Raw genomic sequence first — 57671 nt, 5'->3', positions numbered from 1 at the left:
CCACGAACGCCAAGCAATCAAAGCAAACGGCTCATTTATTCAAATTATTTACGCTAACAGTCCTGATGAAGTGGATTACACCAAATACGGTATCAACGATGCCATTGTTGTTGATAACACGGGTATGTGGCGTGACCGCGACGGTTTAGGTATGCACCTGAAGTCGAAAGGTGCGGCTAAGGCGCTACTGACGGCGCCGGGTAAAGGCGATATCAAGAACATCGTGCATGGCGTGAACCACGAAGATGTGTTGGCTTCAGATACCATTCTATCTGCTGCGAGTTGTACCACCAATGCGATTACGCCAGTACTGAAAGCACTGGACGAAGAATATGGTATTGAGTCAGGTCATGTGGAAACGGTACACAGTTTCACTAACGATCAAAACTTGATTGATAACTACCATAAAGCTGACCGTCGTGGCCGAGCTGCACCACTTAACATGGTTATCACCGAAACCGGTGCTGCAAAAGCCGTGGCGAAAGCCTATCCCAAGCTGGCTGGCAAACTCACAGGCAATGCGATTCGTGTACCTACCCCTAACGTATCGATGGCGATTTTGAATCTGAACTTGAAAACGTCTACCGATAAGTTAGCCGTTAACGAATTTCTTCGCGACACTGCGCTGTTTTCTACCTTGCAACATCAAATTGATTACACCGCAAGTAAAGAAATTGTCTCTACCGATTTAGTCGGTTCACGGGCTGCCAGTGTGGTGGATTCGCAAGCGACCATCGTGGCTGAAAATCGTTTAACCCTGTACGTATGGTACGACAACGAATTTGGCTACAGCTGTCAGGTTCTTCGCGTAGTACGTGACATGGCGGGGATCACTTTCCCAACGTTACCTGCATAAGTTGTAACGCAGGCGTTATTACCGGTGCTGCCTTTTGGTTGCACCGGTTTTTTTATGCCTGGTGTACAAATGGCGAGGTATTCTTATTCCATGGTCTGCCCAATGAGCGAACTGCGCAAAACTCAGACAGAATAGTCGTTGCAGGGATGTTAAACGTGGTATTTACGAGGCTGTCTATGCTAAATTAAGCGGCAAAAATATAAGGGCACGACAGTACCATGCATATCTCCAGTCAATTCGACAGCGGCAACATTCGCGTAATCAAAGCCGACTCTCCAGACAACATCGTTCTGGGTATCAACAAAGACAATCAATCCGATTTCTACCAGTGGTTTCACTTCCGTTTGTTTGGTGACGTGTTTGAAACACACAATATTACTATCTCTGAATTAGCGAAGTCTGCGTATCCCGGTGGTTGGAAAGATTATGATGTACTGGCATCCTATGACCGTCAGACCTGGTTCCGTGTAAACAGTGAATTCGACGGCGATAACCTTACGTTCAGTTTCACTCCCGAACAGTCATCCGTTTATTTCGCTTATTTCATTCCCTACAGCTACGAACGCCACCTCGATCTCGTTGGCGACGCGCAAATGTCGCTGCGCTGTGAACACCGTTTCCTGGGCGAAACCCTCGACGGTCGTGATATGAATCTGTTGGTTATTGGTGAAGAAGAGCCCACGAAAAAGAAAATTTGGATCACGGCCCGCCAACATCCAGGAGAAACCATGGCAGAGTGGTGTGCTGAAGCCCTTATTTATCGCTTGCTTGATGAACAAGACGGGCTTGCCAGACATTTGCTCGATGAAGCCGTTTTCTATGTGGTGCCGAATATGAATCCAGATGGTTCTGCAAGAGGCCATCTGCGTACCAATGCGGTAGGAACGAACCTGAACCGCGAGTGGGCCACGCCGTCGGCGGAAAAGAGCCCGGAGGTATTGTACGTATTGAATACCATGGCTGAAACCGGTGTGGACATGTATCTGGATATCCACGGCGATGAGGCACTGCCTTATAACTTTGTCGCTGGCAGTGAGGGTATTCCGTGTTACTCAGAGCGACTTGCGCATCTTGAAAATACATTCAAATCTGCATTGCTGTTGGCCACACCTGAATTCCAGGACGAGTTTGGTTACGCGAAAGACCAACCTGGCCAAGCAAACCTGACTGTTGCGTCAAATGCGGTAGGCGAGAAATTCGACTGCCTGGCTTACACGCTCGAAATGCCTTTTAAAGATAATAAAAATTTACCGGACCCAGTTTATGGCTGGTCCGTGCAACGCTGTCGTCAACTCGGTGAAGATTTACTCGTTGCCGTGCGTGCGGTAGTGTCACAGCTGCGATAATAATAATCACGCAACATACATAACAACAAAAGTATTGAGGGGAACTCGTCTTGGAAGGCTTGTATAATTTTTTAACGTCACTTGATGGCATGCTTGGGGGCGCTCCATGGTTCCCCTTCGTACTGCTTGGGGTTGGTCTATTTTTTACGGTTTATCTTAAATTTCCACAAATCCGTTTCTTTAAACATGCTTGGTTGGTGGTAACCGGCAAGTATGACAAAGACGGCGAGGAAGGGGATACCACACACTTCCGTGCACTAACGACTGCACTGTCTGGTACTGTGGGCACAGGTAATATTTCCGGTGTGGCGTTTGCCATATTCTTGGGTGGTCCGGCAGCACTGTTTTGGATGTGGGCAACCGCCTTTTTGGGTATGACCACAAAATTTGTGGAAGTCACCCTGTCGCACAAATACCGTGTTAAAACGGAAGACGGCACCATGGCGGGTGGTCCTATGTATTACATGGATCGTCGTCTTAACATGAAATGGTTGGCAGTGGCGTTCGCTATCGCCACCGTAGTCAGTTCTTTCGGCACCGGTAATCTGCCGCAAAGTAATGGTATTGCGCAGAGTATTGAAGCGACATTTGGTTTTGACCCACTGGTAGTGGGAAGTGTACTGGGTATTTTACTGGCTTTGGTGATTTTAGGTGGTATTCAGCGTATCGCTGCTTTTACCTCTAAAATTGTTCCTATTATGGCGGTTGTCTATCTGATTGGTGCCCTTGCCGTTATTTTCGCGAATGCGGAGAACATTGGGCCATCTTTCGCTGCGGTTATTGGTGATGCATTTTCCGGTTCAGCTGCTGCGGGTGGTTTCCTTGGGGCATCATTAGCCTATGCATTTAACCGTGGTGTTAACCGTGGACTGTTTTCTAACGAGGCGGGTCAGGGCTCGGCGCCAATCGCGCACGCCGCGGCACGCACCAGCGAGCCGGCATCGGAAGGTATGGTGTCACTGCTGGAGCCATTCATCGATACCATTCTCATTTGTACTGTCACCGGTTTGGTTATTTTGTCGTCTGGTGTGTGGAAAGAAAAACACCAGAACGTCTTCGATCGTTCAGACATGTACTTTGTTCAAGGTGTTTATGCAGACGACAATCCAGCTGACAAAGAAGCGCTGTACAAGTACCTCAACGATATAGAGGGCAGTGGTGTTGAGAACTACACCGGCCCTATTTCAGTTGTTAACGGTACCGCGGTAAGTGAAGGTTTTACGCTGATTAATGCCCGTTCAATTGCTGAAGATGTGAGTTATTCCTTAGGCGATGAAGATGCCTATACGGGAACACTTCAAATTAAAGACGGCAAGCCAGTAAAAACCAACCTTGAAGTATCTGGTAAATCATTGGTGCATTCGGCAGCACTCACTACCATTGCCTTTACCCGTGGCTATTTCGGCAGCTTTGGTCAGTACATTGTGTCAATTGGCTTAATGTTGTTTGCCTTCTCTACGGCGATAGCCTGGTCGTACTACGGCGACCGTGCCATGACTTATCTGCTTGGGCCACGCTCTGTGATGCCATACCGAGTCATTTACGTGGCAGGCTTTGTGTGGGCATCGTTTTCAGATACCACACTGGTATGGGCATTATCGGCTGTAGCGATTGTTGTTATGACACTGCCTAACCTGTTTGGTATAGTAATGCTAAGCAAGGAAATGAAGCAGACGGTTGATGAATATTGGACGCGGGTCCGCGACGATAAGTAAAGTCAGCCAGATAACGAAAAAGGGCACGTTGGTGCCCTTTTTTGCACAATGCGTTTGTCATCGACGACGGAACAACATGACGAAGATGTAAGCAGCAAAATAAACGTACAGGAGCAATAATGGCATTAACAGATTGTCCAGCGTGTAATAAGAAGATTTCAGATAAATCCGACGTGTGCCCGCATTGCGGATTTCAGGTAGGCGATGCCTCTGCTGAAGATATTCTGAGAAAACAGAGTCTTCAGCGTTACAAAAAACATCAGAGTATTCAGAACCAGTCTTTGCTGGCCGTTCTGCTTTTTGTCGCAGGGTTCCTCTTTATGTATGTGGGGGGCACTAAACCGGGTGATATGCAGCATAACATTGCGATAACCGCCACGGTCATCGGCTTTGTGTGGTATGTTATCAACCGTGTCAGATTAGTTATTGTGAAACGATTTAATTCATGAATATAGATGCATTACTCTCAGCCATGACACCAGAGGTGTACACGCGCCTCCGTCAGGCTGTCGAAACCGGGAAATGGCCTGATGGCACAGTGTTGTCAGAAGAACAACGCGAAAGTTGTATGCAGGCCGTATTGCTTTATCAATCAAAAATTGAAAAATCCTCTGAGCACATGACGGTGAATGAAGCCGGTGAAATTGTGCACAAAAGCAAAAGAGAGTTCCGCGAAGCACTTCAGGCGGAACAAGATGAAAACACCATAGCCCGGTTCAGTCAGGATGATATTTAGTCGACTATTTTCACCCGCGCACAGCAGTCCCAATCCAGAGAAACGTATTCAGGCTATCGCCAAATTATCACCGGAAAAAGCGACAGAACGCGCCACCTTGCACGAGCTTGCGTTTAACGATGATGACTGTGATGTCAGCCTGGCCGCATTAGAGAAACTGGATTCTTTTCCGCTTTGGCTAAAAATGTCGCAGACGGCGAATGATGCAAAACTTCGGCGTCGTGCTGTTAGTCGGGTTGAGGATGTGGTTGGCGACCCTACCAGTACCGAAATTTCAGCCGAGGAAAAAGCCGAGTACCTGATCAAGCAGGCACCGGTTGAACTTGTAAAAAAAGTGCTGGAATCCCAGCAGAATGCGTCACTCGGTGACGATCTCGTGTTGTCATTATTGGCAAAAATTGGGCGTAGTGATTTCACGCTACAATTTTACAGTCGTCATGCCTCTGCAGGTGTGCAACAGCAAATCATTAATGATGCAGCAGATATCCCATCTTTAAATAAGTTGTTGAAAAAAACCAATGATGCATCGTTGAGTCAGCGCATTAATGACAAGCTTTCTTTGCTTACCGAAGCGGCAGAGAAGCCGAAACAACTTGAACAGGCTTACACGCTGACATTATCCAAGCTGCAAGCCCTGACCGACCGACACGACTTCAACGATGTTGATGCACGTCTGTCTGCTTGTCGGCAAGAAATGGCTGCGCTGGACGAACACCTTGATGTGTTCAATGAGGACGTTCGTTCTACATTGATCGAAAAGCGGGAACGGCTGGAAGACAAAGTCAGTCGCCATCATCATAAACTGGAAGCTGTGTGGAAAGCAGAATCCGCTGCCCGTGAAGCCGAGGCGTCCCGTCAGGCATTCTTACAGCAGGTAGACGATGCTACAGCAAAGGTGAAATGGTTATATACCGAACGCCTGTGTGAAGCTACGCTACAGGATGTTGAGTCGGTAAATGGTCAGGTACGCGACCTTGAGAGCACCTTAACCCATTTTGCGAGTAATCCTGATATGCGGGAATATCGTCAACTGCAACAAACTATCTCTGATCTCATTACCCAGCTAGACATGTTTTCTGCCCAGCAGCAAATTGCGAAACGTTTGCTGGATGTGCTTAAACGCGCAGAAGCACTTAGCACCGAAACCTCCGGGCCATTGCCTGCTGATGAATGGCAGGGGTTGAACAAGCAGTGGGCTGAATCAGACAATTTAGTCTATCCGGTCAGCGCTAGCTGGCGTAAGCGGTGGGGAGCGGTATCGCGTAGCCAAAAGCAACACGAAACAGCAGCCCGCGCACAGGCCGAGCAAGGCTTAAAGCAGTGTCGTCGGTTATTGTCGCTAATCACAAATCTTGTCGATTCTGGGCGTTTTCGTGCTGCCATGAGTCGTTTCAGTGAGCTGGAAACCGCTTACCAATCGTTAGACGCACGCGGGCAGGAACAACTCAGCCGACGCTATAGTCAGGTTAGCGAGCAAATTTCCCGTCTTGAAGGCTGGCAAAGTTATCTGGCCGCGCCACGTAAACCCGCCATGTTGGAACAGGCACAGCAGTTAGCAGCCAGTCCGACTGACGATATTCCAGCCCGTGCAGAAAATATCAGGCAGCTACGCCAACAGTGGCAATCACTTTCTGTTGGACAGCCAAAAGACGAGCAGGACCAGGCTTTCGATAACGCACTTGAAGCAGCCTTTGCGCCGTGCCGTGAATTCTATGCAGAACAAGAGCGACAACGAGCCGAGGCCGCTGAAGTCCGTGAAGTATTAATTCAGTCGCTTAGCGCGCTGTCTTCACAGGAAGATGATATTGCCGCTATGTCCAGGCAGCTTGAAAAGCTGAAACAGCGCTGGCGAGATGCCGGTACAGTAGAAAAAGATAAATATACCCGCCTTAAAAAGCGTTGGGATAAGGCACTTGCGCCGATTAACGAACGTGTAACCGCTTGGTTTGCTGATAACCGCAGTAAAAAGCAGGCGGTGATCGATGAAGCCAAAGCCCTTGCCGAGAGTGATGATTTGCAACAAAGTGCAGCCAGAGCACAGGAATTGCAGCAGCACTGGAAGACAATAGGGCATGCCGGCAAGCGTTATGAAACGCGTTTATGGCAAGCGTTTAAAGAGGTAAACGACAAGCTCTTTAACGAGGTGAAATCTATTCGACAAGCGCAGCAGAAGCAACAAAGCGATGAAGTGGAGCGTTTACTCGAGCAGATTAAAACCATAAGCCGCTCGGTGCACCAACAGCCTGAGGCCGTTGATGCCGCACTTGTGCCGCTCATTGACACCATGAAAACATTGGACAGCCGCAAGCAGGCTGTGATCCAGCAACGGATTGATAAGCTCCGCCGTAGTGTGGACAGCCAATTGCAAGCAAATGCGCTGGACGATCGACGGGGCGCAATAATTGCGCTGGTTGAAGTATTATCGCTCTGGTCTGATGGTTCTGTGAAACCACAGGATGCCGAAAGTTGGGACGCGCTGCCCAAAATATGGCGGTCGGCGATTTCCGGCAACACGACACAACCCGCAAATAGCCGTAGTTGGTATGCCCATGTTCTTGAAATTCAGCTAGACATCCCCGCTACTGCAGCATTGATGCAAGAGCGTCGAGACGTTCAGTTGTCATTAATGGCTGCCCGTTTGGAAAGGGGTGACGAAGATTCTTTCTCTGATTCTGTCGCTAATTGGTTAGCCTGTGGCGTACCGCAAGCTGATGAGTTGCAACGAATGGCGGTTATCCTAAGTACCGTGCAGGAAAATGCAGTGGTACTGAAGGGAGTGCGTTAATGCTGGTGCAAGTAGAGTTTGTTTTTGAGACCGAGCCCAATGCCTACCGGTTTTTAAACACAGTAAAACACTTCGATGCGAAAGAGTTGGTGGTAAAACGTGGTCGAAGTGCGCAGCATGTGCTCATCAAATATCGCTACGCCGATGGCAGTTTTGATGACACTGCAGCAAAACTCGACGATATTGCCCGGGAGATGGGTGGCGAGGAGTGTCATTAATGGCGGATTTTCATTTACAGGCACTGAATGAAGCCGGTCAGGGCAATTGGCAGAAATCTCATAATATGGTGGAAAACTTTGATGATGCCTTTTCCTGTCTGATACATGGGTTTCTGCATCGTCAGGAAGGTGATATGCCTAACGCCCGATACTGGTACAACAGAGCAGGGCAAAGTATGCCGAACAACTCGCTGGATGATGAATTTGTGCGTATCTACGAATTAGTCAGTGCGGAAGATGGATTGTAAAACGAAAAAAAAGCGACAGTGATTGTCGCTTTTTTCGTATACACAGCTTCGATTTATGAGGCTACAGTAATTCCTGACGGAAAATGACCACAGGATTAGCCAGAGAGACGAAAATCGCTCTTAAACGGAAAGCGTTGCCTGATAACCTGAATATTTTCTGATATTAATGACCCGATCTTCGTCGAGCATTAAATACTGCCCTTTGATACCAGTTAGTACACCGGTAAACGCGGGGGTTTTATCCAGGTTAATCGATTTAATTTTCACCGGGTAGGTCTCTACGGGGTAATTAATCTCCACAGCCGGCGTTGCCGCCTCGCTAACTGCATCCAGTCCATGTTGCTGGCGGATCTCATCAAGGCCCGCATCAATTTTTTCCAACAACGCCGTTTTCAATGCCTCAAGATCCTGCTGTTCCGGCGCACCTTTTAACATGGTTCGCCAGTTCGTTTTATCACCAATATGCTGTTTGCACAGGGTTTCCACCAAGCCACTGGTAAGCCGGTCTTTCACTCTTAAGAACACCAGTGCTTGCGATGCGCCTTGATCCATCCAACGACTCGATACGGCATCGCTGACGTGGCGGGTAATACCCACTTTCAAATTGCCGGTGTTGGCCAAATACACAAAATGATCACTCAGGCAGTGAGCTTCGCCCCATTCCGGTTCGCGGCAGGTACCTTCATGATAGTGGCAGAGTTCAGGTTTAATAATGCAACTGTCACACTGTGCAAGGGTGATTAAACAGCGGTAGCAGTAGCCCTGATTGAAACTCTTTTTGGTTTTCTTGTCGCAATGTACGCAACGAATTTCACCTGCTGACGTTAGCGTTATCTCGCTGCCAATCAGGCTGTTCATGTCAACGCGGTGGTCACCAATGGGTAGGGTGTATTGCACTTGGTGTTCGTCATTCACGGAGACTTTCATTCTGCTCAAAGAGCCAGTGTATTCTTGCATGCTTGCGTTTTCTTATCCGTCGCTAAGTTCGCCACGCAAATTCGTGGTGAGCTTTTGTTTGATTTCTTCATAACTGAAATTCTGGCTCAGCAGGTAATGCAGTTTGGCCAGAGCCGCTTCAGGTGTCATATCACTACCAGATAACACACCTACTTCTCGTAGGCTGTTACCCGTGGCGTAGCCGCCCATATTCACACGACCGCGCAAACATTGCGTGCAGTTGAGCACCACAATTTCCCGTTCGGCAGCGTATTGCAATTGTTGCAGTAACGCCGGTTGTTGCGGAGCATTACCCACACCATAGCTAAGCAAAATTAAGGCGTTGACGGGCTGTTGAAGGGTGTTTTTAATCACCTCAGAAGCAATACCCGGATACAAGCTGACTAAGCCAATGGGTTGTGATTTTACCTGACAGACTTTTAGTGGCTTGGTTGTGGGTTCCGCCAGTTTGCCTGCTTTAACCCGGATATTAATGCCAGCTTCAAGCAGAGGGGGGAAATTCGGCGAGTCGAAGGCATTAAACCCGTCTGCGTCTACCTTGCGGCTGCGGTTTCCGCGTAGCAGGCGGTTATTGAAGAACAGACCAACTTCAGCAATAGGATAATTTGCTGCAACGAAAAGCGCATTTAGCAGATTAACCTGGCCATCAGAACGCAGCTCTGCCAACGGAATTTGCGATCCCGTTACAATAACCGGTTTCGAGAGGTCTTCAAGCATAAAGCTGAGTGCCGAGGCGGTGTACGCCATGGTATCGGTGCCATGCAGAATGATGAAACCGTCATACTTATCGTAATTTGCGGCAATATCGTCGGCGATGCGTTGCCAGTCTGAAGGGTTCATGTCTGATGAATCAATCAGGTTGTCGTATTCATGAAGGGTGTACAAGGGCATTTCCGGGCGGTGGAATTCTGGCATGTTTTCCAGTGTTTTTCCTAAGAACCCTGAAGCCGGTACATAGCCCTGTTTAGAGGGTTTCATACCGATGGTGCCGCCGGTATAAGCGATATACATGTGTTTTCTCATGACGTACTCCTGATAATCCGGCGTATTGTAACAGCCCTGATAGGCAAGTCATCAACTTGCTGGCTACTCAGGCAGGGTTATTCTGGATCACATCTTTGTTCAATTTTATGCCAGCGAGGGCATTTGTCACTTGCCCAGCGCAAATAGTCCGGCATAATTAGGGCTATTCGGTCGGCTAAGCATAAAAATAAATGGCCAGATCAGAACCGATGAATATAAATAATAAATAAGCAGTACGGTTGTTACCATGCAAAGTAATACAGGAAGTTTAGTTTGTGTCGGCCCTGGTATGACGTTGGGTGCGCACATGTCCGCCCGTTGTCGTAGTCATATCGAGCATGCCGATGTGGTGTTCACCAATTGCCATCCTATTATGGAGCGCTGGTTGGCGACCATGAATAAAGACACCCGCTCACTGCAGTCATTGTACGCAGATGGAAAAGACCGCAGAGTGACTTATCAGGAAATGGTTAAATTGATCATGACTGAAATTCGCAGCGGTAAGTCTGTGGTGGGGGCGTTTTACGGTCATCCTGGCGTGTTCGCTCAAGTACCTCATACCGCCATCGCGCAAGCTCGAAAGGAAGGGTTTTCTGCGCATATGGAGCCTGGCATTTCTGCAGAAGATTGTCTTTACGCCGATATGGGGATTGACCCGGGGGCTTATGGCAGTCAGCACTTTGAGGCCAGTCAGTTAATGATGTTCGAGCGTGTTATCGATACATCTGCCTATCTGTTCCTATGGCAAATTGCGCTTGCCGGCGATTTAACCATTACCGCAAAAACGTCGAGTGCAGCGCAGCGACAAGTGTTGGTGTCGATGTTAACTGAACATTACGGCTACCCCAGCGATCACGCTGTGGCGCTCTATGAATGCCCTACCTTAATTACCGATAAAACGCGCATTGAATGGATACCCCTTAATTGTCTTCCAGAGGCAAATCTTACTTTGGTGACCACCTTGGTGGTGCCGCCATGTAAGAAGCTCACTAAAAACACCGCCATTCTGGATAAATTACATCAATTACAACAGCAACAAGGAAGCACACATGACAAAAGCAATTGAAATTCTGGCATCATTGGCAAACGACACAACGCGTTCTGTTGACGACCTCAGCGTAGATGAGCTAAACAGCATTGCCGCACTAAAAGCAGAAGCCGCAGAAATGAAGCCAATAATGACAATAACAGAGCCAAACGAGCCCACAGAGCCAACGCCGGACCCTGAACCGGAAAAGAACCCCAAGGTTGCCTGAACCCAATGAAATACTGGTTAGTTGTTTTTCTAATCTTCACATCGACAGCATGTTTTGCTGTCGACGACCATGAAAGATTACGACATATAGAATCTTTGGCATTGTCTGACTGGGAAACTGCCAAGGTGCTGCTTGCTGATCTTGATGAAAAACAACTATCAGGTTCAGATAGAGATTTTTACGATTATTTATCTATCTATTTCACTACCAAAGACATTCCGTTTGAAACCTTGTCTGAGAACTACAAAAGACTCTACGATAAATTGCCCCCCGGTGAAGCCAGGATCAAATTAGCTAAATCGTTGCTTAGTTTGTCGGCGCATTTAAGTGAATGGGATTACGCATTTGCACTTTCTAAAGATGTAGAACAACAATTAGAAACTATTGATGACCCCAATCTTCTGGCTGCTGGTTGGAAGGGAATGCTTGTATTTTATAATACGGCAGGTTTACGCCAACAGGGAGAGTCTATGGTCATAAAGATTCTCAACAGTACTGTTGCCGACAGCAAGCTACGATGTTTTGCGAGAACAATGCGTGCCGAAATGAACCTCGAGGTAAAAAAGGCAACCGAGTTGCAGTTCAACGAAGCCATCGATAGCTGTAAGCGTGCCGGCGAAACCTTCTTTATTGCATTTAACTTTGTTCACTTGCTCGACTTCTATGTAACGACGGCCGAATACAATAAAGCCAGGATCATTGAAAGAGAAGCCAATTGGCGTGTGGATGAACTCAAATTTGCGCCTTTATCTGGCAGCTTTTTACTTTCACAAGCGGAAATGCGACTGGGCGAAAATCGAATTGATGAAGCCGAAGCCCTGGCGATTCAATCCATAAACAGTAACTCGCAAGGTGAGTATAAACAGGGTGTAAAAGGCGCTTATCGCATTCTGATAGACATTTATCAGGACAGAAAGGACTATGAAAAAGCCTACCAATATTTACTGTTAAAACAGGACATTGAAGCACTGCTTACGTCGGAGCAAAGTATTCGGGAACTGGCGTACCAAAAAGCCACCTTCGATGTGAAAGCCAAAGAAAATGAAATTCTCTTACTAGACAAACAAAATAAACTGCTTCAGGCGGAAGCGCTTTATTCTGGCCAGAAAATGAAAACCACCATGCTGGCGTTAGCAATGGTATCCGTTGTTGGGGTGGCGCTGTTATTTTGGAGTTACCGTAGTAGAAAGTTAACCCGCAAATTGCGTTATCTCGCCACCCGAGACAGCCTCACCGGTTTATATAATCGTGGCTTCTTTAGTGAAAAAGCCGTTACGCTACTTACACAGGCGCAGAAATCGGGTCAGCCAGTTTCTATGTTACTGCTCGATCTTGATCTGTTTAAGAGTGTGAATGACACCTACGGTCATCAGGTGGGCGACTGGGTATTACGTGAAGTTGCTGCTTCACTGTTACGAGTGTGTCCTAAGGAAGGGATCGTTACCCGAATGGGCGGTGAAGAATTTGGCTTAATTGTAACGGGGCTCTCTGCCAAAGACAGTTTTCAGTTGGCTGAGCGATGCCGACAAGACATTGAAAAAATCGACTCGAGCATTTCAGGACACAAATTCAAAGTTTCTGCGAGCTTCGGTGTTAGTACAAGCTTGCAAGTAGGATACAGTTTGGACAATTTGTTTTCTGCTTCAGATTTGGCACTGTATCAATCGAAGCGATTTGGCCGGAATCAAGTTTACGAATACAACAGTAATCTAACGCAGTTTGGTTAACACCGAATAATCCTAACCAATAAAAAAGAAACCCGGCAGATGCCGGGTTTTGTGTTTGTAGCAGGCGATAAATTATTTAACTTCTTTACCGGCAGCTTGTTGGTCTGCGTGGTAGCTTGAACGCACCATAGGGCCACAGGCAGCGTGAACGAAACCAATGTCTTTAGCGTAATCGCCCAGCGCATCAAATTCGTTAGGGTGCACGTAACGTTTTACGGGATAGTGGTGACGTGACGGTTGCAGGTATTGCCCTAATGTCAGCATGTCTACATCGTGGGCACGCAAGTCCCGCAGCACACCTTCAATTTCTTCGTTTTCTTCGCCCATGCCCATCATCAAGCCGGACTTCGTTTTCACATCAGGGTGTTGCGCTTTGAATTTCTTCAGCAAGTCCAACGACCATTGATAGTTTGCGCCGGGACGACACTCGCGATACAAACGAGGGATGGTTTCCAGGTTGTGGTTGAATACATCTGGTACGCCATTTTTAAAGATTTCCAGTGCGCGGTCCATACGACCACGGAAATCCGGAACCAGCACCTCAATAGTTGTGGCAGGGCTGTGTTCACGAATGGCGTTAATGCAGTCGACAAAATGCTGCGCACCGCCATCACGAAGATCATCCCGGTCTACGGACGTAATTACCACGTATTTCAGCTTCATTTCAGCAATGGTTTTCGCCAGCTTTTCTGGTTCTTCAGCGCTAGGCGGAAGGGGTTTACCGTGGGCCACATCACAGAACGGACAACGACGGGTACAGATATCACCGAGGATCATAAAGGTTGCCGTGCCGTGATTAAAACACTCAGCCAGGTTGGGGCAGGAGGCTTCTTCACACACAGAGTGCAGTTTGTTTTTACGCAGTGTCTGTTTAATCTCGTCGATGCGATCTGTCGTACGTGGCAGCTTAATCTTGATCCACGACGGCTTACGCAACATTTCTTCCTTTTCAGTAGGAATAATGGTGATAGGAATGTGTTTTACTTTCTCATCATCGCGGAGCTTAACTCCGGCTTTAGGACGTGCGTTACTCATCAAAACCTTCTTTATTTATGACCTCGCTGATATTCAATATATTCAGCAGGTGTTGCGTCAGGGCAGGGCCGGCATCACTGAGTGATTGGGGGCCTGACAGACGCGCAGTATCAATCATTTCCATACCGGCATAACCGCAAGGATTAATTCGATCGAACGGCGCTAAGTCCATATTAACATTGAGCGCCAGTCCATGAAACGAGCAGCCTTTACGAATTCGCAATCCTAACGAACAAATTTTTCGTTCATCCACATAAACGCCGGGGGCGTCTTTTTTGGCGTAAGCAGTAATATTGAAGTCGGCCAACAAAGCAATAACCGCATTTTCCATCGCTGTGACCAGCTCGCGTACGCCCAATTTGCGACGTTTTATGTTCAACATCAGGTACATAACTTGCTGGCCTGGGCCATGGTACGTAACCTGACCGCCGCGGTCCACATTAACAACCGGAATGTCACCGGGCATCAAAATATGTTCAGCCTTTCCTGCCTGCCCCTGGGTGAATACAGCGTCATGCTCAACCAGCCAAATTTCATCGGTATCTTCACTGCCTCTTTCATCAGTGAAGCGCCGCATATCGTGCCAGATGGGCTCATACGGACGTCGGTGTAGTTGGCGAACAATCACCGGATAGGATGGTGCTGTCACTTACAGAACAACCCGTACCAGTTCAACTTTCGCCAATTCAGTGTAAATGGTTTCCATGTGTTCTTTACTGGTTACCTTTACACTCACCGACACCGAGTGATAATTACCTTTGGCACTGGGTTTTACTGTCGGTGAATAGTCACCAGGCGCATGGGTTTGCAAACAGCTTACTACCATTTGCGGTAAATCTTCGTGGGCAACGCCCATTACTTTAAAAGTCTGGAAACAGGGAAAGTCCAGCAATTCATCGAAACGGGTATCCATTACGACTTCCTTACATCTTCAAATAAACAAAACGGCCAGATTATAACAATCTGGCCGCTTATGAACTAGCACAACCTGTTGGTGGTTATTCTTCACCCCAACCAAGCTGCAGCATCAGGTAATCATAAGCACGGTCGAAGAATCCACCTTCGTTAACTTCTTGCAGCGCTACAAGCGGGTACTCCGCCACATCTTCACCATCGAGTTGCAAATACAGCTTACCTACAACCTGACCTTTCGCGAGCGGTGCTTCGAGTTTCTTATCGAGTTCGAAGTTTGCTTGTAAATTCGACGCCTGACCTTTAGGAATGGTAATGGGGGTAGATTGGTTAATTCCAAGGTCTACCGTTTCACGGTCACCCATATAAATGCGGTGCGATACAAAGCTATCACCGGCTTTGTAAGGTGTTACCGTTTCATAGAAGTCAAAACCGTAGCGCAGCAGTTTGCGGTTTTCTTCGTTACGGGCAGAAATGCTTTCTGTTCCCATAACCACTGAGATAATGCGACGGCCATTTTGCTTTGGATCAACCGCAGAAGTAATGAGGCTGTATCCCGCATCTGAAGTATGGCCGGTTTTAATGCCATCTACGTCCAGGTTACGATCCCACAGCAGGCTGTTACGGTTGTGCTGTTTGATGCCGTTATAGCTGAATTCTGTTTCACTGTAGATATCGTAGATTTCAGGGGTTTCTGAAACCAGTGCCTGAGATAGCAGCATCATATCGCGGGCAGTAACATAGTGCTCAGGGTCGTGCAGACCGTGGCTGTTTACAAAGTGAGAGTGCGTCATACCTAAAGATTGCGCGTATGCGTTCATCATGCTGGCAAACGCGCTTTCTGAACCGGCTACATGTTCTGCCATGGCCACACAAGCGTCGTTACCTGACTGAATGATAATACCGCGAATCAAATCAGAGGCTTTTACTTCAGTACCTACTTCGATGAACATTTTGGAAGAATCCGGGAAATTCTTTGCCCATGCATTTTTAGAAATTGGCACCATGTCGTCCATGCTGATATTTCCGGCTTCCAGTGCTTTACCAATGACGTAGGTAGTCATCATTTTGGTTAGACTGGCAGGGTAGAGTTGCTCGTCAGCATTCTCTTCGGCAATCACAAAGCCCGTTTCGTTGTCCATCATAATAAACGCTTTCGCGTTCACTTTTGGTGGCGGTGGAATGACAACCTTTGCCTGAACTTTGGCAACAAAGGTCATGAGCAACATGAGGATCATGGCGGTCATGAAAGTCGGTTTAGCGCGGTTTATAGTTTTATGCATGGGAATTTCAATTACCGTTTTTATATTTAAGACAATCTTGAGAATTTTAACGTAAGCGTTCCGCTTGGACTAGGTTTTACCCAAAAAGTTTACCGAAATACAGCGCTCGTCGATGGATTCCACAGGAATAACACTGAATTGCCAGATGAGCGCCACATTTGCTGAATACTCACAATGCCGCGCCCACTGAATAGGCACCCGGATAACCATTTTGTTTTAAGTCATCGAGCAGCATGCGGGCTTGGAAGCGGTCAGCTAATGGGCCAAGTCGAAGCTTATACACGTTATCAACAAGGGGAATTTCAGCAGGAACCTGATAAAGTTGAGATAAGACCGTAGACACACTTTTTGCTCGCTCTGCGTCGCTAACCGCGGCCACCTGAATATACCAACCTTCTGGTTCTGTGATTTCTTTAGGCTCTGGCTCAACGGGCAGGGGAACAATGCCGGCATACTCCTGGTAAGAAACCGTTGGTTGGTTGCCTACCGTGACCTGATTATTCTTATCAAAATGGATGACTTCCAGTTTCACTTGCGCCGTACCATGCTGTTGGTAGTCGAGCTTTTTCGCGGCGGCGTACGATAAATCAATAATACGGTCGGAGTGGAATGGGCCTCTGTCGTTCACCCGCACAATGGCAGTTTTACCGTTGCTCAGGTTGGTGACCTTCACATAAGACGGCAGCGGCAACGTTTTGTGTGCCGCCGTCATAGAAAACATATTGTAGGTTTCGCCATTGGATGTGAGGTGGCCATGAAATTTCTGGCCATACCAAGACGCTTGCCCGGTTTCGACGAACCCTTTTCCGGTTAACAGGGGGAAATAGCGCTTACCCAGTACCTCATAAGGACGGGAATTCCACTCGCGATAAGGCTCATACTGAGGATCAGCATCGATGTAGTCCGGTTCGTCGTAGACAAACGTGGGAGCCGAATCACTGTGCTGAGCATAGCGACCGGATGACTGGCAGCCCGTTACGAGTACTGCCAGAATAAGCAATAACCAATTTTTAGCGCACATAGTTTATCGGGATAAGAATCTTTTTTGTGTACCGATTGCCATCAGAATGCCAAAACCTGCCATCAAAGTCACCATTGATGTTCCGCCGAAACTCACCAGCGGCAGGGGCACGCCGACCACAGGCAATAATCCTGACACCATGCCCATGTTTACGAATACATAAACAAAGAAGGTGAGGGTGATAGAGCCTGCTAATAACTTACTGTAGGCGTCCTGCGCCCGATTGGCAATAATCAGCCCGCGGATAATGATAAACAGGTAAATTGCCAGCAGTGCGAGTACGCCAACCAGGCCAAATTCTTCACTGAAAACCGCAAAGATAAAGTCGGTATGGCGTTCTGGCAGAAATTCCAGTTGTGACTGAGTACCTTGCAGCCAGCCTTTGCCTTCGAGGCCGCCAGAGCCAATGGCAATTTGTGACTGAATGATATGGTACCCAGAGCCCAGAGGATCAGATTCGGGATTCAAAAATGTGGTAACCCGTTGTTTCTGATAATCCTGCATCAGGAAAAACCACATAATGGGCGTAAAGCCCCCGGCGAGGGCGGCCACAAACCCGATCAGTTTCCAACTCATTCCGGCAAGGAAAATGGCGAAAATCCCGGAGCTGGCAATCAATAGCGAAGTACCTAAATCAGGCTGTTTGGCAATTAAAATGGTGGGTACGATAACTAGAGCGAAACCAATACCAATCTGCATGAGTTTGGGCGGTAGGGTAAATTTGCTGATGTACCAGGCGACCATCATCGGCACGGCCAATTTCATCAGTTCCGAGGGCTGAAAACGCACAAATTTTAAATCTAGCCAGCGCTGTGCACCTTTGCCCACATCACCAAATAACAGTACAGCTATTAGCATGAGCAATCCTGCGATATACGCGTACGTCGATAAGCGTCGGTAGGCCATGGGCGGCACCTGCGCCATTACAAACATGACGCCCATGGCAATACCCAAGCGGGTGAACTGTCGCTCCATCTGGCCCATATCCTGGCCCGATGCAGAGTAGAGGGTGTACAAACCCACCACCATCAACACCAGCAAGCCAAGCAGTAACCAGCCGTCAATATGTATGCGTTCCAGCAACGTCGATTGATTTTGTTTTAACTGGGTACGTTTCACTGGCCTACCTCCTGGCCTTGCTGCTCAGGGGGAACATAATCTGGGTCCATAAAATCCCGTTCGCGAAAGAAAAAGTCGATAACATGACGGGCTACCGGGGCCGCATTTGAGCTGCCTCCACCGGCGTTTTCTACCACAACGGCAACGGAGACTTCCGGATGTTCAAACGGCGCAAACGCCACATACATAGCGTTGTCACGAAGGTGCTCAGATACTTCTTCTTCTTTGTAAGACTCGTTTTGGGCGACCGAGAACAGCTGGGCCGTACCCGACTTCCCGCCCGACTGATAAGGTGCGTCGGAAAAAGAACGGCGGCCCGTACCTTCTTCGTCGTGATTCACTTTATGCATTGCTTCGAGCATTAAATCCCAGTTTTTCTTTTCCTTTACAGCAATCGGTCGCCAGGTTTTCAACGGTTCTTCAATGACCTCACCCTTATCGCCCATAAAGCCCATAATGATTTGCGGCACGTAGCGCTCGCCATGATTAATCAGTGTATTAATGGCCTGATTCAGTTGGATGGGAGTGGCAGTCCAGTAGCTTTGGCCTATGCCCACAGGAATGGTGTCACCGATATACCAAGGCTGATTAAAGCGCGCTCTTTTCCAGCCTCGACTCGGCATATTGGCATCTGACTCTTCGTACAAATCCACACCCGTATATTCGCCGAAGCCGAATTCAGACATGGACTCGCTAATTCTATCGATACCGAGTTTGTAGGCTAAGTCGTAGTAGAAGGTGTCACAGGATTGCATAACGGCCCGCACCACATTTACCTTGCCATGGCCCCACTTTTTCCAGTCTCGCCACACGTGTTTTACATTGGGTAACCGGTAGCGACCGGTGTCGTTAATGGTGGTTTTCGGGGTGATCACGCCATCTTCCAGACCCACCAGGCCCAACAGTGGTTTAATGGTGGACGCGGGGGGATATTGTCCTTGTGTCGCACGGTTGATCAGCGGGCGATCAGGTGAATTTAATAGCGCACTGTAGTTTTTACTGCTTATGCCGTGAACAAATAAGTTGGGGTCGTAACTTGGGCTTGAGTACATGGCCAGTACACCGCCTGTTTGTGGCGAAGATACCACCACGGTACCGCGTTGCCCATTGAGGGATTTTTTCGCCGCCAACTGAAGTGCTAAATCAATATTTAACACAATGTCTTTGCCGGGGACGGGGGGATCAATACTCAATGTGCGGATGATGCGCCCCTGACTGTTTACCTCTACCTGTTGGTAGCCAACCTGACCATGCAGTTCTTCTTCATGATACTTTTCAACGCCAAGCTTTCCGATGTCGTAGGTGGCAGCGTAGTTGGCTTCTTGTCCTGCTTCGACAAGCTTCTGTAAGTCCTTTTTGTTGATTTTCGCCACGTAACCTAACACATGCGTGAGGGTTTCACCGTAGGGGTAGTAACGGGAAAGACGCGCCTCCACAGACACACCGTCATAATGATGTTGTTGTGCAGAAAATAACGCCACTTCCTGTTCACTTAACTGGGTTCGCAGGGTGATGGGTTTGAATCGACGCTGGCCGCGATAGGTTTTTTGAAAATTCTCACGCTCTTCTGGCGTGATGCCCATGAGCGAGGTGAGGCTATCTAACGTCGCTTCCAAATCGTCGACTTCTTCCGGGATAATTTCGAGGCTAAATACCGGGCGGTTTTCAGCCAGCAAAATGCCATTTCGGTCGTAAATAAGGCCGCGATTTGGGGCAATGGGTAATACCTTGATACGGTTGCCGTTCGATCGTGTCTGGTACGCATCGTGTTTTTCTACCTGTAAGACATACAGATTACTCACTACAATGCCGAGCATGGCTATAACGATAAGCAGCGAAACCGCAGCCCGGCGGGCAAACAGGTTAGCTTCAGCTGAGTGATCACGAATAGCCTGACGTTTACGGGCCATGGCTACTCTCTGTGGTAAGGGTGATTTTGAGTGACTGACCAGGCGCGGTACAGGCTCTCAGCAACAATGATGCGCACTAATGGATGGGGAAGGGTGAGATTCGATAAAGACCAACGCTGTTCAGAAGCCGCAATGCATTCTGGCGCCAGACCTTCAGGACCACCAATTAATAAGCTGACATCCCGGCCGTCCATTTTCCAGGCGTCGAGTTGACGCGCGAGTTGCGGGGTATCCCAGGGTTTACCGGTCACTTCCAACGTTACAATGCGGTTGCCTTTGGGTATTGCAGCCAGTGTTGCTTCGCCTTCTTTTTGCAAAATACGAGGTATATCGGCATTTTTACCCCGTTTGCCGGCAGCGATTTCTGTAAAACTCACCGGCATATCGGCAGGAAAGCGTCGGATAAATTCATCCACACCTTTGGTTACCCAATTCGGCATTTTCGTTCCGACTGCTACAATCTGTATTTTCACCGTTCTACAACTTCCCGGTTTTTCGTTAGCTACTGAAAACAACGAGCAAAAACAAAAACGGGAAAATGCTTTCCCGTTTTCGTTAAGATTAACCCCAGAGTTTTTCTAACTGATAGAAATCGCGGGCTTCGTCTTGCATCACGTGAACGATAATGTCGCCTAAATCTACCAGTACCCATTCACCGGTTTCTTTACCTTCCACGCTTAACGGTGCGTGACCGGCATTTTTGGTTTCAACATGCAGATTATCTGCGATGGCCATAACATGGCGCTTTGAATTACCGGAACAGATGATCATCAAATCGGTAATTGATGATTTACCGCTTACATCAAGTTCAATGATGTCGCGGGCCTTCATGTCGTCAATCTTATCTAACACGAATTGTTTGAACTGATTACTGTCCAAAAGTTCTCCTCAAATCACACAAAAATTAGTTTTTGGTTACATCTAAACTATAGCGAAGTTTAACTTAAATCCCACCAGTAGGCGAAAGGGCTTATTCCATTACCGGCAGGTGACCTAGTGGTACGCCCATAAACAGCATACAAAGATGCGCAAGTTTTACGTAGGGACGTACAACGGTGTTTTGCTTAAAGGCGAGATCAGCTTGTTCGAGTTCCTGGCGAATGTGTTTCATCTGCGCGGGAGTTAGCCGATTCAACGCCGACTGGTAAACCGCCTGGCGGTTTTTCCATATGCCCAATTTCATCCACTGAATTTGTTGCCCCGATTTTAACTGGTCCTGTAATTGGGTTAGCGTTTGCCATTCCCGCACCAGCGCCCAAATCAAAATATTCGGCTCAATACCTTCACTTTCCAGGCGATAGAGCATCTTAATACAACGCTGCTGTTCTCCACCTAGCATGACATCCACCAACTGAAACACGTTAAAACGGGATTGATCCACAATCGCCGCTTCCACTTGTTCTGGGGTGATGGTTTGCCCTGAAAACACCAATGACAGTTTTTGAATTTCCTGACTGGCCGCGAGCATATTGCCTTCACACATGTCGGCAATCATGCGAACGCACGCTGCATCTGCGTTAAGTTTAGCTTGCTGAAGTTGCTGCTGAATCCAACTGTTGAGGTTGTTGCCTTCAAGGGGATAGCAGATACTGTGCACGCCAATGTCGTCCAATATCTTGAACCACTTACCTTTTTGAACGTCTTTTCCAATGCGAGGACCGTGCACCAAAAGCAGTATGTCCTGGCCCAGGTTGGGCGCAATGGCTTGCAAGGTTTGACTGCCTTCGGTGCCTGGTTTACCGGTTGGCAATTCCAGCTCTATTAATTGCTGAGAGGCAAATAGTGACAACGATTGTGTTGACTCAATAAGCTGACTCCAGCTGAAGCCACTATCGGCAACAAACACGGTACGTTCGGTAAAACCTTCCGCTTTGGCTTTTTCCCGCAGCGCTTCAATCATTGAAAATTTCTGTTGTGGTTCATCACCAAACAGCAGGTAGCAAGGCTTTAAACCTCGCTGTAATTCCTGATTAAAACGGTTGGGGTAGACTTGCATAATGCGCCGTTATTCCGCGACAGCGCGGGTAGACTGGCTGGCTATACGTCGAATAATCTTGTCGGCAGCCTCTTCACGCATCTCGCTGAGTACCAGCTCGAGTTCTCTGGACTTTGCGAGAACCTGCTGAGGATCGTCCTGATAGTCTCGAAGCACTTCAAAATAGGCGGGCAGGGGCGCTTTACCGGGGAACGTCACCGTGTAACGTACCCCGTAAATCAGCTCATATTCCGCTACCTGACCAGTAGCAAACAACGATAGCAGTCGGCGTTCTAATTGTTCAGGTTGAATATCAATGAGCACCGCCATATTTTCAGAAGGGCTGTCTTTCAGGTTGCCACCTTTCAGATTATAAACTGACAGTTGCTTTTTCAGTGCCCGAGCAAGCGGTGCATGTGACTGCGCGGATGTCACTGCCACATAGTTCACCGTGGGCGGCAAGGTTTCGTTGCCGCGTAGGTGGAAGCCACAGCCGGTAAGTACCAGCGTGGCTGCAGTGAAAAACAGACCTCTGACTAGTGCATTCATTAGTTAGCTACAATGTTCACAAGTTTACCGGGGACAACGATGATTTTACGCACAGTCTTTCCATCGATAAATTGTTGTACGTTTTCCTGAGCCAGCGCATCGGCCTCGATGGCGTCTTTAGCGGCATCAGCGGCGACAGTAATTTTCGCACGTACTTTACCGTTAACCTGTACCACGATGAGTTTTTCATCTTCCACCAGGGCTTTTGCGTCGGCTTGTGGCCAGCCAGACTGTTCAACCGGCGTGGTATGACCCAGTGCCTGCCACAGGCTGTGACTAATGTGTGGTGTGATTGGGTTAAGCAGGCGAAGCACTGATTCAATTGCTTCGCGCATGACGGCGTGGTCTGTGTCGCTTTCTTGTGGTGCTTTCTGCAGGTGGTTAAGCAGTTCCATCACCGCTGCTACAGCCGTGTTGAAAGTTTGACGACGACCTAAATCATCAGACACCTTAGCGATGGTCTTATGCACTTCACGACGCAGTGCTTGTTGATCTTTTGATAGGGCAGAAGCATCTACCGCAGCTGGGCTGTCACACGCTTCAAGGTGTTCATTAACCAGCTTCCAGATACGTCTAAGGAAACGGTTAGCCCCTTCTACACCTGAGTCTACCCATTCCAGTGTTTGTTCTGGTGGCGCGGCGAACATGGTGAACAAACGTACAGTATCGGCACCGTATTGGTCGATAACGGCTTGTGGATCGATACCGTTGTTTTTCGATTTCGACATTTTGGTCATGCCGCCATGCTCAACCGGCGTGCCGTCTTCTGTCAGCCAGGCCTTAACAATACGCCCTTTGTCGTCTTTCTCGGTGGAAACGGCCAGCGGTGAATACCAGGTTTTCTTGCCGGCTTCGTCTTCACTGAAGTATGAATCGGCCAGTACCATGCCCTGACACAGCAGGCGCTTAAACGGCTCGTCAGAATCAACTAAACCTTCGTCACGCAATAACTTGTGGAAGAAGCGTGAGTAAAGCAGGTGAAGAATGGCGTGTTCGATACCACCTATATACTGATCAACCGGCAGCCAGTAGTTTGCCTGGGTAGGATCGAGCATGGCATCGCCATTTTGCGCACAGCTGTAGCGAGCGTAGTACCACGACGATTCCATAAAGGTGTCGAAAGTGTCAGTTTCACGGAGCGCTGGCTCGCCATTAAACGTGGTTTTCGCCCACTCCGGATCGGCTTTAATCGGTGAGGTAACGCCATTCATTTCAACGTCTTCAGGCAGTACCACCGGTAACTGGTCTGCCGGAACCGGAACACTTTCACCGTTTTCCAGGTTCAGCATGGGAATAGGCGCACCCCAATAACGCTGACGGCTTACGCCCCAGTCGCGCAAACGGTAGTTAACTTTACGTGTGCCACATCCAGCAGCTTCCAGCTTATCGGTAATGGCGTTAAACGCGTCTTCAAATGCCAAACCATCAAATTCGCCAGAATGAATCAATGTGCCTTTTTCGGTATAAGCAGATTCAGCCAGATCACACGCGCTCTCAGCACCTTCCGCAGGAGCAATAACCTGTTTAATCGGTAAGTCGTACTTGGTGGCAAATTCCCAGTCGCGCTGGTCGTGGCCAGGTACTGCCATCACTGCGCCAGAGCCGTAACCCATCAGCACGAAGTTGGCTACCCACACTGGCACCTCTTCACCCGTTAATGGGTGAATGGCTGTCAGGCCCGTATCACAACCTTTCTTCTCCATCGTGGCCAGTTCCGCTTCTGCCACTTTGGTGTTTTTGCATTCTTCAATAAATGCCGCCAGCGCAGGGCTATTCTTTGCAGCAAACTCAGCAATTGGGTGCTGCGCCGCAACGCCAACGTATGTTACACCAAAAAAGGTGTCTGGACGGGTGGTGTAAACGGTCAGTTCTTCCACATCGCCAGCCGGCGTGGTCAGCTTAAAGGTGATTTCTGCGCCTTCAGAACGGCCAATCCAGTTCGCTTGCATGGCACGAACCTGATCTGGCCACTCTTCCAGTTTCTCCAGATCAGCAAGCAGCTCTTCGGCGTAATCGGTGATTTTGATAAACCACTGCGGAATTTCTTTTTGTTCTACCAGTGCACCAGAGCGCCAGCCACGGCCATCGATAACCTGCTCGTTAGCCAGTACAGTTTGGTCAACCGGGTCCCAGTTCACCGTTGCATTTTTCTTATATACCAAGCCTTTTTCATACAGGCGGGTGAAGAACCATTGTTCCCAGCGGTAGTAATCTGGTTTACAGGTGGCCACTTCACGGTCCCAATCGTAACCGAAACCCAGCGACTTAAGCTGACCTTTCATGTATTCAATATTTGAATAGGTCCAGTTAGCGGGCGCGGTATTGTTATTAATGGCGGCATTTTCTGCAGGCAGGCCAAAAGCATCCCAGCCCATAGGTTGCAGTACATTTTTACCCTGCATTCGCTGGAAGCGGCTTATTACGTCACCAATGGTGTAGTTCCGCACGTGACCCATGTGCAAACGTCCACTTGGGTAAGGAAACATGGACAGACAGTAGAATTTTTCTTTGTCGTTATCTTCTACAGCTTTGAATGATTGGTTTTGATCCCAGTATTGCTGGACATCTTGTTCAATTTGTTTGGGATTGTAATGATTTTCGGCCATTGTGAATAAGGCTTCCGCGTTGGTAGTAAACTCTTCGTGATTAGCCGCATAGAATAACCCACGGCCATAGACGCCCACAATAGTCAGGCGGTCTTTTTATCCTTATCTGGTGGGAATTTAGTCAGTTTCGTCTGGTTGAAGGAAATCAGCGAGGGCCTGAAGCTGTAATCCCTGCACATGATCGACTATCGGCGCGAGTTCAGCGTATCCGGAATCCGTGTATCCTTGAACATGATAGCGCAGGGCGATTGTGGTGGCGCCGGGTACATCCTTCGATTTGCCAAATTGCCAGTCTAGTGCACCGTACATGCCCATGCCTTGAAGTGGGCCGAGGCCTCCGGTCATACGCAAGGTTTTTACCGGGTCAACAAATACCACACGCATATGCTCTGCCGACCGCGCATCGCGGGTTTCACAAAAGCAGCCTCCTGCAGTGGCCGCTAGGGAGAACGTACCATTCCACCAACTGTGGTCTTTGGGCCACCATTTATCGACATCATCGGTAAGGGCATGCCATGACTGCTCGGGCGTCGCATTTACCGTCACCGTGTTAGATACCACAAAACCATTGTCAGCTACCGATTCCAGGCTCGCGTTGGCAATTGGTGCAAGAAATAAAATAAATATGAAAAAAATTCCTGCTACAGCCTTCATACATTGTCCCTCTTGGTGAGTTTTGTTGGTTATTTAATCTTATTTTTTGACATTAAAGCGCAAAAGTAGCGCTGATTCATCACGATTTTGACCTGAGTGGTGAAAATAATCACTTTTGGCCGGTTTTTGGTTTGACAGTGGGGATCTTTCGCGCTTCACTAGCCTTAAAATTGTGTCTGAACGTATGTGTAGCAAGGTGTTGCTGAGCCGGAACGAAAAAATTCCGGTCGACAGGTAAGTTCAACCGAAATATAAAATGAACACTAGCAGGAAGTTATGACCGACTCGAGTACGCCACGCGCAGTGCAAGCATTGCAAGCACCCTCTCTTTCTCCCGAATTGAATCGTCGGCAAATTAATCAAGCGCTCAAAGATAGCGAAGCAGTCAATACCTCTTTCATCGGCCAGGAACGGGCGAGAGAAGCCTTGTCTTTTGGGCTTGGTGTGAAAACCCGAGGATATAATCTTTATGTAATGGGCGAACCCGCCACGGGCCGTTTTACCCTGGTAAAAGATTATATTGAACGACAGGTGGCAAGTTTACCGGCGCCTGAAGATTGGGTTTACCTGAATAATTTTGATGAAGAACGTGAACCCGCGGTACTGAGAATGGCACCGGGTGAAGGAAAAGCGTTGGTGAAAGACATCAGTAATCTTATTGATGATTTACTTGATACCTTTCCTGCAGCTTTCGACAATCCTGGCTATCAGCGTCAGAAGTCGGCCATTTCCCGGGATTTTGAACGCCGATACGATGAAGCCATTGATGCCGTTGAGCGTTACGCACAGGCCAATGATGTGGCGCTATACGACGAATCAAATGCTATCACCTTTGCTCCCATTGTTAACGGTAAGCCCATCACCGATGAAGAATTCGCCGTACTCGACGATGAAAAGCGCCAGTATTTTTACGATTTAATTGCCGATTTAGAAAATCGGCTGAGCGAGAGCTTATTAGGATTACCCGCCTGGAAGCGGGAAAGTTCTGAACGGGTACGCCAGCTTAATAAAAAGACAGCTGAGCAGGGGATTCGCCCGTTGCTCAAAGTCCTAGAGCACAAATACGCGGGCCAACTGGGTGTGTTGAAAACCTTGCGGCATATGCGTTCTCATTTGGTCGATACCATCGTGTCTTTACTGGCCGAAGAAAGCAAAGACGAAAAACCTGATGAACTGGACCGTCGCCTGTACCTGGAAGAACTTTATTTACCCAATGTGCTGGTTGGTCATCAACTCGAAGATGGTGCGCCGGTTGTCTACGAGCCAAATCCCACGTATCAGAATCTGTTTGGTAAAATTGAATATACTAATCTTCACGGCAGTGTTTATACCAACTATCGGATGATTCGTGCGGGAGCAATTCACCGCGCTAACGGGGGTTATCTACTGCTCGATGTGGATCAGGTGATTGAACAGCCCTTCGTGTGGGACGCATTGAAATTGGCGATTAAATCCGGTTCTATAAAAATGGATTTACCGCAACAAGATGTGGGCATGGTGAATGCCATTACATTGAACCCGCAACCGGTTGATCTTGATGTAAAGGTGATCCTGCTCGGTTCCCGTGATCTGTACTACACATTGCAGGATTACGATGACGAGTTTGATGAGCTTTTCCGGGTGCTGGTGGATTTCGATTACGAAATTCCGGTAACCCGCCAGTCTGTCTTCGATTTTGTCGGCAAGGTTCGTCATCAGGTTGAGCAAATCGGTATGACGGGCATTTCTTCTAAAGCTATGTACCGACTGGTGGAATACTCATTGCGCATGGCAGAACATCAGCAAAAATTTTCTGCCCACTTTGCCGAAGTTATCGAGCTCATTAATGAGGCGCACTATTTTGCATCTCAACAGCAAAATACCCACCTAGAACTGGATCATATTGAAATTGCGCTAAATGCGAAAAAACGCCGCACTGGCCGGGTAAGTCATGCGCTATTAAATGATATCAAGGAAGGCCACGTATTGATTGCTACGGAAGGTAAAGCGGTGGGTAAGGTGAATGGCCTGACGGTGCTGGAAGTGGGAGGAACGGCATTTGGTACGCCCGCTCGTATCACAACCACCGTTTATGCAGGGGCAAATGGGGTGGTGGATATTGAACGTGAGGTAGAATTAGGGCAGCCAATTCACTCTAAAGGTGTGATGTTGCTAACGGGCTATCTCGGCAATAAATACGCCCAGCACTTCCCGCTAACGCTGTCTGCCAACATTGCCCTTGAGCAATCCTATGGTCATATCGATGGTGATAGTGCCTCGCTGGCGGAACTCATAGCACTGATCTCGGCCCTCACTGAAATACCCGCTACCCAATCACTGGCCGTGACAGGTTCAATTAACCAGTATGGTGAAGTGCAGGCCGTGGGCGGCGTTAATGAAAAAATTGAAGGGTATTTCGACCTTTGCTTGCATCGTGGCCTGACCGGCGATCAGGGGGTTGTGATCCCGGCATCCAATGCAATTAATCTCGTGCTAGATAAAGCGGTGATTGATGCAGTGAAAAAAGGGCAGTTTCATATTTATACCGTGGCAACGGTGGATGATGCTATTACGCTGCTCATGCAGAAAGAAGCGGGCACAATGACTGCCAGAGGCCGCTATAAGAAGAACACGGTTAACTACCATGCGGTGAATCGCCTTTACAATATTGCCCTCATCGTGAATGGTGGAGACGATGAATAAATAATAACAAGGAACATTGATGTCACTGAAATTCTGGACCCGCGCTTTTGTTGTCACTTCTGCGTCTGTTTGGTCCACCTTAACGTTTGCAAACACCCCATCGTTAAATGTTGAAGAAGCCAGCCGTCTAGCGGCTATGCCTTTACATTGCACCCAGGTTGAGTACCCCAATAAACTCAACCAGGTGCTGGCTGACGACCAATACCTGAAGGGGCCCAAAGCGTTGCATCCCGCCTTTTACGGGTGTTTTGACTGGCATTCGAGCGTGCACGGCCATTGGATGATAGTAAATTTGCTGCGTCATTTCCCCACGATCAGTGAAGGGCCGGCAATTCGTGAAATTCTCAAAACCAACATAACACAAGCGAACATTGAGCAAGAGGTGGCTTATTTCCACACGCCTGAAAACGCCAACTATGAGCGCACTTATGGTTGGGCTTGGTTATTGGTGCTGGCTGCGGAACTTCATCAATGGGACGACCCGTTAGCCAGAGAGCTGGAAACGAACCTGGCTCCGCTCACCACATTGATGGTGGAAAAGTTCGAGGGTTTTCTACCTAAATTAGTTTACCCCATTCGCACTGGGGAACACCCCAACACGGCGTTCGGGTTATCACTGGCTTACGACTACGCTCAGGTTGTGGGTGATAAAGAACTTGCCGCTTTAATCACCCATCGTGCCAGCGATTGGTATGCGACTGATAAACAATGTCCGCTGTCATGGGAACCTAATGGGTTTGACTTTCTGTCTCCTTGCTTTGAAGAACTCAACTTGATGCGCAAAGTCATGGATGAGAAAACATTCTTAACCTGGGCTGACTCGTTCTTACCTCACTTGCGTGACAAAGCGTTTACACTGGCACCTGCAAAAGTGGGCGATCGTAGCGATGGTAAGCTGGTACATCTTGACGGTTTGAACTTCAGTCGTGCGTGGACGTTCTACGGGATGGCAAAAGCTTTTCCAGCCACTTATGGTCATTTAAAAGCGGTGGGCGATACCCACGTTAATTCTGCATTACCTTCTGTAGTCGACAACAATTACCAGGGAACGCATTGGTTGGGTAGCTTTGCGGTGTATGCATTGCAACAGCGTGAAGGGCTTTAGCACAGTCGAAAATCAATATAAGGAAAGGGGAAGGTCATTCCCCTTTTTTATTTCGGCGGCATACGTAATGCGCCGTCCAATCTGATGGTTTCCCCATTAATGTAACTATTCTCAGCAATATGCATGACCAAGTGAGCGAATTCTTCAGGCAAGCCCAGCCTTTTCGGGAAGGGCACATTGGCAGCAAGTGCGCTCTGCACCTCCTCTGGCATTGCAAGAAGCATGGGGGTTCCCATTATTCCCGGCGCGATAGCGTTTACCCGAATTGCGCTGGCGGATAAGTCGCGCGCCATGGGGAGCGTCAAGCCGACAATCGCCGCTTTGCTGGATGCGTACGCGGTTTGGCCTATCTGACCTTCATAGCCAGCAATAGACGCAGTGTTAATAATGACACCTCGCTCACCTTGCGCATCAGGTTGTTGTGCTGCCATTGTCTGTGCTACCAACCGGGCCACGTTAAACGTACCAATAAGGTTAATATTAATCACATTGGTAAAGTGAGACAGGGCGACCGCTTCACCGTCACGATTGAGCAAACGTTTTGCAGGTGCGATGCCTGCACAATTAACACAAAGGTTAATGTGTCCGACTATTTGTTTAAATTCAGTAAGTGCACCGGCAACCTGATGTTCATCACAAACATCAACGGCAAAAAAATGTGCGAGAGGGCCCAGTTTTGCTGCGGCTCCACTACCGGCATCCTGGTTGATATCGAAAAGGGCGACACGATAGCCATGTTGACACAGTCGTTGTGCAGTTGCGAAACCTAGCCCTGAGCTGCCACCGGTAATAACAGCTGCCATTGGCGTTGTTTCTGAAGGGGGATTAACTTTTTCCACCATATTGAGTCCTGATAAACGTTTACGTTAACGTAAGTTTACCTCGGACCAATATGTTTACAAAGTTGTTACAAATGATTCAGCGAAAACAGAATTATTGTTTTGGCAACTGAATTTTACGCTCTTCGCTTGGACGGAACAGAATAAGTACATGGCCAATAGCCTGTACCTTTACAGACTCGGTCTCACGAATGATGGCGTCCATGATGAGTGCTTTTTCTTCTTTGTCGTCTGTCGGCACTTTCACTTTGATCAGTTCGTGATGTGAAAGGGCATGGTCAATTTCAGCCACAACGCCCTCAGTGAGTCCATTCGCGCCGAGTTGTACGACAGGTTTCATAGAGTGGGCCAGGCCCTTGAGGAATTGTTTCTGTTTATTTGAAAGTTTCATTTATTCGGATTTCTTACAATTAAAAATAGGTTACGTCTTGAATTTACGTATTCTAACGCCATCTTCGACACAATCCCAATGACATTCCTCCGGAATGCCAAAAAATAAGCAAACGGTGCAGATGTTAAGCTGTTTTAGCGGATGTTTATGGGAAAGTTGTGATAATGAAGTCTTCTTAATCTGACTTTTGAACACAATGGGCGGTCAGCACGTAGTGATTACGATGCGATCAGCTTAATTCACCTTGCACGTTTGACGCCTCGGTTTCGCTGTGTATTAGGTGGCTACAGGCATTATTTTGTAGTAGGCTGTAATTTGACGAAGTAAGGATCGCATTTCGTACGGAAACAAAGGGAAGGCAAAGCGTTATGGTAGAGCATTTGCTTATTTATCAAAGCGTGACGGGCATTTAATTGTCATTAGTCCCCGGATGTTCCGGTTTTTTTAGAGGTTAATAGCTTGAGCGATATGGCAAAAAATTTAATTTTATGGTTGGTTATCGCCGTTGTCCTGATGTCGGTTTTTCAGAGTTTTTCTCCTGGTGAATCGACAAAAGACCAAACGGATTACACAACATTCCTGAAAGAAGCGAATCAGGGAAATATCCGTGAAGTTCGTATCAACAGTGATGCGAAGGAAATTCGCGGTACCAGACGTAGTGGCGAATCTTTCGTTACCTATATCCCGTATTTTGATGACCAGCTTATTTCTGACTTGGTGAAGAAAGATGTGCGTGTATTAGGTGTGCCACCTGAACAGCCTTCTATTCTTACTTCCATTTTCATTTCATGGTTCCCCATGTTACTGCTTATCGCCGTGTGGATTTTCTTCATGCGTCAGATGCAGGGCGGCGGTGGCCGTGGCGCCATGTCATTCGGCAAGAGTAAGGCGCGTCTGCTTGGTGAAGATCAAATTAAAACGACGTTTGCTGATGTCGCAGGTTGTGATGAAGCCAAAGAAGACGTGGTAGAGCTGGTAGATTTCCTGCGCGATCCTTCCAAGTTCCAGAAACTAGGCGGTAAAATTCCTAAAGGCGTACTAATGGTCGGTCCTCCGGGAACCGGTAAAACGCTGCTGGCGAAGGCCATTGCAGGTGAAGCGAAAGTACCGTTCTTCTCTATTTCTGGTTCTGACTTCGTTGAAATGTTTGTGGGTGTGGGTGCCTCGCGTGTTCGTGACATGTTCGAACAAGCGAAGAAAGCCGCGCCTTGTATCATTTTCATTGATGAAATCGATGCCGTAGGTCGTCAGCGTGGTGCTGGACTAGGTGGTGGTCACGACGAGCGTGAGCAAACCTTGAACCAAATGCTGGTTGAAATGGATGGTTTTGAAGGTCACGAAGGTATTATCGTTATTGCCGCGACCAACCGTCCTGATGTACTTGACCCTGCATTATTGCGTCCTGGTCGTTTCGACCGTCAGGTAATTGTTGGTCTGCCGGACATCCGTGGACGTGAGCAAATCCTGAAAGTACACATGCGCAAGGTGCCAATTGGCGACAATGTGGAAGCGGCGGTTATCGCTCGTGGTACACCTGGTTTCTCCGGTGCTGATCTTGCCAATCTGGTTAATGAAGCGGCCCTATTCGCAGCTCGTGCGAATAAACGCTTGGTTGCCATGGAAGAGTTCGAAAAAGCAAAAGACAAAATCATGATGGGCGCAGAGCGTAAGTCTATGGTGATGTCTGAGAACGAAAAAGCCATGACGGCTTACCACGAAGCGGGTCACGCCATTGTGGGTCGTTTAGTGCCAGAGCATGATCCTGTTTATAAAGTGTCCATTATTCCTCGTGGCCGTGCATTGGGTGTAACCATGTATCTGCCTGAGCAGGATCGTGTTAGCCATTCTAAACAGCATCTTGAAAGTATGATCTCAAGTCTGTTTGGTGGTCGTATTGCCGAGCAAATCATCTATGGCGATGACATGGTAACAACAGGTGCGTCAAACGACATTGAGCGTGCAACCGAAATTGCTCGCAAGATGGTGACGCAGTGGGGTCTGTCTACCAAAATGGGCCCAATGTTGTACGCAGAAGATGAAGGTGAAGTTTTCTTAGGCAAGTCAATGTCTAAAGCTTCCCACATGTCTGATGACACGGCTCGTGCCATCGACGCTGAAGTGAAGTCTTTCATCGATTCTAACTACGACCGTGCATACAAAATTTTGGAAGAGAATATTGATATTCTGCACTCCATGAAAGATGCACTCATGAAGTATGAAACCATCGACGCCAAACAAATTGACGATCTGATGGCACGCCGTGACGTTCGTCCACCTTCTGATTGGGACGATCGTGCGCCGAAAGGTGGCGATACGCCTCCAGGTGGAAAGCCTGCTCGCGAGGGTGAAATTACCGATGATGGTTTAAATAAACCCTCGGTAGGAAAGCCCGGCGACCTGCCAAGCTAAAAAGCTAAAAGCGCCAGTTTCTACTGGCGCTTTTTGTTTTACCCCCACAAATCCTCTTGTGTTTTCCTGAATATATTCATAATGATAGATATACGTTATGCACTTTAAACATACCGAAATAGACCTCTCTCTTGCCCGTGTAATGGGTATACTCAATGTCACACCGGATTCCTTCTCTGATGGAGGAAAACACAATACGGTTGAAAAGGCCTGCGCCCACGCGCATGCCATGGTAGAAGCCGGTGCAACCTTTATTGATATAGGAGGCGAGTCTACTCGTCCTGGCGCGCCAGAAGTTTCTGAGCAAGAAGAGCTGGATAGAGTGATACCGGTAATTGAAAGATTAGCGGGTCAAACCGAAGCGGTAATTTCTGTAGACACCAGCAAAGCTGCTGTAATTCGTGAATCGGTTAACGCCGGGGCAGGGTTAATTAATGACGTTCGCGCTCTGCAGGAGCAAGGAGCACTTGAGGTTTCAGCGGCAGCGGGTGTGCCTGTGTGTTTGATGCATATGCAGGGACAACCTGATTCAATGCAGGCATCGCCGGAATACACGGATATTGCAGATGAAGTGATCAATTTTTTGCTTGAGCGGGTAGATGCTTGCAATCATGCGGGTATTGATGATGCAAACATTATCCTCGACCCTGGTTTTGGTTTTGGTAAAACCCTGGACCATAATTATCAGCTGCTGGCTGAAATGCACCGTGTTCAGCATTTAGGTTACCCGCTATTAGTGGGAATGTCGCGAAAATCAATGATAGGTCAGTTGCTCAATAAGCCGACTGAACAGCGTCTGGCAGGGAGTCTTGCATTAGCAACGATTTCGGCACAAATGGGCGCAAAAATTATTCGTGTTCACGATGTAGAAGAAACCGTGGATGCGATAAAAATAGTAAACAAGATTCAACAAATTCAAAAGATAATCCAAGGAGCCTGAAATGGGTCAGCGCAAATATTTTGGTACAGATGGTATTCGGGGAAAGGTAGGGGAAAGTGCTATCAACCCTGAATTTGTCACCAAATTGGGCTGGGCTGCCGGAAAAATACTGGCGGGTCACGGTACGAATAAAGTGCTTATCGGTAAGGACACGCGAATTTCTGGTTACATGCTGGAATCTGCGTTAGAGGCTGGTTTGTCAGCAGCCGGTATTAATATAGGCTTGTTAGGCCCGATGCCAACACCTGCTATTGCCTACCTCACTAAAACTTTCCGTTCCGAAGCGGGTATCGTAATTTCTGCTTCCCATAATCCTTATTATGACAATGGAATTAAGTTCTTCTCCGCTGATGGTTATAAACTGGATGATGATATTGAGCTGGCTATTGAAGCCATGATGGATAAGCCAATGACTTGCGTGGCTTCCAATCAGTTAGGTAAAGCCACGCGGATCAACGACGCGGCAGGTCGCTATATTGAATTCTGTAAAGGGTCATTTCCTTCTGACTTGTCTCTTAAAGGCATGAAGATTGTTGTCGATTGCGCCCATGGTGCCACTTACCATATTGCGCCAAATGTGTTGTCTGAGCTCGGTGCTGAAGTCATCGAAATTGGTACCAAGCCCGATGGGTTGAATATCAACGACAAAGTTGGCGCTACCAGTATGAAGGCCACCGTTGAAAAAGTACTGGAAACAGGAGCCGACCTTGGCTTTGCCCTCGATGGCGACGGCGACCGTATTATGTTGGTTGATCACTTAGGTAATGTGCTTGATGGTGACCAAATCCTTTACATCATTGCCCGCGACGCACTGAAGTCAGGTCGATTGTCTGGTGGTGTAGTGGGAACACTTATGAGTAACCTGGGTCTTGAAGTCGCACTGAGCAAACTGAGTATTCCATTCGCCAGAAGTGCGGTAGGCGACCGATACGTCATGGAGTTGCTGCAACAAAAAGGGTGGGCAATTGGTGGTGAGAATAGCGGTCATGTGCTTAACCTCAATATTGCATCAACAGGTGACGGTATTGTCGCAGGCCTTCAGGTTATCACCGCGATGTTGCGTTCAGGTATGGACTTGCACGATCTTAGTGGTGGCTTCGAGAAGTTCCCACAGAAACTGATTAACGTGCGCTATGAAGAAAGCGCATCGAATCCCCTCGAAAACCAGGCTGTCAAAGACTCGGTAACAGAAGCCGAAGCATCACTGGGTAAATCCGGGCGCGTATTGCTGCGTAAGAGTGGTACAGAACCGTTGATCCGGGTTATGGTTGAGTCTGATGATGAGATGCAATCTCTGAAATGGGCTGAATTTATCGCCGATGCTGTACGTAAAGTGGCCAATTGATTGATTCATCGAAAATAATGTGTTTTTGGGACTTGTATAATAGAGCGGGAATCGTTAATATCACGCCCGCTTCGAGACAGGGCTAGGTCTTATTGTGAATATGAACAAAAGAAAGCTTCTGGTTGCAGGCAACTGGAAAATGAACGGAACCCGTTCTTTAGTAAAAGAATTTATCAAAGAGTTTGATACTAAAGTTTTATCCTTAATGGATGTAGCATTATGTCCACCGAGTATTCTGATAGCGGAATTCTCAGAGGGTGAAATCCCAGTTGGAGCTCAGGATGTAAGTGCTTGCGACAACGGTGCTCACACAGGTGATTTATCCGTTTCAATGCTCAACGATTTTGAGTGCAAGTATTGCATCGTTGGCCACTCTGAACGCAGAGATGACCACGGCGAATCGAGTGAATTAGTGGCTGAAAAGGCGGCTAAATTAATCGAAGCAGGTATAACACCCATTATTTGTTGCGGTGAGCCGCTCTCAGTAAGAGAAGCGGGCAAAGTTAACGAGTATGTGGAAGCGCAGCTTAAAGCCGTGTTCGACCGCATTCCGGTATCGCAACTCGGTGATGCAGTTATTGCTTATGAGCCTATCTGGGCCATCGGCACAGGTGTAACGGCATCGCCACAGGAAGCGCAGGATGTTCACGCATTCATTCGTCAGTTTATCGCTTCCTACGATGGTAAGCTCGCTGATTCCATGCAAATCCTGTATGGTGGCAGTGTAAAACCAGATAACGCGAAAGAGTTGTTCGGCCAAGCTGATATAGACGGTGGTCTTATTGGTGGCGCGAGCCTCAAAGCGAAAGATTTTAATGCAATCTGCCAAGCGGCATATTGACGAGGATATTATGTTATACGAAGTGCTTTTAGTCGCTTACCTGATTGTAGCGCTGATGCTTATTGGTTTCGTTCTTATCCAACAGGGTAAAGGCGCAAACATGGGGGCTTCATTCGGTAGTGGCGGTTCAAACACCGTATTCGGTTCAAGTGGTTCTGGTAATTTTATGACCAAAACAACATCGATACTGGCTACGCTGTTTTTTGTACTGAGTTTATTTTTAGGTAACATCACTGCAAATGCAGAAAAACAAGGTGATAGCTGGGATGATTTAGAAGTTCCAGCCGCTGAACAACAAGCGCCAGTGGCTCCTGTTGATGATGTACCTGCTGTAGATGCTTTACCTGCTGTAGATGCTTCAGATGTTCCTGTATCTGACGTACCAGCAACGGATAGTGCTGAAAGCGATATCCCAAGTAATTAATTAACGATTTTGCGGAAGTGGTGGAATTGGTAGACACGCCATCTTGAGGGGGTGGTGACTTCGGTCGTGCGGGTTCAAGTCCCGCTTTCCGCACCAAATTAAAAAAACCCGGCTGATTAGCCGGGTTTTTTTATGCTTAAAATTCGAGTGCTGGTAAATTACTGACATTGTGGCATTAATCTCGCTACTCCTTGCTGTAAGACGTTAATTTACTAACAGAAAGGGAAAATTATGGATATTCTTCGCATTTTATTGTCAATTTTACTTCCTCCAGTAGGCGTATTCCTTCAGGTAGGTATTGGTGTGCAGTTCTGGATTAATATCCTGCTTACCTTGTTGGGTTATATCCCAGGTATTGTGCATGCGGTGTATATTATCGCTACGCGCTAATCTTACTTGATTAGACGGTTTCAGCGGCAGCTACTGCTGCCGCTATATTGGCCTTATCTTTTTCACTTCTTAGTTCTGGTGAGATGAGCGAATTTATTGCTTCCACTTGAGTCTCTATCATCTCCGAGCGCGATGCTGGCAACTGCTTTCGTAATGTTTGAAGGCACGTTAACAAATGAAGCATCACATCTACATGGGAACTTCCCGCCTGCCGAATTTGATCAAAACACGTATTGAACACCGACGAGAACGTATAGGTTCTTCTCTTCATCCAAATATCGTTATCCGTATTTATAATCGCTTCATTGGGAAATTGTTGCTCAGCCAATAATATGAGCGCAGACGTGAGTCGGTCTGAACATGACATCGCGGTTATCGGATCATTAATGCCAGGGGAGAGCGCTCTTAAGGCTATTTCGACAAGTTGTTTGATCGAAAATTCAGGATCTTGCAGCGAAGTTCTTCGGCTCCCTGTGACAATACAGGAACGGTAAAAACTGATGTGCTCGTCCGATAATGTCTTGCTGCTGTGTAGAAGAATAACGGTTTGGCCCGGGACCACAAAGTCACCACCACGCACTTTAACTTCCACGCCGATCACATCGTCGTTCGTCACCAATAAATTGTCGTAATCGATAGTTTGCACATAGCCACACTCATCAAAGCTAATGGCGTGTTGCTCATCGCCATTTACCAGCATTCCTGGAGCCACGTTGTGTATGTTGTTTTGACTCTCGGTCATTTTGAACAGACTATTCAGATTACTGGTAAACTCGCAATAACAGCGACTTATGATCTCGTCTACCTGAATGAACCTGGCAATATGGTGAATATAAAAAATCAATATTAGGGTATCGAGCACGCCAATTGCCAACACGATGATTGACAACGTCGACGACACCAGCATGTCTGTTTCTGCCACACTGATACGATGCAGGGCACTCAAGCAGAATATGAAGGTTGAAGTGAGTGCACCAAGTACTATCTGGGTAGCGCGGTCATCCATGAAGGTTTGTAACAGGCGAGGGCCAAATTGAGACGAGGCCATGGTAAGTGCCACCAGCGTCATGGAAAAGGCAATACTGGTGGCTGTGATGATGGCAGAGGCAATCGCTGAAATGAGATCGCTTGCGTCTTCTGCTGCAATATGGGGAATGTAATTTTGGTATAAGGTGTCTGGGATGTACGCAGGTACATAGCTGATGCACAAGTAGCCTACCAGAAAAGCTACGGTAATCATCCAACTGGGGATAAACCAATAACTGGCTCTTATCCCTTCCCATCGTGCCTTGGCAAAACTCGCAATCGGTTTAATCATATGGCTAGCTTTCCTGACTTGTCAGCACAGTGAGATTGCCGGCGCATACAATTATTTCCAGCTTATTGGCTTCACGGATTTCGCCATCAATGGCGTACTTAGCTTTGTCTGGCAAGTTAACGACCAATTTCTTCACTTGCTTGTGCTGAATACGTTGGGATTGCTTTTTATTTTCCGCATTGCTGAAGACCAGCTCAGCGAGAGATAAAAATTGTGTTTCACTGTCTTGCTGTGGCGTTAGCCAGGTGATATCCAATTTACCGTCTGTGACGTCAGGTTCGTCTCCGCCTTGTGCTAATGCGGTAGTAATAGGAGCGGCGTTAGCGACCACGAAGCTCGGTGTCTGAATGATGTTCTTAGTTTCATCATCAAAACATACTTCCAGCGACATGGTTTCGTTTGCCGAAATGGCATCCCACAGTCCGCGCAGGTAAGCCATTTGGCCACCTTGATTTTTCTCTTCCCTGTCAGCTGAAGCTATCATTTCTTGTTCAAAACCGACGGCAGCGACCAGGAGCATGAGTTCGTTGTTGCACAGGGCCGTGTCGATGTTTTGTGTATATCCTTCGATGATGACATCACAGGCTCTCTGGATAGGAATGATTTTGCTAATGTAACCATGGAAAACCTGACTTAAGGCATTGGCAGTGCCCAGTGGAATAACGCCCAATGTCGCCCGGTTATCAGCACACACACTGGCGACTTCCGTCACTGTGCCGTCGCCACCACAGGCGACAATAATAGCTGTACCTTGTTTCACTGCTTGTTCAGCCAGATCCCGTGCTGAGATGTCTGGCGTGGTTTCTTTTACACTCACAATGAAATGGGGATTTAGCTGGGAAAGAATATACTGCCTTTCCTGCCCCCATTTGCCACCACCGGAAACCGGATTGGCGATAAGACACAGGGTTTTTGTAAGCTTTAGACGTCCACCTTCTTTGATTTGCTTCAGTGCTGACAATTGACGCTTATTTAGTCGTGCGGTCTGACGAATCGACTGGATTTGATTCATTGCGTCGAGCACAGAGAGCGTGTTGTCCCGGGCAAGCAAGTAAGCCGCTACGGTCATTACTGAGCGGCCTCGCCCTAACGCGCAATGAACGACCACTTTTCGACCTTCTGCAACATGTTGCTGTATCCAGTTGATGGCAGTATTAAGCTGCTCAGGCGTGGGGCTGGTATGATCGAGCACCGGTAAGTTGAGGTACTCGCAGTCATATTGATAGGCCGACCAGTCCAGGCCATCAAACTCTGCGGTCACATCAAGAATGGCGGTTACACCTTCTTGTTGCAGCGATTCAATGTCTTTACCAAATAATCGGCAGGCGAGGTAGAGATTTTCGTCTATCTTTTGAACCGCAGGGACTTTGTCGTTTTTTCGCGCCCAGGCATTGTAGGCACCGGTCCCAAGCAAAAATGGAATGAATATCCAACGTACATAAAACGGTATAGAACCATCTTCACGTTTACGAAACAGACCAGGGTAGTTAAATAAATAGGCAAATGAGACAGCGGTGAGTGAAAACGCGCCCCACCAAAGTAATAATGACACGACTATAATGGGTGACCATATCGCCAATGCGATACAAAGCAATGCGCCCAGTATGTAATACTTCACCATTTTCACTCACAATCTCCTTATACTATGATGTCGAGACGACGCCTGAACTTGTGTGGTTTAATTTCGTAGATAGTAAGAATACGTAATAGGCCGAATTCGGATTGATACCGGTCAGTAAAGTCATCAATGGTGGGCAATCTATGGGGCATTCAACCCTTACGAAGATAATTAACTTTATTTGGTTTCAAACGATTTGGTTCTTGGCCATCCTGTTCGAGGATGCGTATTTGTTGATTATTTTGTCTCTGTTGGTACTACATATCGTATTCAGTAAACATAAATTAGAAGATACCTTGTTAGGGTTGGGGATCGGATTATATGGCTCACTCGTCGATGGTGTAATGTTGCAAAGTGGACTGTTCGCATTCTCTAACCAGTTCGCCTGGTTTATTCCATACTGGCTGGTAACCCTATGGATTGCTTTTGGCATGATGTTGCGAGTTAGCCTTGATTACCTTCAAGGGCGCTATGTCCTTGCAGCCGTTTTAGGAGCGATTTCAGGTCCGCTAAGTTACGTCGCTGGGGAGCGACTTAACGCTGTTACGTTTCCCCAATCAACGCTGCTCACAGTTACCGTATTATCAGTTGTATGGGCGATGACTGTGCCTCTGTGGCTATGGATAAATGCAAAAATTACCTCGACGTTTGCGCCTAAAAAGCAAGAGAGCCAAGGTTAAGCCGCTACTGTGCTGCTTTAATCACAATATTGCTGTGGCCACCGAGTAATTTACGAATGTGAAGGGAAGACTGGTTTTTCTTCAAATCTATGATTAACGCGAATTTTTTTCTTCTCACCGCTGAACGTACTGTTTGAATGATTTCATCACGATCAGGGCGTAAGCCAAGTAGACCTGCAATGAATAGGCCGATAAACAAGCCAGGGCTGATTAGTGCAATAAACGTGAACATGGGGTTATTTTGGGTTAGTTCTGGGCCGAACATAACCAGTAGCATCGCAGCGATTAAACCTGCGATTACGCCACCAGTGCCTAGTAAGAGGTGAGAACGCCATAAACTCTTACCAATTTTTTCACTTTCCTGCTCTAGTTTTTCATTGAAGTGAGGGTCGAGGGGGTGAATAAGGGTAATTTGATCTGCGCTAATACCGGCATCTTTAACGGTCTCCACCGAGCTATCTGCTTCGCTTTGACTATCGAATACCGCTGCCAACTGATCGTGCTTTGAATTCATAATTGCCTGTACTTCGCTCCAGGTTGCATTATTACTCATCGCTTCTTTCCCTCGCTTTCTTCTCTCGTTACATCTTAATTCGGTACTGTCTCAACCGAACGTGCTTCAACCGAACGCGTCTCGGTGATTTCCTCTCTGCTAGACGATTTCTCCAATCTAGCGTGACTCGTGTCAATTGATTGCAACACATTGCAGTGTAAATCTATTTGTGCACTTAAAATCTATATATCTGTCTTTCAATCTTCATTCCATTAATGTAAGTATCTGGTTTGTATTAATAAAGTTCATGGTTAACTCATGCTTACTTAAAGATTCACTAATATTCATGAAGAATTTTCGTCTTTGATGAAAAAAATTCATGGTCATTGAGGGGCAGTGACATAGCGAAAAACCACCGACAATGAGAGAAGCCGCGGAAAAGCAGGGCACTAAAGTAGTACTGGCTATTGGTGCTTTATTTGCTTAACACTGCCAGGGCAAATCAATTCGGTATGAAGCTGTATAGGTATGGTTGACGACACATTAAGAATTCGACGAACGAAACAGGGTAAGGGGTTTAGCTATTACTATGTGAGTGGTAGAAAGCTAGCTAATCAGCGTGCCTTAAAGCGAATTAATAAACTTGCGATTCCACCGAATTGGCAAGATGTGCGCATCGCCCACGAAGCGACTGCAGATCTACAAGCTACGGGTTACGACATAAAAGGTCGCAAACAATATATCTATCATCAAAACTGGCAAAAAACTCGTCAGAAAGAAAAGTTCAATAAGCTCATTCAGTTTGCCGATGTGCTCCCCGATTTCCGCAAAGCCTGCTGGTCTCTGGTAGATGTGCCGGGTTGGAAAAAGGAAAAGAGCCTGGCACTGGTTTGCCTGATGCTCGATCACACAGGGCTTCGAGCTGGCAACAAATATTATACCCAGCAGAATCAAACCTTTGGTTTAACCACGTTGCGGCGCCAACATTTAGATAAAGAAGGCCAAAGTGTATCGTTTAGTTTTACCGGTAAGCACGGTAAAGACCGTCATGTGAATATATCCGATCCCAGATTAGCAGAACTGGTTTGCGACAGCGCGCAGGCCCAGGGTTACGCTATCTTTCGCTATAAAGATACTGATGGACGTTGGCAGGATGTGGATAGCGGAGACGTAAATCAATTTATTCATTCACACGCCGGCGAAGAATTTACCTGCAAAGATTTTCGCACATGGGGCGCATCTCGATACGGTGTAGCATCTTTGCCCGACATTGAGCAAGTTTACCTTGGTAACAAGCGTCGTCGATGGGATACCACATTCGTGAAACATATTGCCAATATGCTGGGAAATACACCTGCAATTTGTCGTCAATATTACATTCATCCGAAGTTAATTAGCACCTTTGAAAACGAAAAAAAGCGGCAAGATGCTCTCATTGAACTCGATGGGCTTAAGTCGAAAAATTCAGCGGCGCATACGTCGTTGAATCAGCTTGAAAGGTATCTTACTCAAATTATTTCTGGCTAGTGTCGTTAAATGAAATTGTGAGATGAAAGGTGTGCATGAAACAGTTAGTCCGTTGTGTGATTGAACTTTTATTGCAAAGTAAGCGTAGTAAAAGTAAATCGATGAATTATTATTGGTTTATTTATCAAGCTGTTGCCTTTGATGTTTCACAGTTATTGTAATTCACACGTTTTGGCTGAATTTAAGCAGAAAAGTAAGCAAAAGCTAATCTAATAAATAATTCGACTTGAAGTTATTGCGGAATCTTTGTTATAGTTAGAACTCAAATTAATTGGTTAGCAAAAACAGGCGCCTTGAAGCGCCTTTTGTTTTGTCTTTGGAAAATGGCGTTGCGAAGCGCTGAGATGAAACAGGTTTTCCGCAACGAAATTACGATATCCGACTATAATTATCGGGCTCTAATTCATTTATTACGTGCGCAGCAATCAATTAACGAATTCAGCGAGTAGACGTGATGTTTTCAGGGCACTACGGCTACTAACGCACCAACAAACTTAAGGTAAAATTTTTTATGGTACGCAAAAATTGGAATCGCATTGTAATTAAGGTAGGCAGTGCGTTAATTTCTCCGAATCGTAAAGGCTGTAGCAGTCATTATCTGCTGAGCATTGCCCAGTTTATTGTTAAATGCCGTGCAATGGGAACGCAGGTGGTTTTGGTATCTTCAGGTTCCGTCGCGGCGGGTGCTCATCAGTTCCCAGATGGCGAGCGTTCAGACATTACCATCAAGAAAGCGATGGCGGCCGCGGGTCAGACAGAAATGATGGCGACCTGGGACCGACTGTTCGATTTTCCGTCAGCGCAAATGTTACTGACACATGCCGATTTACGAGACAGAGAACGTTATATCAGTATTCGTGAGACGATTTTTAGCTTACTGGAGCATAACATTCTGCCTATCGTGAATGAGAATGACACGGTGACCACAGATAAACTGAAAGTGGGTGATAACGACAATTTATCAGCAATGGTAGCGGCCGCTGCCGATGCCGACGCGCTAATCATTTGTTCTGACGTTGATGGTCTTTACGACAAAAACCCGCACGCTCATGACGATGCAAAAATGTTGTCGACAGTGAAGCATATCAACGAAGACATCTATAAGATGGCGGGTGGAGCTGTAGAGGGCGGTGTAGGTACTGGCGGCATGCGCACTAAGATTGAGGCCGCTGAGAAAGCCGTTTCACATGGTATAGATACATTTATTATTAACGGGTTTACTGAGTTGACCTTTAATATGTTGTTGCAGGGTGAAAATCCCGGTACGCACTTTATTGCTCATGAGAAGCCGATGGCTGAAAATGTGCACTGGATGCGTCATACAACACGGGCTCAGGGTGAAGTTATTGTCGACAGTGAGTTTGCGCCAGTATTGTCTGAAGACGCAGAGTCATTGACGAGTAAAGAAATTGTCGACGTTAAAGGTGAGTTTTCAGTGGGAGACACCATCATCGTCAGAAAAGACGATGGGACGAAATTGGTGAAAGCGCGCTCTAATTATAGTAGCACCTTGCTCAACTTTATCGCCAATCAAGAAAATGATGAATTCTCGTTAAAGTTTGAACAGAAAACGGGCCCCATCATTTCGAAAAAGAATTTAGCAAATCTGGAGAAAAAATGAGTTTAATTACGACATTAGCAAAGAACGCCAAGCAAGCCGCTCAGAAACTGGCAGTGCTTGATGAAAACGCCAAAAATGCGGTACTTGAAGACATGGCCGCGGCAATTCGTGCTAACAAAGAGTCGATTAAACAGGTAAATACAAAAGAAGTTGCACGAGCTAAGGAAAATGGCCTGGATGACGCAATGATCGACCGCCTGACTCTTAACGATGAACGTATCGAAGGCATGGCTGAAGGCATTGAAGTGATTATTTCCCTTGATGATCCTGTGGGTCAGGAGCGCGTGGTAGGCACTCGCCCGAACGGCATCGAGATTAAGAAAATGCGTATTCCGCTGGGTGTTGTGTGCATGATTTACGAAGCACGCCCCAATGTGACTGCCGATGCTGGCGCCCTGTGTTTCAAATCGGGTAATGGTGTCATTCTTCGCGGCGGTAAAGAAGCGTTAGATACCAGTCTGGCTATTTCGGGATTACTTCAGGATGTGCTGGAAAAGCATAATTTGCCACGTGAATTGATCAGTGTTGTTCCTGATCCTGACCGTGCGTTAATGCAAGAGCTTATGGAGCAGCGCGACTACATCGACGTGATTATTCCCCGTGGTGGTGAAGGGCTGATCAACTACGTAACCGATAATTCTAAGGTACCGGTTATTCAGCACTTTAAGGGGGTGTGTCACTTGTATGTAGACAAGGACGCCGATCTTGAGAAAGCGATGAATCTGCTGCTCAACGGTAAAACCCAGCGTACCGGTGTATGTAATGCATTGGAAGGACTGGTAGTACACGAAGCCGTAGCGGGTGATTTTCTGCCACAAGTAGCGAAAGCGTTTGCAGAACACGGTGTGAAGGTTCATGTAAACGAGAAAGGGGCACAGTATTTTGAAAACGCGGATGTCATTGCTGAAGACGCCTACGGTGAAGAATACTTAGGGCTCGAAATTGCAATCCGTGTGGTAGATGATTTCGATGCCGCGATTCAGCACATTGCTGATTTTGGCAGTAATCACACCGAAGTGATTTGTACCGAGAACAATATTGCGGCTAATTTCTTTCAGCGCGCAGTAGATGCATCGGTCGTGATGGTTAATGCGTCATCGCGCTTTTCAGACGGTAGCCAATTGGGTCTTGGTGCTGAGATTGGTATCGCAACCACCAAATTGCATGCCTATGGTCCAATGGGACTGGAGTCGTTAACTGCGGAAAAATTCCTGGTAAACGGTACGGGTCAAATCAGGGAATAATTTCACTGGTCTGCATTGTACAAGCAGCAGCGAGTTGCAATAATGAGAAACACCGGCTTTGGCCGGTGTTTTTTTTTGTTAATCCTTAGGTTACCCAGGCTTTATGATAGATATCAGCACCGAATATCAGGTGTGGTGGCAAACGGTTGTCGACTTCACTGAATCCCAAAAACTCCTTAGTTCAGCATTGCTGGTATTTGTTTATATGCTGGTGAAGCGGGGTGTTTTATGGTTGCTGAAAAAGCGAAGCCGCACTACGGGAGAAGATAAACGCCATTCAATAAATATTATTGAACAGCTGGGTAACGCCGGACTGCTGGTGCTCATTGTGATGATATGGGCCTCTGAAATTCAGAGCCTAGCTATCTCCATTGCGGCTTTCATGGTTGCGATTGTGTTAGCAACACGAGAATTTATTCAGTGTTTCATGGGATTTATTTATTATCTCGGTGCAAGGCCGTTCCGCGTTGGCGACTGGATCGAAATGAATAATATCCGCGGCGAAGTGGTAGAAATGGACTGGGCAAAAACCACATTGCTGGAAGTCGACCCTGAATCCCATGTTTACACAGGTAAGCATTTGTACGTACCGAATAGTCAGCTTGTCACGCAGTCTGTGAGAAACCTGAATTTCTTGCGTCGATATACCTTACACAGCTTTACCTTGGTAATGGAACCTGAATCCAACCCTTATGCGCTGATGCCTGAATTTAAGGCCAGAACGTTGAAGCATTGTGAACACTTCCGTGAGGTTGCAGGCCGCTATAAAAGCCTTATCGAGCGCCATATGGAAGCCGAGTTTATTGATATCGACCCGGATATTGCCATTGAAACCAATCAGTTTGCTAAGTTACGTATCACCGTGTCGTTGTTTTGTCCCATCGAGGAAGCACATAAATTGCAGCAACAGATTTCAGAGGATTGGATGAGTCTGTGGCACGTGGCGGTTGGTCACAACAGCAAGCCTGCGCTAAAAGCAGGCTTTGATGAGTAATCTCGGAAGCTTAAGCTAATCCCACTCCCGTTGGTGAGTGAAATAATTGCTTAGGAATGCCATCTGGTCGGCAAGTATCCGACGGTTCATTAAGTAAAAACGCTCGTAGAGGTTTGGTCTAAAAGGCACGGCCAACAGCGGCATATTGGCTTCTTCCGGCGTGAGCGCGCCTTTAGCATGGTTGCAACGCTGGCAAGCAGTAGCCACATTTGTCCACTTGTCCTCGCCACCACGGGAGCGGGGAATGATGTGGTCGCGGGTGAGCTGGCTGGGACTAAAATGCTGTCCGCAATAGAGACAAAGGTGATTGTCACGTCTAAAAAGGTAGCGGTTGTTTAATGCAACTTTACCGTTTACATCGGTAACCTTACCGTCGCAGGCGATAATGCTGGACAGGCTAAGGGTGCTTTGTAAACCGGCATTGTTCCAACCACCGTGGAGTGTACAGGCAGTGGCTCCCAATTCGAATAAGACTTTATTTTGGCAATACAGCCTGGCTGCTTCCTCGGGCTGAACCCATTCCTGAGGCATACCGGCTTTATTCAGTCGAAGTACCAGCATTAAGACATCTCCTAATCTGTAACACTATTCAAGCTTACGGATTTATATGTCAATATGATGAAAAAACGAACAAAAGCCAAGGTTTTTCGTAGAAAACCCCGTTGGATTCGATGTGATAACACATTAATGTCATTAAATTCGTTGTGACAACAGTTTACACATTTGATAATGGCATTAGATGGACTTCGCGGCTATACTATGCGCCGCGTTTAAAAGCGAATATATATCTAAAGAAAATAAAGGACATATAGTGACTCCTATTACTCATTCTTTTCAGTATGGTCAGCATACTGTAACTCTGGAAACTGGCGTAATCGCACGTCAGGCAACTGCAGCAGTCATCGCCAGCATGGACGACACCTCCGTAATGGTAACTGTAGTTGGTAAAAAAGAAGCGAAAGCGGATCAGGATTTCTTTCCGCTGACAGTTAATTATCAAGAAAAAGCCTACGCAGCCGGTAAAATCCCGGGTGGCTTTTTCAAACGTGAAGGTCGTCCGTCAGAGGGTGAAACCCTGACTGCACGTCTGATCGACCGTCCAATCCGTCCACTGTTCCCAGAAGGTTTCTTCAACGAAGTACAAGTTGTTGTTACCGTTCTGTCTGCAAACCCGGAAATCCCAACTGATATCATTTCTTTGATTGGTACTTCTGCGGCGCTGGCAATCTCTGGTATTCCTTTCAACGGTCCTGTTGGTGCAGCCCGTGTAGGTCACAAAGACGGCGAGTACATTCTGAACCCTCGATTCTCAGAGCAACCTGAAAGTGAGCTTGACCTGGTTGTTGCCGGTACTGAAAGTGCGGTACTGATGGTTGAATCTGAAGCCAGCGTATTGTCTGAAGACATCATGCTGGGTGCGGTAATGTTCGGTCACGAACAGTCCCAAGCCGTTGTTGAAGCGGTTAAAGCTTTTGCTGCTGAAGTGAACACCCCTGCATGGGATTGGGCACCGAAAGCTGAAAACACTGAGCTGAAAGCGAAAGTGAAAGAACTGGCAGAAGGCGGCATGACGGCGGCTTACCAGATCTCTGACAAGCTTGAGCGTAAAGATGCAGTCACCAAAGTGACTGAAGAAGCGCTGGCTCAAATTCTTGAAGCGAACCCAGAACAAGACGCGAAAGAAGCCTCTGATCTGCTGCACGACCTGGAAAGTGACGTAGTACGTTCACGCATCCTGGCTGGTGAGCCGCGTATCGATGGTCGTGATCCGGCTATGGTTCGTGCTCTTGACGTTGCGACTGGCGTACTGCCACGTACGCATGGTTCTGCTGTTTTCACCCGTGGTGAAACCCAAGCACTGGTTGTTGCTACGCTGGGTACAGAACGTGACGCACAGATGATTGACGAACTGCAGGGCAAGCGTGACAGCAAGTTCATGCTGCACTACAACTTCCCTCCATACTGTGTGGGTGAAACCGGCATGATCGGTTCACCAAAGCGTCGTGAAATCGGCCACGGTCGTCTGGCGAAGCGCGGTATTCAGGCGGTTATGCCTTCTGAAGAAGAATTCCCGTATGTAGTGCGTGTGGTTTCTGAAATCACTGAATCTAACGGTTCGTCTTCTATGGCGTCTGTATGTGGTACCTCTCTGGCCCTGATGGACGCGGGTGTACCTATTAAGTCGTCTGTTGCGGGTATCGCGATGGGTCTGGTGAAGAGCGACGAAAACTTCGTGGTTCTGTCTGACATTTTGGGTGACGAAGATCACCTGGGTGACATGGACTTTAAAGTAGCCGGAACTACCGAAGGTATCACTGCGCTGCAGATGGATATCAAGATCGAAGGTATCACCAAAGAAATTATGCAGATTGCCCTTAAGCAGGCTAAAGAAGCCCGTTTACACATTCTGAGCGTAATGGATAAGGCGATCACCGGTCACCGTGAAGAGCTGAGCGAATTCGCTCCGCGCATCTACACCATGAAGATTGATCAGGACAAGATCCGTGACGTCATCGGTAAAGGTGGTGCGATGATTCGTTCTATCACTGAAGCGTCTGACACCAACATCGAAATCGAAGATGATGGTACTATTAAGATCTTCGCAACTGAGCGTGCTAAAGCAGATATCGCTATCGGCATGATTGAAGGCGTAACGGCTGAAATCGAAGTAGGCAAAACCTACAACGGTAAGATCACCCGTATCGTAGACTTCGGTGCATTCGTAGAAGTATTGCCTGGTAAGGAAGGTCTGGTTCACATTTCACAAATCGCTCACGAGCGTGTGAACAAAGTAACCGACTACCTGAAAGAAGGCGAAATGGTTGACGTGAAAGTAATGGAAATCGACCGTCAGAACCGCGTACGTCTGAGCATCAAAGAGCTGCTTGAAAAGCCAGCTCCACAGGCTAAAGAAGAAGACAAAGGCGAGTAATATCGTCAGTCTTCTAGCTGATAGTATCATGATGTAAGGGCGCTGTTATAGCGCCCTTTTTTATTGGAGAAGAATATGACCAACGAGCAACAAACCCGCATTGAGGCGGCTGCATTTCGTCGTTTACTGGAACATTTAGACGACAACAAGCAGGTACAGAATATTGATCTGATGATTCTGGCGGATTTTTGTCGAAACTGTCTGGCGAAGTGGTACGCAAAGGCGGCAGCTGATGAAGGGATTGAGATGGACTACGATACCGCCCGCGAGGTTATTTATAAAATGCCTTACAGCGAGTGGAAAGAAAACCATCAACTGCCCGCCACTGACGAGCAACTTGCGGCACTGAATGCGAAAAGCAAATAGCCGGTATTATTCGAACGCCACAAGTCGATTATCAAAAGCCTGACAATGTACTGTCAGGCTTTTTCTTTGCCAGCGCTTAAATTGCTGAACCGAAAAGCGTGAGGTAATAGTTCGCCAACGGTAAAGGTTTCCTGCTGACCACCGTCGGTGACTATAATAACCGGGGTCTCATCATCGGCAAACTCAGCAATTTTCTGGCGACAGCCCCCACAGGGAAAACATAAGCTCTCGTTGGGACTGGATATAACAATCGCTGTTATTTTTTTAGCGCCGCCGGCCACCATTGCACCAATAGCGGTGGCTTCTGCGCACTGGCCTAGGGGATAAGCTGCATTTTCCACATTACAGCCTGAAAAGATGTTGTCGCCGGTGGTAAGAACCGCTGCGCCGACATGAAAGCCGGAGTAGGGGGCGTGGGCGTTCTCCCGGGCGGTTTGGGCAGATTCTATTAGTTGTGTTATTCTTTTATTTTCCATGACATTTCTCTTGTGACGCAGGCTTTACTTTTTAATGTAAATCAGCGATGGTGTCAGCCATCGTTTGCTGTCAGGAAGACAGTCTCCCGCATCCTTGTTTTTTTATAGTGAGTAGACACATTTTTAACATGCGTAAAGTCATTAGTCTCATCTTTTTTTCTTCTCTTACTGTCGCTCTATCTGGTTGTGCCAGCCAGCCTGTGCCGGAACAGAAAGCTGAAATGGGTAACTTATTGCTGGCAGAGCCCGCGCCGGTAAATCCGCGCTCACAAATGGCCATTGCCCGTTATAACCAAATTCTGGCTAATGCATCAATTCCTGAAGAAGACAGAGCCGAGTTGCTTTATCAACGCGGCATGCTTTACGACAGTGTAGGGTTAGGCGGCTTAGCGCAGTACGATTATTCTCAGGCGCTGCAGCTGAAACCCGATATGGCAGAAGCCTACAATTCGATGGGGATTCACTTCGTTCAGCAACTAGACTTCATTCAGGCTTATGAAGCGTTCGACTCAACGTTAGATATTGATCCGGAATACGATTTTGCTTTTCTGAATCGGGGCATTGCGCTTTATTATGGTGGTCGTGCCGATTTAGCGGTCGATGATTTGGCAAAGTTTCAGGTTAAGGACCAAAGCGATCCGTTCCGCGTATTGTGGACCTATTTTGCCAAGCATGATGTCAATGCTGAAGAAGCGCAGGCGTATTTACTGAAGGCGAGCAATGAACTGAATCAAAATCACTGGGCGGTGAAGCTGGTTGAATTGTTCCTCGGTTCGGCCTCAGAAAACGACTTGCTCAACTCTCTCATTGAAGGTATTTCGAGTCAAAAAGAATTGACCGACCGCTTATGTGAAGCCTATTTCTATTTAGGGAAGTATCACTCGGCGCTGGGAAATAAAGGCATTGCTTCCAACTACTTCAAACTGGCACTTAGTACTAACGTATACGATTATGTAGAACATCGATACGCCAGAATTGAACTCAATCGCCTTCGCCAGTCTACCGACGCTGCGGAATAATAACGTTCTTTTATGCGTGGATTCATTGTTGCCCTGCTGGCAATTCTGTTAGTAGCGGCTGACACCAGTCACGACAGTAAACAGCTCCTGCTTAATGCCGAATATGCCGAGAAGCCTGCGCCCATTTTGTGGGAAGCCGCGCGGAACGGCAGTGAGGTTGCTGAGACTCGTTTGGTTGCCTGGGCGTCGCTGAATAAGTCTGAATACTGGTTGAACAAGCTCGTTGCATTGGATAATGCCGACGCGGCCTGGGCATTGTATCAGCTGATTGGTGATGATGAGAAAAGCGACCGTTTAATGGGACTCGCTGCCATTGGCAATGTGCCGGAAGCGCAGTTGGCCTACGGCATGGCAACCGAAGATCCGCAAAAGCGGGAAACCTGGCTTAAACGGGCAGCGAAGCAGGGCTATCTGCCTGCCCAGGCCGCATTAGCTGATTGGTATATGCTCAATGAGCAGCCGGAAGAAGCCCGAGCCTGGCTCAGGATCACGGCCAATGATTATCCGCAAAGTGCGTTTCAGTATGGTCGTTTGTTGTGGGACGATGGAAATCGCGATGCAGCCCGAAATTGGATAGAGCAGGCCGCCGATGGTGGCCACGTTATGGCGGAAAAAGTAAAACGGGTGCTGGCAGACTACGCGCCGTTCAAAGCCGGAAATGTTCGGGCCCGTAACTGGAAGAATACAGATTGTGCGCAGCGAGTGGGGGTGTTCGCCACCTCGCTTTCAACTATTGTTAAAGCCGATGAGCTGGTCGGGGCATTTCGCAGAGATCGGCGCTTTAATAATTTAGCGGTGTGCTTGGATAATCCCGTTTGGTTTGAAAAAGGCACTCTGGATTGCCAGGCTGAATATAAAGGTCAGCCCCGCCTTGGCTGCGATGTACGGCCTTTGGCAAATGCCGTTGAAAAACGTCAGCTCACCCATGCAATCGTGGTGTCTGAACAAGGCAAGGCCAATGTGAATAATGGCGTAATGTTCCTTGATCTTATCGATTCGTACGCGGTGTTAGTGCACGAGTTGGCGCACTTTTCCGGTTTCGTTGACGAGTATGCACTGGGGAAAAACGCGGCTAAGCGCTACTGTGGCAGCGGCGATGCACCTAATTTAATATTTGATGGCAAGCTCACCTACGCGCCGTTGTCTACCCTCGATAATTGGCAAAATCTGCAACCGGGAGTAGGAATTTGGCCAGCACAAAGTTGTGCTCGCAGCGACATACGTGCTTATAAGCCCTCAGGCCATATTACGTTTCTTGAACATCACGATAGTGGCGATATCCCCCCCATTTACATGGCCTTGTGGCGGCAACAGCTCACACGACCAGCGGCACAGCGCCCAATATTCATGAATTTATTTCAGGCATTTCAAAAGGCAGGGCAGACGCCTCAGGCCAGTAAATGGCTTAACCGATATAATGGGTTTCTTGGGGCGTCAAATGATGAAGAAAGCAGCCAAAAAACAGATATTGAGCAGGAAGATCTTCCGGCTCAATTCTGATAGCAAACTTAATGTTAATAATTAGCGTTGATCGAAATCTGGTTTTAGGTGGTCAACCCACATGGCCGTGGCACCACAGATGGCAACCGGCATAACAACGAAATTAAGCAGCGGTACCAGAGAAAACAGACTCACACCTACGCCAAACGAAAAACACTTAGTCTTGTGCTGTCCGAGATGGTATCGCATCACGCGAAAAGGTACTTTGTGGTTGTCGTAAGGGTAATCACAATATTGTATGGCCATCATCCAGGCATTAAACGCAAACCACAACAATTGTCCGATTATTGGCAGTAACAAAAACAAAAATAGAAATACGATGGCGCGAGGCAGGTACCAAACCAGTTTAGCGAGCTCTCGTCCCAACATGCGGGGCACGTCTTTAATCAACGACCAAACGCCTTCGTCACCAATCGATTTTCCAGACAAATGCCGTTCTACTTTTTCTGAAAGAATGCCATTGAATGGGGCGGCTATCCAATTCGCTAAGGTGCCGAAAATGAGTGCGAAAATCAGTAATACCGAGACCACGGCAACAGGCCAAAGAATAAAAGTAATAAAGCTTTTTAGCCAGCCAAGCCACTCGGGGATCAGGCTCATTAACCAGGTGATCCCTTCACCAATTTGCCCATAAAGAAAGTAAAAAGCCACTGAAAAAAGCAGCAAATTCACTATCAGCGGAATAAACACAAATCGCTTGAGGCCTTTGGTTGTGATCAGGCTGAAGCCGGAAAGAAAGTAACTGAAACCACTTTTACTCTGCATCTTAACTCCTGTAGAGGTTTAGGGGGTATTAAACGGGCACCACCGAACAAGTGATAACTAAGCCAACATATTATACCTGCCTGATTTTACAACGCTAAAACCCAATTGTTACAGCGTGTTAGTTTTGGTAGAGTCAGGACATAATAATAATGTGAGCTTTCTCATACCGTGAGTTTTCACGATAATTGGGTGAAAAAACGTCGATGCTGATTTTTCCGGCATGTTCCTATCGCAATGATGTTTCTCTTGGGTGTCATTTAACCCGGGAGCATGCATGCGTCTGAAGAAAATCAAACTCGCTGGTTTTAAATCTTTCGTCGATCCTACCACTATTCCTTTTCCCGGCGACATGACCGCCATTGTTGGCCCTAATGGCTGCGGAAAATCAAACGTTATCGATGCAGTACGTTGGGTTCTCGGAGAAAGTTCTGCGAAAAATCTCCGTGGCGACGCCATGACCGATGTTATTTTTAATGGCTCATCGGCGCGAAAGCCGGTAGGGCAATGCTCTGTGGAGCTGGTGTTCGATAACAGTTCTGGTCGGATAGGCGGCGAATATGCTCAGTATAACGAACTGGCGGTACGCAGGTTGGTTACCCGGGAAGCACAGTCACATTATTTTCTAAACGGGACGAAGTGCCGTCGTCGTGATATTACTGATTTATTCCTAGGTACCGGACTCGGGCCCCGTAGTTACGCCATTATCGAGCAAGGAATGATTTCCCGTTTAATTGAGTCTAAACCACAGGAATTGCGCGTCTTTATTGAAGAAGCAGCAGGGATTTCAAAATACAAAGAACGCCGTCGGGAGACTGAAAACCGCATTCGTCATACCCAAGACAACTTGGAACGCCTTGAAGATGTGCGTGGTGAACTGGGCAGGCAACTGGAGAAACTGCAACGACAGGCTGCCGCAGCCCAACGATATAAGGCACTTAAAGCGTCGGAGCGTAAATTAAAAAGTGAGCTTTCTGCACTTCGCTGGTTAAAGCACAGTGATCACATTGAAAAAGTGGAAGGTGAAAAGGCCCAACTACAAAATGAACTCGACGCCCTGATTGCGCAGCAGCGTGGCGACGAAGCCGGTATCGAAACCTATCGCACCCAGGCTGAAGAGATAAAAGCGACGCTGGATGATTTGCAGCAAAATTTGTTCACCGTGTCTACACAAATCACCCGTATTGAACAAAACGCGTTGCACAGTCAGCAGCGTGAAACACAAATTGATGCGGAACTTGAAGGACTGCAAGAACGCCGTGCGCTGTTAGCCGTTTCCTTACAAGAGGCCAGAAATGCTCTCGCTATGGCCACGCAAACACTGGAAGCTTCAGAGCCTGAGCTATTGATGCTAGAAGAAACCATTGATCAAGCCGCGGAGCAGGAATCGCTGGCTGAATCTGCGCTTCGGGAGTTTAACCAAAAACGCCGCGAGCAAGAAAATCTTTATCACGGTTTAAAGCAGAAAGTGCAGGGGCTACACAGCCAAATTCAGTCTACAACCACCATGCAACTTCGCACCACTCAACGTATTGGTGAGTTAAACGAAGAACTATCAGCCTTGCAAGACGACACCCTGGATGCAAAACAGGATGAAGCCCAACGTGGCCTGGCTATTTATGAAGAGCGGCTTGCCATAGCCGAGGATGAAATCAATCTGGCTCAGGAAGCGCACCAAACTGCTAGAGATACGCACCAACAAGCGCAGGCACAGTTCACCGATGCTCAGCGATATTTGCATCAACTTGAATCGCGGTTTGCTGCTTTGGAAAGTTTACAAGAGTTGGCGGCGTCAGAAGCGGCTGCATTGCCCGCTGGTGTGGCTAAGCTTTGGCAGTCTGTTAAAGTAAAACCCGGCTATGAGTCGTTGATGGAGCAAGTTTCCGTATGGCTCAACGATCCACTGGTTGCAGAAGAATATTCACTGGAAACGATCATTGCTTCGGTGGATTACTTTCCCACCGGCCATCGTTTGTTTGCACTTTCCCAACAGGATACAACCCGCACTGGTACGCTGGCTGAAATTATCGACGGGGATTATGTGCCTGCCTGTTTTTATCGCATTCGGCTGGTTGAAACGCTTTCTCAAGGCCGCGAGCTGTTACCGTCACTTGAACCACACGACTCGATAATATGTGCAGACGGCAGTTGGTTGGGGAAAGACTGGCTTATTCATAAAACGGCGCAAGAAGAAACCGCCGGTGCGATACAGCGATTGGCACAAATGCGAACGCTGGAAAACGATATTGCGTTGTCTACGGAGAAAGTCACCGCATGTAAACAGGCGCTTGAGGTTGCTGAGGAACGGTTGACGACCCTGGCGCGGCAAGTCGATGAGAACCGTCAACAACACGTACAACTGCAACAACAATTACAACAGCAACGTCACCAACTCGATTTACTTATTCAACAAGCTGAGCAACTGGCTTACCGGCAGTCAAAAACGAACGAAGAACTCGCCCGTCAGCAGCTTAATTTGGCGCGGGATGATGAACAGCTCGAAACGTTCACAGAACAACTTGAAGATCTCGAAATGCAGTTGATGGATGCCGAAGAAGAAGAGCAGTCGGCACGATACAACCGGGAGTCGTTGGAGCAACGTCTACGGGATAGCCGTCAAAGTGCTGAGCAGCAGAAATCCCGTAAACATCAGCTCGAGCTCACCGTTCAGCAACAGCGAAATCAGCAGGAAATGTATCGCCAACAGGTTACGCGTAACGATGCTCAACTGGTTGAGTATCAGCAGCGAGAAGTGGAATTGGATAGTGAAAAACAATCACTTAGTCAACCTTTGGCGTTGCAAGAAGAGCAACTGCAACAACTGCTTATTCAGCGTGAAGATATCGAAGCTGCGCGGATTGAAAAACAAGAATCGTTAACTGAGATGGAAGGCCTGCTACGAGAGGCACAGCAAGGTCACCAAGGACTGGCGACAAAAATTCAACAGCGTCAGTCTGTCATCGATGGTTTGAATATTGAAATTGAAGGTGCCCGGGTAAGAGCGATGTCTGTGCTCGAGCAACTGCAGGAAACGGGGCAGTCGTTAAAAGAAATATTACCAGAATTAAGCGACGATGCCGATGAGCAAAGTTGGCAGCAGGAGCTCGATAAAACGTCTGCTGCAATTAGTCGTTTAGGGGCTGTGAACCTTGCCGCGGTGGAAGAATATGAAATGCAGGCTGAACGTAAACAGCACCTCGACACGCAATTTGATGATTTGGTCTCGGCGCTGGATACATTACAAACGGCAATCCGCAAGATAGATAAAGAAACCAAAACCCGATTCTCAGCGACCTTTGAACAGGTTAATGACGACTTGAAACAACTGTTCCCGAAGGTATTCGGCGGTGGTTCTGCGTATTTGGCGCTAACCGATGACGATTTGCTTGAAACAGGCGTCACTATCATGGCCCGTCCACCGGGCAAGAAAAATAGTACAATTCACCTGTTAAGCGGTGGAGAAAAAGCCTTAACCGCTTTATCATTGGTGTTTGCAATTTTCCGGCTTAATCCGGCGCCCTTCTGTTTACTCGACGAAGTGGATGCGCCGCTGGATGACGCCAACGTGGGGCGTTTCTGTAAACTGGTATCAGAAATGTCGAAATCGGTGCAATTTATCTATATCACCCACAATAAGATTGCGATGGAAATGGCAACCCACTTAACCGGTGTTACCATGGCTGAGCCAGGTGTATCACGTATGGTAGCAGTGGATGTTGATGAAGCCATGGCCTTCGTCGAAGCATAAAAAAAGGGCGAACGAATTAAATGGATGAACTACGTTTATCACTCCTTATCTTTGGTACTTGCTTTATCATTGCTGT

General features: G+C 47.5%; 53 protein-coding genes and 1 tRNA gene (2 of these 54 cut by a window edge). 31 read left to right on the top strand and 23 right to left on the bottom strand.

From position 1 onward, the window contains the following. The 8 genes from ACXAGX_RS13015 to ACXAGX_RS12980 form a co-directional block, all read left to right on the top strand. Positions 1-856 carry the 3' portion of a glyceraldehyde-3-phosphate dehydrogenase gene (locus tag ACXAGX_RS13015; protein ID WP_474838833.1) on the top strand. 590 nt of this gene lie to the left of the window's left edge, so the window shows 856 of its 1446 coding nt (coding positions 591-1446); its start codon lies off the left edge, out of view; its stop codon occupies positions 854-856. 218 nt (positions 857-1074) lie between these two features. Next, positions 1075-2202 (top strand): M14 family metallopeptidase, encoded by a 1128-nt coding sequence (locus ACXAGX_RS13010; RefSeq protein ID WP_474838832.1) that lies wholly within the window; start codon positions 1075-1077, stop codon positions 2200-2202. A gap of 50 nt (positions 2203-2252) precedes the next feature. After that, the gene (locus ACXAGX_RS13005) at positions 2253-3917 is read left to right on the top strand and encodes an alanine/glycine:cation symporter family protein (protein ID WP_474838831.1); all 1665 of its coding nucleotides are present in this window, start codon (positions 2253-2255) and stop codon (positions 3915-3917) included. A 119-nt stretch (positions 3918-4036) separates the two neighbouring features. Beyond that, on the top strand, positions 4037-4366 hold the full coding sequence (locus tag ACXAGX_RS13000) for a hypothetical protein (RefSeq protein ID WP_474819925.1): 330 nt from the start codon (positions 4037-4039) through the stop codon (positions 4364-4366). After that, positions 4363-4653: a YeaC family protein gene (locus ACXAGX_RS12995; RefSeq protein ID WP_070124213.1), complete on the top strand. Its 291-nt coding sequence runs from the start codon at positions 4363-4365 to the stop codon at positions 4651-4653. Before ACXAGX_RS13000 ends, ACXAGX_RS12995 begins: the two co-directional genes overlap by 4 nt. Continuing rightward, positions 4643-7438, top strand: a complete 2796-nt coding sequence (locus ACXAGX_RS12990; RefSeq protein ID WP_474838829.1) for a DUF349 domain-containing protein — start codon at positions 4643-4645, stop codon at positions 7436-7438. Before ACXAGX_RS12995 ends, ACXAGX_RS12990 begins: the two co-directional genes overlap by 11 nt. After that, positions 7438-7656 (top strand): hypothetical protein, encoded by a 219-nt coding sequence (locus ACXAGX_RS12985; protein WP_474838828.1) that lies wholly within the window; start codon positions 7438-7440, stop codon positions 7654-7656. The genes ACXAGX_RS12990 and ACXAGX_RS12985 overlap by 1 nt, the downstream gene beginning before the upstream one ends. Next, positions 7656-7904: a hypothetical protein gene (locus tag ACXAGX_RS12980; RefSeq protein WP_474838826.1), complete on the top strand. Its 249-nt coding sequence runs from the start codon at positions 7656-7658 to the stop codon at positions 7902-7904. The genes ACXAGX_RS12985 and ACXAGX_RS12980 overlap by 1 nt, the downstream gene beginning before the upstream one ends. Positions 7905-8024: 120 nt before the next feature. On the opposite strand, the gene ACXAGX_RS12975 is transcribed toward ACXAGX_RS12980, so the two are convergent. Then, on the bottom strand, positions 8025-8861 hold the full coding sequence (locus ACXAGX_RS12975; RefSeq protein WP_474838824.1) for a DUF2797 domain-containing protein: 837 nt from the start codon (positions 8859-8861) through the stop codon (positions 8025-8027). Positions 8862-8873: 12 nt separating this feature from the next. Beyond that, positions 8874-9884 (bottom strand): asparaginase, encoded by a 1011-nt coding sequence (ansA, locus tag ACXAGX_RS12970; protein WP_474838823.1) that lies wholly within the window; start codon positions 9882-9884, stop codon positions 8874-8876. Between the two features lie 247 nt (positions 9885-10131). On the opposite strand from ansA, the gene ACXAGX_RS12965 reads away from it, so the two are divergent. From ACXAGX_RS12965 to ACXAGX_RS12955, 3 genes are read left to right on the top strand one after another with little or no spacing between them, the layout of a single operon-like run. After that, entirely contained in the window at positions 10132-10950 is an 819-nt protein-coding gene (locus ACXAGX_RS12965; protein WP_474838821.1) for an SAM-dependent methyltransferase, read from the top strand. Further along, on the top strand, positions 10934-11140 hold the full coding sequence (locus ACXAGX_RS12960) for a hypothetical protein (RefSeq protein WP_474819954.1): 207 nt from the start codon (positions 10934-10936) through the stop codon (positions 11138-11140). Before ACXAGX_RS12965 ends, ACXAGX_RS12960 begins: the two co-directional genes overlap by 17 nt. A gap of 5 nt (positions 11141-11145) precedes the next feature. Further along, positions 11146-12867: a GGDEF domain-containing protein gene (locus ACXAGX_RS12955; RefSeq protein WP_474819956.1), complete on the top strand. Its 1722-nt coding sequence runs from the start codon at positions 11146-11148 to the stop codon at positions 12865-12867. A 72-nt stretch (positions 12868-12939) separates the two neighbouring features. Here the strand turns inward: ACXAGX_RS12955 and lipA are convergent, their stop codons facing one another. From lipA to ACXAGX_RS12890, 13 genes are all read right to left on the bottom strand, one after another. Beyond that, the gene (gene lipA, locus ACXAGX_RS12950; protein WP_474819960.1) at positions 12940-13902 is read right to left on the bottom strand and encodes a lipoyl synthase; all 963 of its coding nucleotides are present in this window, start codon (positions 13900-13902) and stop codon (positions 12940-12942) included. After that, positions 13895-14479, bottom strand: a complete 585-nt coding sequence (gene lipB / locus ACXAGX_RS12945) for a lipoyl(octanoyl) transferase LipB (protein ID WP_474839125.1) — start codon at positions 14477-14479, stop codon at positions 13895-13897. The genes lipA and lipB overlap by 8 nt, the downstream gene beginning before the upstream one ends. A 72-nt stretch (positions 14480-14551) precedes the next feature. Further along, on the bottom strand, positions 14552-14815 hold the full coding sequence (gene ybeD / locus ACXAGX_RS12940; RefSeq protein WP_070124191.1) for a DUF493 family protein YbeD: 264 nt from the start codon (positions 14813-14815) through the stop codon (positions 14552-14554). Between the two features lie 85 nt (positions 14816-14900). Further along, the gene (locus tag ACXAGX_RS12935) at positions 14901-16097 is read right to left on the bottom strand and encodes a serine hydrolase (protein ID WP_474838820.1); all 1197 of its coding nucleotides are present in this window, start codon (positions 16095-16097) and stop codon (positions 14901-14903) included. Between the two features lie 169 nt (positions 16098-16266). Next, the gene (locus tag ACXAGX_RS12930; protein ID WP_474838819.1) at positions 16267-17118 is read right to left on the bottom strand and encodes a septal ring lytic transglycosylase RlpA family protein; all 852 of its coding nucleotides are present in this window, start codon (positions 17116-17118) and stop codon (positions 16267-16269) included. 3 nt (positions 17119-17121) lie between these two features. Continuing rightward, complete coding sequence (gene rodA / locus ACXAGX_RS12925; protein ID WP_474838818.1) at positions 17122-18237, bottom strand: rod shape-determining protein RodA; 1116 nt, start codon at positions 18235-18237, stop codon at positions 17122-17124. Further along, a complete protein-coding gene (gene mrdA, locus ACXAGX_RS12920; protein ID WP_474819973.1) occupies positions 18234-20147 on the bottom strand; it encodes a penicillin-binding protein 2 in 1914 nt (637 codons plus the stop codon). The genes rodA and mrdA overlap by 4 nt, the downstream gene beginning before the upstream one ends. A gap of 2 nt (positions 20148-20149) precedes the next feature. Continuing rightward, positions 20150-20620 (bottom strand): 23S rRNA (pseudouridine(1915)-N(3))-methyltransferase RlmH, encoded by a 471-nt coding sequence (gene rlmH / locus ACXAGX_RS12915; protein WP_474838816.1) that lies wholly within the window; start codon positions 20618-20620, stop codon positions 20150-20152. Positions 20621-20708: 88 nt separating this feature from the next. Next, entirely contained in the window at positions 20709-21026 is a 318-nt protein-coding gene (gene rsfS / locus ACXAGX_RS12910) for a ribosome silencing factor (RefSeq protein ID WP_070124181.1), read from the bottom strand. Between the two features lie 91 nt (positions 21027-21117). Beyond that, positions 21118-22143: a DNA polymerase III subunit delta gene (holA, locus tag ACXAGX_RS12905; RefSeq protein WP_474838814.1), complete on the bottom strand. Its 1026-nt coding sequence runs from the start codon at positions 22141-22143 to the stop codon at positions 21118-21120. Positions 22144-22152: 9 nt separating this feature from the next. Continuing rightward, entirely contained in the window at positions 22153-22671 is a 519-nt protein-coding gene (locus ACXAGX_RS12900; protein WP_474838812.1) for an LPS-assembly lipoprotein LptE, read from the bottom strand. Beyond that, entirely contained in the window at positions 22671-25277 is a 2607-nt protein-coding gene (gene leuS, locus ACXAGX_RS12895; RefSeq protein ID WP_474838810.1) for a leucine--tRNA ligase, read from the bottom strand. Before leuS ends, ACXAGX_RS12900 begins: the two co-directional genes overlap by 1 nt. A 117-nt stretch (positions 25278-25394) precedes the next feature. Next, entirely contained in the window at positions 25395-25931 is a 537-nt protein-coding gene (locus tag ACXAGX_RS12890; protein WP_474819996.1) for an SRPBCC domain-containing protein, read from the bottom strand. Positions 25932-26207: 276 nt separating this feature from the next. Between ACXAGX_RS12890 and ACXAGX_RS12885 the strand changes: the two genes are divergently transcribed. Both ACXAGX_RS12885 and ACXAGX_RS12880 read left to right on the top strand, forming a co-directional pair. Further along, positions 26208-28613: a Lon protease family protein gene (locus tag ACXAGX_RS12885; RefSeq protein WP_474819998.1), complete on the top strand. Its 2406-nt coding sequence runs from the start codon at positions 26208-26210 to the stop codon at positions 28611-28613. Between the two features lie 19 nt (positions 28614-28632). Continuing rightward, complete coding sequence (locus ACXAGX_RS12880; protein WP_474838808.1) at positions 28633-29718, top strand: DUF2891 domain-containing protein; 1086 nt, start codon at positions 28633-28635, stop codon at positions 29716-29718. 47 nt (positions 29719-29765) lie between these two features. Here ACXAGX_RS12880 and ACXAGX_RS12875 read toward each other — a convergent pair whose 3' ends face one another. Both ACXAGX_RS12875 and yhbY read right to left on the bottom strand, forming a co-directional pair. Next, positions 29766-30560, bottom strand: coding sequence for an SDR family NAD(P)-dependent oxidoreductase (locus ACXAGX_RS12875; protein ID WP_474820004.1), 795 nt, complete (start codon positions 30558-30560; stop codon positions 29766-29768). A gap of 91 nt (positions 30561-30651) precedes the next feature. After that, on the bottom strand, positions 30652-30948 hold the full coding sequence (yhbY, locus tag ACXAGX_RS12870) for a ribosome assembly RNA-binding protein YhbY (RefSeq protein ID WP_474820008.1): 297 nt from the start codon (positions 30946-30948) through the stop codon (positions 30652-30654). A gap of 459 nt (positions 30949-31407) precedes the next feature. On the opposite strand from yhbY, the gene ftsH reads away from it, so the two are divergent. From ftsH to ACXAGX_RS12835, 7 genes are all read left to right on the top strand, one after another. Then, the gene (gene ftsH, locus ACXAGX_RS12865; protein ID WP_474820013.1) at positions 31408-33357 is read left to right on the top strand and encodes an ATP-dependent zinc metalloprotease FtsH; all 1950 of its coding nucleotides are present in this window, start codon (positions 31408-31410) and stop codon (positions 33355-33357) included. Positions 33358-33454: 97 nt separating this feature from the next. Further along, entirely contained in the window at positions 33455-34297 is an 843-nt protein-coding gene (gene folP, locus ACXAGX_RS12860; protein ID WP_474838806.1) for a dihydropteroate synthase, read from the top strand. Between the two features lies 1 nt (position 34298). Beyond that, positions 34299-35642 carry a phosphoglucosamine mutase gene (gene glmM, locus ACXAGX_RS12855; protein ID WP_474820022.1) on the top strand — a complete coding sequence of 448 codons (1344 nt, stop codon included), beginning with the start codon at positions 34299-34301 and terminating at the stop codon, positions 35640-35642. 94 nt (positions 35643-35736) lie between these two features. Next, complete coding sequence (gene tpiA / locus ACXAGX_RS12850; RefSeq protein ID WP_474820027.1) at positions 35737-36483, top strand: triose-phosphate isomerase; 747 nt, start codon at positions 35737-35739, stop codon at positions 36481-36483. A gap of 10 nt (positions 36484-36493) precedes the next feature. Next, complete coding sequence (gene secG, locus ACXAGX_RS12845) at positions 36494-36907, top strand: preprotein translocase subunit SecG (protein WP_474838804.1); 414 nt, start codon at positions 36494-36496, stop codon at positions 36905-36907. 11 nt (positions 36908-36918) lie between these two features. Then, positions 36919-37003 (top strand) — tRNA-Leu (locus ACXAGX_RS12840). Between the two features lie 135 nt (positions 37004-37138). Then, positions 37139-37297, top strand: coding sequence for a YqaE/Pmp3 family membrane protein (locus ACXAGX_RS12835; RefSeq protein ID WP_070124117.1), 159 nt, complete (start codon positions 37139-37141; stop codon positions 37295-37297). Positions 37298-37307: 10 nt separating this feature from the next. Here the strand turns inward: ACXAGX_RS12835 and ACXAGX_RS12830 are convergent, their stop codons facing one another. Further along, on the bottom strand, positions 37308-38615 hold the full coding sequence (locus ACXAGX_RS12830) for a DUF2254 domain-containing protein (protein WP_474838802.1): 1308 nt from the start codon (positions 38613-38615) through the stop codon (positions 37308-37310). A 4-nt stretch (positions 38616-38619) separates the two neighbouring features. After that, complete coding sequence (locus tag ACXAGX_RS12825; RefSeq protein WP_474820038.1) at positions 38620-40242, bottom strand: diacylglycerol kinase family protein; 1623 nt, start codon at positions 40240-40242, stop codon at positions 38620-38622. Between the two features lie 134 nt (positions 40243-40376). Between ACXAGX_RS12825 and ACXAGX_RS12820 the strand changes: the two genes are divergently transcribed. After that, entirely contained in the window at positions 40377-40913 is a 537-nt protein-coding gene (locus ACXAGX_RS12820) for a DUF2878 domain-containing protein (protein WP_474820042.1), read from the top strand. Between the two features lie 4 nt (positions 40914-40917). Here the strand turns inward: ACXAGX_RS12820 and ACXAGX_RS12815 are convergent, their stop codons facing one another. Continuing rightward, positions 40918-41466, bottom strand: a complete 549-nt coding sequence (locus tag ACXAGX_RS12815; protein ID WP_474820047.1) for a hypothetical protein — start codon at positions 41464-41466, stop codon at positions 40918-40920. Positions 41467-41934: 468 nt separating this feature from the next. On the opposite strand from ACXAGX_RS12815, the gene ACXAGX_RS12810 reads away from it, so the two are divergent. The 4 genes from ACXAGX_RS12810 (at position 41935) to ACXAGX_RS12795 (ending at position 46792) form a co-directional block, all read left to right on the top strand. Further along, positions 41935-42933 carry a DNA topoisomerase IB gene (locus ACXAGX_RS12810; protein WP_474838800.1) on the top strand — a complete coding sequence of 333 codons (999 nt, stop codon included), beginning with the start codon at positions 41935-41937 and terminating at the stop codon, positions 42931-42933. A 511-nt stretch (positions 42934-43444) separates the two neighbouring features. Then, positions 43445-44554 (top strand): glutamate 5-kinase, encoded by a 1110-nt coding sequence (gene proB / locus ACXAGX_RS12805; RefSeq protein ID WP_474820053.1) that lies wholly within the window; start codon positions 43445-43447, stop codon positions 44552-44554. After that, the gene (locus ACXAGX_RS12800) at positions 44551-45798 is read left to right on the top strand and encodes a glutamate-5-semialdehyde dehydrogenase (RefSeq protein WP_474820058.1); all 1248 of its coding nucleotides are present in this window, start codon (positions 44551-44553) and stop codon (positions 45796-45798) included. The genes proB and ACXAGX_RS12800 overlap by 4 nt, the downstream gene beginning before the upstream one ends. A 103-nt stretch (positions 45799-45901) precedes the next feature. Next, entirely contained in the window at positions 45902-46792 is an 891-nt protein-coding gene (locus ACXAGX_RS12795; RefSeq protein WP_474820062.1) for a mechanosensitive ion channel family protein, read from the top strand. A 15-nt stretch (positions 46793-46807) separates the two neighbouring features. On the opposite strand, the gene ACXAGX_RS12790 is transcribed toward ACXAGX_RS12795, so the two are convergent. Then, positions 46808-47353, bottom strand: coding sequence for an HNH endonuclease (locus tag ACXAGX_RS12790; RefSeq protein ID WP_474820067.1), 546 nt, complete (start codon positions 47351-47353; stop codon positions 46808-46810). A 250-nt stretch (positions 47354-47603) separates the two neighbouring features. Here ACXAGX_RS12790 and pnp point away from each other — a divergent pair, with 250 nt between their 5' ends. Then, the gene (pnp, locus tag ACXAGX_RS12785; RefSeq protein ID WP_474838798.1) at positions 47604-49724 is read left to right on the top strand and encodes a polyribonucleotide nucleotidyltransferase; all 2121 of its coding nucleotides are present in this window, start codon (positions 47604-47606) and stop codon (positions 49722-49724) included. A gap of 75 nt (positions 49725-49799) precedes the next feature. After that, positions 49800-50090, top strand: a complete 291-nt coding sequence (locus tag ACXAGX_RS12780; RefSeq protein WP_474838796.1) for a DUF1244 domain-containing protein — start codon at positions 49800-49802, stop codon at positions 50088-50090. Between the two features lie 53 nt (positions 50091-50143). Here the strand turns inward: ACXAGX_RS12780 and cdd are convergent, their stop codons facing one another. Beyond that, positions 50144-50587, bottom strand: a complete 444-nt coding sequence (gene cdd, locus ACXAGX_RS12775; protein WP_474839123.1) for a cytidine deaminase — start codon at positions 50585-50587, stop codon at positions 50144-50146. Between the two features lie 107 nt (positions 50588-50694). On the opposite strand from cdd, the gene nlpI reads away from it, so the two are divergent. Beyond that, positions 50695-51585 (top strand): lipoprotein NlpI, encoded by an 891-nt coding sequence (gene nlpI, locus ACXAGX_RS12770; RefSeq protein WP_474838794.1) that lies wholly within the window; start codon positions 50695-50697, stop codon positions 51583-51585. A gap of 12 nt (positions 51586-51597) precedes the next feature. Beyond that, positions 51598-53085, top strand: a complete 1488-nt coding sequence (locus ACXAGX_RS12765) for a tetratricopeptide repeat protein (RefSeq protein ID WP_474838792.1) — start codon at positions 51598-51600, stop codon at positions 53083-53085. Positions 53086-53106: 21 nt separating this feature from the next. On the opposite strand, the gene cysZ is transcribed toward ACXAGX_RS12765, so the two are convergent. Continuing rightward, positions 53107-53850 (bottom strand): sulfate transporter CysZ, encoded by a 744-nt coding sequence (cysZ, locus tag ACXAGX_RS12760; RefSeq protein WP_474838790.1) that lies wholly within the window; start codon positions 53848-53850, stop codon positions 53107-53109. A 274-nt stretch (positions 53851-54124) separates the two neighbouring features. Between cysZ and smc the strand changes: the two genes are divergently transcribed. Together smc and zipA are read left to right on the top strand one after the other, a co-directional pair. Further along, a complete protein-coding gene (gene smc / locus ACXAGX_RS12755; protein WP_474838788.1) occupies positions 54125-57595 on the top strand; it encodes a chromosome segregation protein SMC in 3471 nt (1156 codons plus the stop codon). A gap of 20 nt (positions 57596-57615) precedes the next feature. Continuing rightward, positions 57616-57671, top strand: partial view of a cell division protein ZipA gene (gene zipA, locus ACXAGX_RS12750; protein WP_474838786.1) — the start only. Its footprint extends 1141 nt past the window's final position; 56 of the gene's 1197 nt are visible here — the first part of the coding sequence; it begins with the start codon at positions 57616-57618; the stop codon falls past the right edge of the window.

This window comes from Alteromonas sp. ABV4_515 (genome assembly GCF_056160345.1).
Note: the sequence above shows the minus strand (reverse complement) of the source record. Positions and strands in the feature narration are given on the sequence as shown.

Coding starts and splice junctions, on each gene's coding strand:
- ACXAGX_RS13010 (WP_474838832.1), top strand. CDS start 1,075: ATGCATATCTCCAGTCAATTCGACAGCGGCAACATTCGCGTAATCAAA.
- ACXAGX_RS13000 (WP_474819925.1), top strand. CDS start 4,037: ATGGCATTAACAGATTGTCCAGCGTGTAATAAGAAGATTTCAGATAAA.
- ACXAGX_RS12995 (WP_070124213.1), top strand. CDS start 4,363: ATGAATATAGATGCATTACTCTCAGCCATGACACCAGAGGTGTACACG.
- ACXAGX_RS12990 (WP_474838829.1), top strand. CDS start 4,643: ATGATATTTAGTCGACTATTTTCACCCGCGCACAGCAGTCCCAATCCA.
- ACXAGX_RS12985 (WP_474838828.1), top strand. CDS start 7,438: ATGCTGGTGCAAGTAGAGTTTGTTTTTGAGACCGAGCCCAATGCCTAC.
- ACXAGX_RS12980 (WP_474838826.1), top strand. CDS start 7,656: ATGGCGGATTTTCATTTACAGGCACTGAATGAAGCCGGTCAGGGCAAT.
- ACXAGX_RS12975 (WP_474838824.1), bottom strand. CDS start 8,861: ATGCAAGAATACACTGGCTCTTTGAGCAGAATGAAAGTCTCCGTGAAT.
- ansA (WP_474838823.1), bottom strand. CDS start 9,884: ATGAGAAAACACATGTATATCGCTTATACCGGCGGCACCATCGGTATG.
- ACXAGX_RS12965 (WP_474838821.1), top strand. CDS start 10,132: ATGCAAAGTAATACAGGAAGTTTAGTTTGTGTCGGCCCTGGTATGACG.
- ACXAGX_RS12960 (WP_474819954.1), top strand. CDS start 10,934: ATGACAAAAGCAATTGAAATTCTGGCATCATTGGCAAACGACACAACG.
- ACXAGX_RS12955 (WP_474819956.1), top strand. CDS start 11,146: ATGAAATACTGGTTAGTTGTTTTTCTAATCTTCACATCGACAGCATGT.
- lipA (WP_474819960.1), bottom strand. CDS start 13,902: ATGAGTAACGCACGTCCTAAAGCCGGAGTTAAGCTCCGCGATGATGAG.
- lipB (WP_474839125.1), bottom strand. CDS start 14,479: ATGCGGCGCTTCACTGATGAAAGAGGCAGTGAAGATACCGATGAAATT.
- ybeD (WP_070124191.1), bottom strand. CDS start 14,815: ATGGATACCCGTTTCGATGAATTGCTGGACTTTCCCTGTTTCCAGACT.
- ACXAGX_RS12935 (WP_474838820.1), bottom strand. CDS start 16,097: ATGCATAAAACTATAAACCGCGCTAAACCGACTTTCATGACCGCCATG.
- ACXAGX_RS12930 (WP_474838819.1), bottom strand. CDS start 17,118: ATGTGCGCTAAAAATTGGTTATTGCTTATTCTGGCAGTACTCGTAACG.
- mrdA (WP_474819973.1), bottom strand. CDS start 20,147: ATGGCCCGTAAACGTCAGGCTATTCGTGATCACTCAGCTGAAGCTAAC.
- holA (WP_474838814.1), bottom strand. CDS start 22,143: ATGCAAGTCTACCCCAACCGTTTTAATCAGGAATTACAGCGAGGTTTA.
- ACXAGX_RS12900 (WP_474838812.1), bottom strand. CDS start 22,671: ATGAATGCACTAGTCAGAGGTCTGTTTTTCACTGCAGCCACGCTGGTA.
- leuS (WP_474838810.1), bottom strand. CDS start 25,277: ATGGCCGAAAATCATTACAATCCCAAACAAATTGAACAAGATGTCCAG.
- ACXAGX_RS12890 (WP_474819996.1), bottom strand. CDS start 25,931: ATGAAGGCTGTAGCAGGAATTTTTTTCATATTTATTTTATTTCTTGCA.
- ACXAGX_RS12885 (WP_474819998.1), top strand. CDS start 26,208: ATGACCGACTCGAGTACGCCACGCGCAGTGCAAGCATTGCAAGCACCC.
- ACXAGX_RS12880 (WP_474838808.1), top strand. CDS start 28,633: ATGTCACTGAAATTCTGGACCCGCGCTTTTGTTGTCACTTCTGCGTCT.
- ACXAGX_RS12875 (WP_474820004.1), bottom strand. CDS start 30,560: ATGGTGGAAAAAGTTAATCCCCCTTCAGAAACAACGCCAATGGCAGCT.
- yhbY (WP_474820008.1), bottom strand. CDS start 30,948: ATGAAACTTTCAAATAAACAGAAACAATTCCTCAAGGGCCTGGCCCAC.
- folP (WP_474838806.1), top strand. CDS start 33,455: ATGCACTTTAAACATACCGAAATAGACCTCTCTCTTGCCCGTGTAATG.
- glmM (WP_474820022.1), top strand. CDS start 34,299: ATGGGTCAGCGCAAATATTTTGGTACAGATGGTATTCGGGGAAAGGTA.
- secG (WP_474838804.1), top strand. CDS start 36,494: ATGTTATACGAAGTGCTTTTAGTCGCTTACCTGATTGTAGCGCTGATG.
- ACXAGX_RS12835 (WP_070124117.1), top strand. CDS start 37,139: ATGGATATTCTTCGCATTTTATTGTCAATTTTACTTCCTCCAGTAGGC.
- ACXAGX_RS12830 (WP_474838802.1), bottom strand. CDS start 38,615: ATGATTAAACCGATTGCGAGTTTTGCCAAGGCACGATGGGAAGGGATA.
- ACXAGX_RS12820 (WP_474820042.1), top strand. CDS start 40,377: ATGGGGCATTCAACCCTTACGAAGATAATTAACTTTATTTGGTTTCAA.
- ACXAGX_RS12815 (WP_474820047.1), bottom strand. CDS start 41,466: ATGAGTAATAATGCAACCTGGAGCGAAGTACAGGCAATTATGAATTCA.
- ACXAGX_RS12810 (WP_474838800.1), top strand. CDS start 41,935: ATGGTTGACGACACATTAAGAATTCGACGAACGAAACAGGGTAAGGGG.
- proB (WP_474820053.1), top strand. CDS start 43,445: ATGGTACGCAAAAATTGGAATCGCATTGTAATTAAGGTAGGCAGTGCG.
- ACXAGX_RS12800 (WP_474820058.1), top strand. CDS start 44,551: ATGAGTTTAATTACGACATTAGCAAAGAACGCCAAGCAAGCCGCTCAG.
- ACXAGX_RS12795 (WP_474820062.1), top strand. CDS start 45,902: ATGATAGATATCAGCACCGAATATCAGGTGTGGTGGCAAACGGTTGTC.
- ACXAGX_RS12790 (WP_474820067.1), bottom strand. CDS start 47,353: ATGCTGGTACTTCGACTGAATAAAGCCGGTATGCCTCAGGAATGGGTT.
- ACXAGX_RS12780 (WP_474838796.1), top strand. CDS start 49,800: ATGACCAACGAGCAACAAACCCGCATTGAGGCGGCTGCATTTCGTCGT.
- nlpI (WP_474838794.1), top strand. CDS start 50,695: ATGCGTAAAGTCATTAGTCTCATCTTTTTTTCTTCTCTTACTGTCGCT.
- ACXAGX_RS12765 (WP_474838792.1), top strand. CDS start 51,598: ATGCGTGGATTCATTGTTGCCCTGCTGGCAATTCTGTTAGTAGCGGCT.
- cysZ (WP_474838790.1), bottom strand. CDS start 53,850: ATGCAGAGTAAAAGTGGTTTCAGTTACTTTCTTTCCGGCTTCAGCCTG.
- smc (WP_474838788.1), top strand. CDS start 54,125: ATGCGTCTGAAGAAAATCAAACTCGCTGGTTTTAAATCTTTCGTCGAT.